This window comes from Blautia sp. HCN-20427 (assembly GCF_037890365.1).
GTDB lineage: Bacteria > Bacillota > Clostridia > Lachnospirales > Lachnospiraceae > Blautia.
This window is the reverse complement of the sequence record NZ_JBBKBX010000007.1, coordinates 1-56,351: the sequence shown is the minus strand read 5'-3', so window position 1 is coordinate 56,351 and position 56,351 is coordinate 1. Positions and strand designations below refer to the sequence as shown.

Genomic DNA, 56,351 nt, shown 5'->3' with positions numbered 1-56,351 from the left:
CTGCTGTAAAAACAGGAGCAACAAAAACACAGTTTGAAGTCAAAAACGAGGGCTTCAAAACCTCCGGACAGGTGCAGTATGTAGCAGCGGCCGGCAATTTTGCAGAGGCAGGTTTTGCCTATACAGGCGCCCTTCGGATACTGAAAGTCATGTTAAGTTATGAATATCTCTGGATGAATATCCGCGTGAAGGGCGGTGCGTATGGCTGTATGAGTTCTTTCAGACGAAACGGAGACGGATTTTTGGTATCTTACCGCGACCCGAACCTTACGAAAACACTGGCAGTGTTTAAAAAGACAGGAGATTTTATCCGCTCTTTTGATGCAGATGAAAGAGAAATGACAAAATACATTATCGGAACAATCAGCGAAATCGACACACCTCTGACTCCGTCAGCCAAGGGGAATATGTCTTTAAATGCCTGGTTTTCCAATCTGACGGAAGAGGACTTACAGAAAGAGCGCAGCGAAATTTTAAATGCACAGCCGGAAGATATACGCCGTCTGGCAGGCATTGTAGACGCCATGATGGAACAGAACCGTATCTGTGTCATTGGCAGTGAAGAGAAAATAGAACAGGAGAAAAAGGTGTTTGGCGAGGTCAGACACTTACTGTAAAAAGGAGAATGTATGAACGCAGATTTTAAATCGGGCTTTGCAGCCATTATAGGCAGGCCCAATGTGGGAAAATCCACGTTGATGAATCATTTAATCGGACAGAAGATTGCCATTACATCCAGAAAACCCCAGACCACCAGGAATAAAATTCAAACGGTTTATACAGATGAACGGGGCCAGGTGGTATTTCTGGATACACCGGGAATTCACAAGGCTAAAAACAAACTGGGAGAATATATGGTAAATGTTGCCCAGAGAACTTTTAAAGACGCGGATGTGATTCTGTGGCTGGTAGAGCCAACCAATTTTATCGGTGCAGGAGAGCGGCATATTGCAGAGCAATTGAAGCTGTGTAAGCTTCCGGTGATTCTGGTAATCAATAAAGTGGACACCGTAAAGAAAAGTGAAGTTGCGGGTTTTATTGAATCATACCGCAATATCTGCAGTTTTGCGGAGATTGTACCGGTATCGGCTCTTCGTTCCCAGAACCTGGACACACTTCTGGAATGTATTTTTAAATACCTGCCTTATGGACCGCAGTTTTATGATGAGGACACTGTGACAGACCAGCCGCAAAGACAGATTGTGGCAGAGATGATTCGGGAAAAAGCGCTGCGTACACTGGATGAGGAAATTCCTCACGGAATTGCAGTGACCATTGACCGGATGAAAGAACGCTCTCAGGGAAATCTGGTAGATATTGATGCCACCATTATCTGTGAACGGGATTCTCATAAGGGAATTATCATAGGAAAACAAGGCGCCATGCTGAAAAAAATCGGAAGTGCAGCCCGGTTTGAGATTGAAAAAATGCTGGATATGAAAGTAAATCTGAAACTCTGGGTCAAGGTAAAGAAGGACTGGAGAGACAGTGATTACCTGATTAAGAATTTCGGATACGACAAGAAGGAAATCTGATGAGCGATTTCATTACTGTGACCGGCATGGTACTGTCTTCCATGCCCATTGGAGAATATGACAAAAGACTGGTGATGCTTACGAAGGAGAGAGGGAAAATCACCGTATTTGCCAAGGGGGCCAGAAGACAGAACAGCCCCCTTCTGGCGGTGGCCAATCCCTTTGTTTTTGGCTCGTTCTTTTTGTATGAGGGCAGAACTTCGTATCAGATGCGTTCCGCTTCCGTAATGGAATACTTTTCAGAACTGGCTTCTATACAGCCGGGAGTGTATTATGGCTTTTATTTTCTGGAACTGGCAGAGTATTATTCCAGTGAAAATACGGACGAAAAGCAGATGCTGAACCTGCTGTATGTGACGCTGAAAGCGCTGGTAAAGCAGCAGATGGAGAACGCCCTCATACGCTATGTATTTGAGCTGAAAGCCATGACAATAAACGGGGAATATCCCTCGGTTTTTGCCTGCAGAGACTGCGGAAGTACGGAAAATATCTGTTGGTTTTCTGTAGAACAGTCGGGTGTTTTCTGTGAAAACTGCGGCCAGGCGGAAAAAGGATTGATACATATCAGCCCCTCGGCGCTCTATACTCTGCAGTTTATTATTGCAGCCAAACTGGAAAAACTGTACTCCTTTACCGTGAATAGGGAAGTGCTGGAAGAGGTGGGAAGAGTTATGCGGGCGTACCGGAAACGGTATGTGGAGAAGGAATTTAGGAGTCTGGAGATACTAAAATTGCTGGTGTAGTCTTAGATGCATATGGAAATAAAATTGCCGTACGAAACAATTGTTTAACTATGTATTTCGTACGGCAATTATTTATGCTATTTTTTTCCGTTAAAGCAGTAAGTACATACTTTGCAAGGTTCAATATTAATAGAGGACAGCAAGTCATCCAACCGATGGAAATGCAGGGTAGTAAAGTTTAACTGTCTTCCGATTTCCTCCAGCATTTCTTTATAGTTCTGGGAATCCGGATCGGCGTAGGTATCCAGCACTTCACGGCTGACCGTTTCCCCTTCTCTTGCTGCAATGATTCTTCTGGTAATCAAATCCATTTCGGATTTGGAACGGGAGAAGTTCAGGAACGGACAGCCAAAAAGGAGTGGCGGGCAGGCCGGGCGGATATGAACTTCCTTTGCACCGCTGTTGTACAGAAATTCTGTGGTTTCCCGAAGCTGTGTGCCGCGGACAATGGAGTCATCAATGAGCAGCAGGCTGCGGTTTTTAATTAAAGCTTCCACAGGAATTAGTTTCATCCTGGCAATGAGGTTTCGCTGTTCCTGTCGGGATGGCATAAAGGAACGGGGCCAGGTCGGTGTATATTTTATAAATGGGCGGGAGAACGGAATGCCGGATTCATTGGCGTAGCCGATGGCATGGGCGATACCGGAATCCGGAACGCCTGCAACCAGGTCCGGGTTGACATCATCTCTCTGCGCATCTCTTTGAGCCAGCTTTTTACCGCATTCGTAACGCATATTTTCCACGTTGATGCCTTCATAGGTAGAGGTAGGATATCCGTAATATACCCATAAGAAGGAACAGATTTTCATTTCATTTAATGGCTGGGAAAGAGTTTCCACGCTCTCCGGTGTCAGGAAAACAATTTCTCCGGGACCCAGTTCACGCAACGTTTCATAGCCCAGATTTAAGTAGGCAAAGCTTTCAAAAGAAGCACAGTGTGCGCCGTCCTTTTTCCCGATAATCATTGGAGTACGTCCCATACGGTCTCTGGCTGCATAGATGCCTTCCGGAGTTAAAACCAGAAGTGTCATGGATCCCTGAATCAGTTCCTGGGCATAGCGGATACCGTCCACAATAGTTGCCTGCTGATTAATCAAAGAGGCCACCATTTCCGTAGGGTTAATGCTGCCGCCGCTCATTTCCAGAAAGTGGGTACAGCCATTTTTGTAGGAAATATCTACCAGTTCGTTCATGTTGTTAATTTTACCTACCGTTGTAACGGCAAAACTGCCCAGATGAGACTGCACCAGAAGTGGCTGTGGTTCATTGTCGGAAATACAGCCGATACCGGCAGTTCCTTCCAGTTCGTCCAAATCTCCGTCAAATTTGGTACGGAAGGGAGTGTTTTCGATGTTGTGAATCGAGCGGCTGAAGCCGTTTGGTCCATATACGGCCATACCGCCGCGTTTGGTTCCCAGATGAGAATGATAATCTGTTCCGAAAAATAAATCCAAAGTACAGCTTGACTTAGAAGCTACTCCAAATATTCCACCCATTGTAGTTCTCCTTTTCTTGCATAACAAATTTTAATGTACTTCTTATTATATACTCTGCTTTCGGGATTCGTAAAGTGATTTACCAAAAGTTTTTGACTTCGCAAGGGAGAAAAAATAGTGTATAATAAAAAGAAAGATGTGCAAAAAGACAAGAAAAGGAGACCGATAATGAAATTTATTTCATGGAATGTAAATGGGTTGCGTGCATGTGTGCAGAAAGGCTTTACCGAATATTTTCAGGAAACAGATGCGGACTTTTTCTGCCTTCAGGAAACAAAGCTGCAGGAGGGACAGATAGACTTTTCACCGGAGGGATATTATTGTTACTGGAATTATGCGGTGAAAAAGGGCTATTCCGGAACCGCCATTTTTACAAAAAAGAAACCGCTTACCGTGACATACGGCATAGGTATAGAAGAACACGACCAGGAAGGACGTGTCATTACCCTGGAATATGAAAATTTTTATATGGTTACGGTTTATACACCTAATTCCCAAAGTGAGTTGGCAAGACTGGAGTACCGAATGAAATGGGAAGATGATTTTCGTGCTTATTTAAAGAAATTAGATGAGAAAAAGCCTGTAATTATGTGTGGAGATTTGAATGTGGCACATCGGGAAATAGACCTGAAAAATCCAAAAACCAATCGAAGAAATGCAGGTTTTACAGAGGAAGAAAGAGGCAAATTTACAGAATTTCTGGAAAGCGGATTTACAGATACCTTCCGCTATTTTTATCCGGAGGAAACGGGAATTTATTCCTGGTGGTCCTATCGTTTTAAGGCCAGAGAAAAGAACGCAGGATGGCGCATTGACTATTTCTGCACGTCTAAAAGACTGGAAGATAAGCTGGTTAGCGCAGCCATTCACACAGAAGTTTTGGGCTCAGACCATTGTCCGGTAGAAGTACAGATAAATGTGGAATGAGAAGATGGAAAAAGAGAGAATAAAATTAACACAATTTGCAAAAAGCGCAGGCTGCGCTGCCAAACTTTCCCCTCAGATTCTTGCAGAAGTTGTAGGGAAACTGCCTAAATTTCAAAACGAAAATCTTCTGGTAGGGGTGGAAACCTCAGATGATGCAGCTGTGTATCAGATTTCCGAAGAGTTGGCTATGATTCAGACCCTGGACTTTTTTCCGCCTATGGTGGACGAGCCGTATACCTTTGGAAAGATTGCCGCAGCTAATGCGTTAAGTGATATTTATGCCATGGGGGGAGAGCCGAAGCTGGCTTTAAATATTGTAGCTTATCCCCACTGCCTGGGCGCCGATGTGCTGGGAGAAATCCTGGCAGGCGGGGCCGATCAGGTAAAAGAAGCAGGGGCTGTTCTGGCAGGCGGCCACTCCATTAATGACGAAGAACCTAAGTACGGTATGGCGGTCACCGGGTTTGTGCATCCGGAAAAAATCTGGAAAAACCAGGGTGCACGTGCCGGGGACGTGCTGATTCTTACAAAACCTCTGGGGTCAGGGCTGGTAAATACAGCGGTAAAGGCAGAGCTGGCCTCGGAATATGCCCGAAAAAAAGTCATCGAGAGTATGACAACCCTGAACAAAAAGGCCAGAGATGTGTTTCAGGAATTTCCCATTCACTGCTGTACAGATGTGACAGGATTTTCTCTGGCAGGACACGGCCTGGAAATTGCCAGAGCCAGTGAAGTGACTCTGGAAATCCTGGCAGACAGGCTGCCCATTCTTCCGGAGGCACTGGACTATGCGTCTATGGGATTGGTGCCGGAGGGAACCTACCGGAATAAGCGTTACCAAAAGCCGGAAATATTGCTGGAAAGCGGTATTGAGGAAGCCATGGAGGACCTGATTTTTGACCCTCAGACTTCCGGCGGCCTTCTGGTGAGTGTGGAGGAAAAGTACGCAGACGCTATATTAGAAGCGTTGAAAAATAAGGAAATGGAAACGCCTTTTGCTGTGATTGGAAGAGTCCTGACAAAGCAGGAGGCTTATATGAAAATCAGAAAAGCAGGAGTAGAAAAATGATTTATCTGGACAATGCGGCTACGACGATTAAAAAGCCCCAATGTGTAAAACAAGCTGTTTTTGATGCTATGGACAGACTAGGAAACAGTGCCAGAGGTATGCATGGACCGGCGCTGGCAGCGGCCAGGGAAATCTATGCAGCCAGGGAAAAAGCAGCCGCTTTTTTCGGAGCAGGGAGGGCTGAAAGGACCGTATTTACCAGCAACGCCACAGAGGCATTGAATATTGCCATAGAGGGAGCAATAAAGCCGGGGATGCATGTGATAACTACAGAAGCAGAGCATAATTCCGTGCTTCGTCCTCTGTACAGGAAGGCACGAAAAGGTGTGAAGCTAACGATTGTAAAAGCAGATAATAAGGGCAGAATCTTGGCAGAAGATATTGAGAAGGCCATATGCCCGGAGACCTCCTGGTTGTTCTGCACCCATGCCTCCAATGTCACGGGAAATCTACTTCCTCTTGTAGAAATTGGAAAAATATGCAGGGGAAAAGGTGTACATCTGGGTGTAGATGTGGCCCAGAGCGGAGGATGTATTCCTATAGATATGGGGAAAACAGGCATTGAGCTTTTGTGTTTTACCGGACACAAAGGGCTTTTGGGCCCCCAGGGAACGGGAGGGTTGTGCGTAGGGCAGGACATTACATTGCCGCCCTTTAAAGTAGGAGGGAGTGGTATCCATTCCTTTGAGAAAGAGCACCCTTCTATAATACCGGAGGCGTTGGAAGCGGGTACAGCAAACGGACATAGCATTGCCGGATTATCCGCAGCCTTTGACTTTTTAAAAGAAACAAAAGTAGAGAATATACAGAAGCATGAAAGCTGCCTGATGCGTATTTTTTATGAACAGGTGGAAAAAATTCCCGGTGTTACTGTATATGGAGATTTTGAAGCCGAAGACAGGACGGCAGTGGTTTCTCTGAATATCAGAGATTATGATTCCAAGGAAATGGGAGATGTGCTTTGGCGGGAATATGACATTGCAGTCCGGGCCGGGGTGCACTGTGCGCCGCTTATTCATCGGGCTTTGGGTACAGAAAAGCAGGGAACGATTCGCTTTTCTTTCTCCTGGTTTAATACTGAGGAAGAGGCGCTGCAGGCTGCATGGGCGGTAAAGAAACTGGCATTTTAGGAAGGCAGGTTGGATTTTATGAAAACGGTCATTTTTCATATTGATGTGAACAGTGCATTTTTATCCTGGGAGGCTGTGTACCGTTTAAGAGAGCAGGGCGGCACCGTGGATTTACGGGAGATTGCCAGTGCGGTAGGCGGGGATAAGAGCAAAAGGCGGGGCATTATTCTGGCAAAATCACTGTCTGCCAAGGCCTGTGGTGTGAGAACCGGAGAGCCTCTGACAGATGCCTTAAAGAAGTGTCCGGGACTTACGGTAGTTCCAGCCCATCATGCCATGTACCGCCAGTATTCTGCCAAATTTATGGAGATTTTAAGGGAGTACAGCCCCGATGTGGAACAGTACAGCATTGATGAGGCTTTTATGGATATGAGCGGAATGGAACACCTGATTGGCGAGCCGGTAGCCTTTGCCCACAGGTTGAAGAACCGTATCAGCAAAGAATTGGGATTTACGGTCAACATAGGCATTTCCGATAAAAAATATCTGGCGAAAATGGCTTCGGATTTTGAAAAACCGGACCGTGTACATACACTTTTTCAAGAGGAAATTCAGAAAAAAATGTGGCCGCTTCCAGTATCAGAATTGCTGTTTGTAGGACGTTCTACAGAGCAGGTACTGAAAAAACTGGGTATCTATACCATTGGGGAACTGGCCCGGACGGATGTGGAAATTCTGAAAAATCATTTGAAAAAACAAGGGGAAAGCATCTGGAATTTTGCCAATGGCAGAGATGCTTCTCTGGTGGAAAGCGATGCTCATGGGAATAAAGGCTACAGCAACAGCACCACCATTGCCTTTGACGTTACAGAAGAAAGTACGGCCAAAATGGTGCTGCTTTCTCTTTGTGAAACAGTGGCTTCACGCCTCAGAAAAGATGAGGCCAGAGCAGAAGTTGTGTCTGTTTCTATTCGGGATTTCGAGATGAAAACTGTATCACATCAGAAGGTGATGCAGGCTCCCACCAATTTGACAGGAGAGATTTATGAGGCGGTTTGCCAGTTGTTTGATGAACTTTGGGACGGAACCCCCATACGGCTTTTGGGAGTATACACCAGCAAAGTATCCAGAGAGGAAAGGGGACGCCAGCTCAGCCTATTCGACACCACGGACTATGAAAAAATGGAAAAAATGGATCAGGCAGTGGACAAAATACGGAAAAAATTCGGCAGTAATTCTATTATGCGAGCCTCATTTCTGGATAATTCCAGGGTTGAAAATATGGCAGGAGGCCACCCGGACGGACGGCAGGTAGACTTAAAAACATTAAGGGAGAAGCAGGGAAAACATGAGTGAAATCAGAGAAGAATTTTTCAATGGATACTGCAAAAATTACGATATGGCAAGAACTGCGATAGGAGAATTTGAGCAGGGAGAAGAGGGATTTGTACTGGATAGAATTGACTGTGATTACGGAAATTGTCCTTACAGTGAAGACTGTGAAATGATGAAAAAAGTGTTTTCATTTTTGAGCAAATTATAATGAATCACAAATTAATAAAGAGAAAGCAGAGGAAAAAATATGTTGCATATCAGAGATATCAGGAAAGAAGACAGACAGGAATTTTTTGCCATGGCAAAAGAGTTTTACGGCGGACCGGCCTGTGACCATGACGTACCGGAGGAACATTTTGAGCGTACGCTGCAGGAGTGTATGAGAAGCCGGGAATATTCCAGAGTTCTGATGCTGGAGGACGAAACAGGAGTTGTGGGATACTTCCTTATTGCCATTACCTGGAGTAACGAAGCCGGAGGTATGGCTATTTGGCTGGAAGAATTGTTTTTTAAGAGCAGCTGTAGGGGAAAAGGCTATGGAACCAAGGTATTTGCATGGGTAGAAAAGGAATACCCCCAGGCGAAGCGTTTCCGCCTGGAGGCTACTTATACCAACAAAAGAGCAATCGCTCTGTATGAGCGTCTGGGGTATGAAGAACTGCACTATTATCAAATGATAAAAGACCGTCCGTAATGATGGGGATTTTTAAGCTTGCCGGGCTGCCAGAATGCGTCTGACGTCCGGGATTGCAGCGAAGACGGGGTAGAGTACCAGAGCCAGGACAAGTCCGCTGGCGCCCTGAATGAGGTTTGCGGGAATGCTGGCGGCCGCGCCTGCACCGTACAGGAAATATTCAAAGCAGAAATATCCGCCGGGCACCAGAATCATGTCCAGAATGCCTCCGGCTGCAACGCCCGCATAGGAATGTTTTCCGGCATGGGAAAGTTTCTGATAGGCAAAAGCGGAGGTCATGGCCACCAGTCCCTTTATGAGCAGAGTAATGGGTACATAAGTCAGGTATCCGCCCAAAAGGTCGGACATGCAGGAACCAATGCCGGCAGCCAGGAATCCATAGAGAGGGCCAAGAACCACACCGGAGAGAATGACAATGGCGTCTCCCGGGTGAATGTATCCGCCTGTTCCCGGTGTGGGAATCCGGACAGACATGGTGGCTACGCAGCAGAGGGCCGCGAAAAGAGCAGTTAAAACAAGAGTTTTTGTATGAGTTTTCATAAAATTGGCGTCCTTTCTAATTTGTTTTTCCTACTATACTGCAAAACTGGTACTTGTTAAATATCCAGTTTCGAATTATTTAACCATACCAGTTATGGGAGAAGATTTGCGGCATTGAACACAGAGAAAATAACCGGGTGTTCAATGCCGCAGATTTTTAAATACTTATTCACGAAAGGTAAGGGAGTCATCCGTCATAGAATCAATGATAGCCAGAGATTCCACCCGGATTCCTTTTTCTCTCAGCAGGTCGCCGCCGTGCTGGAAGCCTTTTTCGATGACGATACCGGTGCCTTCCAGAACGGCTCCGGAATTGTGTACAATTTCAATCAGGCCGTTTAAAGCACAGCCGTTGGCCAGAAAGTCATCAATAATCAGTACATGGTCATCGGCATTTAAAAATTTCTTGGACAGAATGACATCGTAAACCTTCTTATGTGTGAAGGATTCGATTTTTGTACAGTACATTTCTCCGTCCAAATTCAGGCTCTGGGTTTTTTTAGCAAAGACAACAGGTACGTTGAAATACTGGGCTGCAATGCAGGCAATGCCGATACCGGAAGCCTCAATGGTGAGAATCTTGGTGATAGGTGCGTCGGCGTAAATTCGTTTGAACTCTTTTCCTATCTCATTAATAAGGGGAATATCCATCTGATGATTGAGAAAACTGTCTACTTTCAGAATGTTTCCCGGTTTTACAATTCCATCTTTTAAAATGCGTTCCTTTAAAAGCTGCATTTGTGATTCCTCCTGTGTTTTCGATAAATACCATAATACGATATATTTCGCGGATTGGCAATTTGTTTTTCGCTTTTTTTCTAAAAAGTGTACAAGAGGTAGACTTTCGGTTGTGGTATGGTGTAAAATGGAGTAATAAAGTCAAATTATTCAGGAGGAAAATCAGATGCAGGAATACGAGGTCATTCGGGAGATGTTTAATCTTTGTCCCGGAAATCAGATGAGAGATATATTTATAGAAGAAATAGCACTTCCCGACCAGGCGGATTTGGAAAGCTATGTAAGGGAAAAGTTTAAAAATGAAGAACAGCTGACCATTGAACGGACGGATAAAGAGGACGGCAGTGTAGTCTTTGATGTGATGACTGCGGCCATCCATCAGCGTTACACCTTTTCCCGGTTTTGAAGCTTTTAAACATTGCTTTTTCGGCAAGGTCTGTTATAATGAAGTGAGTGCGAGAAAGGAGGAGCAGGATATGGAGCAATATCAGAAGCATCATCAGGAACACACCCATGTGCTGGAAGATGGAACCGTAGTGACTCACAGTCACGGGCATACCCACAGCCATGCACATACCAAAGCAGTGCTGAATCGTCTTTCCCGCGCAATCGGCCATTTGGAATCTATTCGCCGTATGGTAGAAGAGGGCAGGGACTGCAGCGAGGTGCTGATACAGCTTTCTGCCGTGAAATCAGCGATTAATAATACCGGAAAAGTAATTCTTCAGGATCATATCGAACACTGTATCGTAGACGCCATCGAACACGGAGATACAGAAGCTTTGGAAGAATTAAATAAAGCCATTGACCGTTTTATGAAATAATACAGAAAACAAAGATACCAGGAGGAAAAGTCATGAGTGAAGAAAAAAAACAATGTGACAGCAAGACCTGCAGCAAAGAAAGCTGTGCAGGCTGCAGCAGTGCCAAAGGAGGCGGAATTCCCAAGGAAACTCTGAATGCGCATTCCAGCATTAAAAAGGTCATCGGAGTTGTCAGCGGAAAAGGCGGTGTGGGAAAATCCTTTGTCACGGCATCTCTGGCAAATGAAATGGCATACCGGGGATATAAAGTGGGCATTATGGATGCCGATATTACCGGCCCTTCCATTCCGAGAATGTATGGATTAAAAGGTGCAGCAGTAGCAGATGAAAACGGCATTTATCCAATGGAGACAGGCAATGACATTAAGGTCATGTCCATTAACCTGCTGCTTCCACAGGAGGACGCTCCCGTTATTTGGAGAGGTCCGATTCTGGCCAATATGGTAAAACAGTTCTGGACAGATGTGGTGTGGGGGGAACTGGATTATCTGTTCGTAGACATGCCGCCGGGAACAGGCGATGTGCCGCTGACGGTATTCCAGTCTCTGCCGATTGACGGCATTGTCATTGTATCTTCTCCTCAGGATTTGGTACAGATGATTGTGAAAAAGGCTTATAATATGGCCAAAATGATGAACGTGCCTGTATTGGGACTGGTAGAGAACTACAGTTATGTGAAATGTCCGGACTGCGGAAAAGCCATCTATGTATTCGGAGAAAGCAAAGTAGACGCGGCAGCAGCCGAGGTACAGGTTCCGGTTATGGGCAAGATGCCTTTAGACCCGGAGATGGCGGCGGCCGTAGATGCCGGTCAGTTTGCAGGCGTGGTCAATACTTATCTGGGAGATGTGGAAAAATATCTGCCTTAAGGTGCTGTATCTTCCCATAAATAACAGAAAAAACGCAGAAAAAATCAAGTGGAAAAGAATCGGTATTCACATAAGTAACCGGTTCTTTTTTGCGTTTTTAAAGGAGTTTTGAAAAAAATTCATGAAAAGGGAGACAATCTATGTTAAGAAAATGTAAAAAATAACAAAAAAAACAGAAGAGAACTGGTAGTACCAGATAAGGCGGAATTTGTTGACAAATGGCAAATTCAGTGTAATAATACCGATAATGCAGAAAGAGGAATGCTGCAGACCAGATAATTTTTCTGAATCTTAACAGATAGAAAGGATGATTGTTTTATGGTAGAGCGCAAAATTAAACTGACTGCAAAAGAAGATGTAAAAGAATTTGTCAACGAAGCCAGCAAATGTGATTTTGATATTGACATATTTTATAACAGAGTAATTATTGACGCAAAATCAATCTTAGGTGTCCTGAGCATGGATTTGACAAGAATTCTTACCGTAAGATGCAATGGCCACGACGAGAAATTTAACAGCTACCTGGATAAATTTGCTGTTGCATAAAATTTCATGATGAGTATTGGAGCCCAGTACAACACACATTCGCAAATATGTATTGGCTAAGACCGCTTTTCCTTTGGGAGAAGCGGTTTTTTGACGTACACACAGGCGGGTGTTATAATGGTATGTATGATGAACAAAGAAAAAGAAGTGATTAAAATTTCAGTCCGCAATCTGGTAGAATTTATCCTGAGGAGCGGAAATCTGGACAACCGAAGAACCTTTCAGGCAGACAGGGATGCTATGATCAAAGGCAGCAAAATACACCGGAAAATCCAAAAACAGATGAAGACTTCTTATCGGGCAGAGGTGCCGTTGAAATGGGAGCAGGAATATCAGGAATTTGTGATTGCCGTGGAAGGCCGGGCAGACGGTATTATAGAAGAAGAGGAACGCACAGCCATTGATGAAATTAAGGGCGTTTACATGGATTTGCAGTTTCTGGAAGAGCCTGTATTGGTACACAAAGCACAGGCTATGTGTTATGCATATTTTTATGCAAGTCAGAAGCATCTGGAGAAAATTGAGGTGCAGATGACCTACTGTCACCTGGAGTCAGAAGAAATCAAGCGCTTTCAGGAAACCTTTCCCCACAGCTATCTGAAGAAATGGTTTGAAGACTTGATAAATGAATATTATAAATGGGCAGAATTTCAGTACCGCAGGCGAATTGCCCGAAGAGAATCCATGGAAGGGCTGGAGTTTCCTTATCCTTACCGGGAGGGGCAGCGCAGTCTGGTATCGGGCGTGTATCACACGATGGCGGCCGGCCGGCAGCTTTTTATACAGGCGCCTACGGGAATCGGCAAGACCATGGCGGCGGTTTTTCCCGCCGTCCGGGCTGTAGGAGCAGGATATGGAGACAAAATTTTTTATCTGACAGCAAAGACCATTACCAGAACCGTGGCGGAGGAAGCCTTTGCCATTTTAAAAAGCAAAGGGCTTTCTTATAAAACCCTGACCATTACTGCAAAGGATAAGCTTTGCTTCAGCGGAGACGGGGAATGTAATCCTGAAAAATGTCCTGTGGCCAAGGGGCATTTTGACCGGGTGAATGACGCAGTGTTTGAGATTCTGCAGGAAAAGGATACATATTTGCGGGAGGATCTTCTTTTGCAGGCAGAGAAGTATCAGGTGTGCCCTTATGAGATGTGTCTGGACATTTCCACCTGGACGGATGCTATTATCTGTGACTACAACTATGTCTTTGACCCCAAGGTGCATTTAAAACGCTTTTTCGGTGACGGTGTGAAGGGAGATTATCTTTTTCTCATAGATGAAGCGCATAATCTGGTGGACAGGGGAAGAAAGATGTACAGCGCCATGCTCTGCAAAGAGGATTTTCTGGAAACCGCCAAGGCCGTCAAGGGTCACAGCATCCGGCTTTTCCGGGTTTTGAACCGGTGTAATAAGCTGATGTTAGAATACAAAAGAGAATGTGAAAACTATGAGGTATTGGAAAATATCGGAGGGCTTTCCCTGCAGCTTATGAATTTGTTGGGGGAAATGGAAAACTTCCTGGAGAAAGAGCATGAGGAAAAGGTACAGAAGGCTGTGCTGGAATTTTCTTTTGAAGTGCGTCATTTTCTGAATATGTATGAACTGACCGATGAAAATTATGTGATTTATACTCATTACGGTGAGGAGGGCCGATTTTTGCTGACCCTGTTCTGCGTCAATCCAAGGAAAAATCTGCAGGAATGTATGAGCAGAGGCAGAGGAACCGTATTTTTTTCCGGGACGTTTCTGCCGCTTTTATATTATCGTTCCTTGTTCAGTATGCGGGACGACGACTATGCCATCTGTGCCAGTTCCCCATTTCCCAGGGAGCATTTAAAAGTGCTGGTTGCCAATGATGTAAGCAGTAAATACACCAGAAGGGAACAGTCCGAATATGAGCGGATGGCAGCGTATCTTCTGCAGATGGTTTCTGCGAAGAAAGGAAATTATTTGATATTCTTTCCCTCTTACCGTATGCTGGAGGACATTCATGCAATCTTTAAACAGCAGGTAGAGCAGAATGGGCTTCCGGTGGAGTGCATCTGTCAGACAAGCGGTATGTCAGAACAGGAGAGAGAAGAATTCTTGGCCTGTTTTGAGGAAGAACAGAGTACGGCGCTGGCTGGTTTCTGTGTCATGGGTGGTATTTTTTCAGAGGGTATAGATCTTACAGGGGAAAAGCTTATCGGTGCAGCCATCATTGGCACAGGGCTTCCACAGGTAGGGTGTGAACGGGAAATTCTGAAGGAATATTATGACAAGAGGGAACAGAGGGGCTTTGATTATGCCTATCGGTATCCAGGCATGAACAAGGTTTTACAGGCAGCCGGAAGAGTCATTAGAACGAAGGGAGATAAAGGGGTAGTGCTGCTCTTAGATGAGAGGTTTCTGCAACGAACTTACCGGGATTTGTTCCCGCCGGAATGGCAGCATTATGAGGTTTGCAATGCACAGAATGTGGGAGAAAAAATCAAAAGATTCTGGGGAGAAAATATCTGAAATACTTGCTCTTTTAGAGGGTGGGGCTTATAATGAGAAAAAAGAAAATTCAGGAAGCGAGGAGAGACAGAACATGAAAGTAATCAGTACAGAAAAAGCACCTGCAGCAATTGGACCTTATTCACAGGCAATAGTCATAAACGGTATGGTATTTACCTCCGGACAGATTCCCTTAAACCCGGCGACCGGTGAAATTATGGGAACTACGGTAGAGGAGCAGGCAGAGCAGGTTATGAAAAACCTGGGAGAAGTGTTGAAGGCAGCGGGAAGCAGCTATGAGAAAGCTGTGAAGACAACCTGTTTTCTGGCAGATATGGGAGATTTTGGCGCTTTTAATGAAGTTTACGGAAAATATTTTACCGGAAAACCGGCTCGTTCCTGCGTGGCGGTGAAAACACTGCCAAAGAACGTGCTTTGTGAAGTGGAGGTTATTGCTGAAATCTAAAGGGGGAAAGTTATCTATGAAATACAGAAAAATACTTCTGATAGCTTCGGCGCTGGTACTTTTAGGTACAGCAGGCTGTGGGAAAAAAGAGACAACCTCCAAAGAGGAACCAAAAGAAACCGTACAGGAAGAGGCACAGGAGGACAAATCCCAGTCTGTAGAAGGGGCAGAGGTGAAGCAGGAAGAGATACCTGCCAATCAGAACCTGCTTACCGGACTGGCTGATTTATCAGAAGGTGCCGTTGGCAAGCGTCCGGTGGCGGTTATGGTCAACAATGTGCAGAAAGCAATGCCCCAGTATGGGGTGTCCCAGGCGGATGTGATTTTTGAAATTCCTGTAGAGGGAGATGCCACCAGATTTATGGCGCTGTACGGAGACTACACCAAAGTACCGCAAATCTGCCCTATCCGAAGCTGTCGTTATTACTTCCCGGCTTTATCTCAGGGCTTTGACGCCTTCTATGTCAACTGGGGAATTGATGATACCATAGCAGAGTATCTGGAAGCTTTGGATTTAGACCAGATTGAAGGAATTACCAACACAGGGGGACTGTTTGGAAGAGACCAGGAGAAATTAAACCAGGGATATTCTCTGGAACACACCGGTTACTTTGACGGAACCAAACTTCCGGCTTATATTGAAGCAAACCATCTGCGGACAGATTTAAAAGAGGAGAAAAAGGGAACTGCTTTTCCCTTTAACGGTATGGACGAGCAGGTGAAACCGGAGGGAAAAGACTGTACCAGCGTGGATATTCAGTTTGGCGCACAGTCTTCCCAGTTTACCTATGATGCAGAGAAAAAGGTATACTTAAAGCAGATTAACAATACCCCTCAGACGGATGGAAAGACAGGAGAACAGCTGGCTTTTACCAATGTATTTGTACTGGAAACCGACATTTCCGTAAGAGATGAGGTGGGGCATAAGGAACTGGACTGGGATGGTTCTGAAAATTCCAAAGGATATTATGTATCAAACGGAGGTGTTCAGGAAATCCACTGGTCTAAGGAAAGTAATAACGAGGAGTCCTATCTGTCTTTCTATGACCAGTCCGGTAAAGAAATCAAGCTGAACAGAGGAAAAACGTATATTGCTTTAAACTATAAGGATAAAGCATCTTTTCAGTAAAAAACAGGCAGGCGGAGTTATCTCATAAGTGTTTATGGGGCAGCCCCGTCTGTTTTCAAGTACAGACAGGAGGCGTGTATGGAAAAGAAATCAATTTTGAGCAATAAATATTATCTGTATCTCACAGAATTTTTTGCAGGTATGGCGGTTATGGCTGTGGAACTGGGAGCCAGCAGACTTCTGGCTCCTTATTTCAGTTCTTCCCAGATTGTGTGGACCATTATTATCGGAACGATTATGATAGCTATGGCTCTGGGAAATATCTGGGGCGGACGAAGCGCAGACAAAGACCCCAATCCGGACCGGCTGTACAGAAGAATTTTAATCGCGGCGGTATGGATTGCCCTGATTCCCGTGGTGGGAAAATATATTATTCTGGGAGTATCCGGACTTCTGATATTCACAGTGAGCAACAATTTTCTGATTCTTGCGGCTTTTGCAGCCTGCATGATTATTTTTGTATTTCCGCTGTTTCTGCTGGGAACGGTTACCCCTTCTCTGGCAAAGTACACGGTGGATAGTCTGGAAGACAACGGGAAGATTGTGGGAACTTTAGGTGCATTCAATACCATCGGAAGTATTATCGGAACCTTTCTTCCTACCTTTGTCACCATTCCGGCCGTGGGAACGGCGGTTACCTTTCTCATTTTTTCCGGTGTATTGCTGGTGCTTGCACTGATTTATTTCTTTCAGACAGGAAAGAAAAAACGCAGCTGTGCAGCAGCTCTCGTGGTTTTTCTTTTATGTGCAGTGCTGGGAAACCGCAGTCATTTTGCATTCTGGGAACAGGACCTTTTATATGAGGGAGAGTCTGTCTACAATTATCTGCAGGTAAAAGAAACAGAAGAAAATGTGGTGTTGTCTACCAATGTGCTCTTTGGCGTACAGTCTGTAATGCAAAAAGAAAAAGGGCTTACCGGTATGTATTACGACACGGCCATGGCTGCGCCCCTGATGGCAGATACCGGGGAGAAAGAGAAATTGGAAGTATTAATTCTGGGTATGGGAAGCGGAACTTATGCCAGACAGTGTCAGGCTTATTTTCACAATCTGTCTATGGAGGGTGTGGAAATTGATGAGAAGATTACAGATCTTTCCAGAGAATATTTTGACCTGCCTCAAAATGTAAACGTGACGACCTATGACGGAAGAGCCTATCTTCAGGCAGTGGATAAAAAATACGATGTGATTATGGTGGATGCTTACCAGGACATTACCATTCCTTTTCAGATGTCAAGCAGGGAATTTTTTACTCTGGTGAAGGAGCATCTGCATACAGACGGAGTCATGGTGGTTAATATGAATATGCAGGCAAAAGGAGAGGGAAATATCAACGATTATCTGTCAGATACCATTTCTGAGGTCTTTCCTGCTGTATATACAGCAGATGTGGAAGGAACCACCAACCGGGAACTTTTCGCTTCGGCCAACCGTGAAATTAAGGAAAATCTGGAAAAGAATACTGCAAAAATACGGGACAGAGAACTGCAGAACCTGATGTATGAGGTTTCACAGCAGCTGACGCCCTGCGAAAAAGGGGAATATATTCTTACAGATGATAAAGCGCCTGTAGAACTGCTGGGCATTCAGGTCATTGATGGAATTATTGAACGGGAAGTGGAATATTACAAAGGCATTTACGAAGAACAGGGGCTTTCGGGACTTTTGGAAATGCTCTAGTCAATTTCCAGGTAAAGTGTTAAAATAGGAATGCAAAAAGCAAGAATGCAGAGGAGGAAAACCTTATGAGCGAATATCAGATTACCTGCTGTTCCACAGCAGATATGCCAGCGCAGTATTTTGAAGAGAAAAAGATACCTTTTGTATGTTTTAATTTCCTGATGGACGGCGTGCAGTATCCCGATGATTTGGGAAAATCCATGCCTTTTAAGGAATTTTATAAAAAAATCGCCGATGGGGCAGAACCTACCACGGCTCAGGTAAATACCCAGCAGTATATGGAATTGTTTGAGCCGATTCTTCAGAAAGGTCTGGATATTTTGCATCTGACACTGTCAAGCGGTATTTCCGGAAGTATTAATTCTGCCAATATTGCAAAAGTGCAGATGGAAGAAAAATATCCGGGCAGAAAAGTCAGGATTATTGATTCTTTGTCTGCTTCTTCCGGATACGGTATGCTGGTGGACATGGCTCTGACAAAGCAGCAGGAAGGACTGAGCCTGGAAGAAAACGTTTCCTGGCTGGAGGAAAACAGAAACAAGCTGCATCATTGGTTCTTTTCTACAGACCTGACCAGTTTTATTCGGGGCGGCAGAATTTCCAAAGTCTCCGGTTTTGTAGGACAGGCGTTAAATATCTGTCCGCTGATGAATGTCAATTCCGAAGGGAAACTGATTCCCAGAAGCAAATACAGAGGAAAGAAGCAGGTTATCCGGGAAATGGTAAAACGCATGGAGGAGCATGCCAAGGGAGGAACGGCTTACAGCGGAAAGTGCTTTATATCCTGCTCAGCCTGCGAAGAAGACGCGCGGAAAGTGGCAGATATGATAGAAGAAAAATTTCCGAATCTGGATGGGAAAGTCTTAATAAACAGTATCGGAACGGTTATCGGTGCCCATACAGGTCCGGGAACCGTGGCTCTGTTCTTCTGGGGAGATGAGAGAACCATCTGATGTGAAAATATAAAACTTGTGTAAAATCTGCGTGGGATTGTCGAAAAATGCTTGCGCCGGTTGAGAAAGGGTGCTATATTGGAACAGATACATTGCGTGTTGGAAAAAGGATAGAAGGAGAGTTTTATGTTAGAAAAATACCTGATTGTATTTTTTGTTTCTATGGTACCCCTGATTGAACTTCGAGGTGCGATTCCCATTGCAGAAGGGCTGGGATTGCCTTTTGTACAGTATTATATTGTGGCTATTCTCGGAAATATGCTTCCGGTTCCGATTATTTACTTCTTTGCCAGAAAAGTGCTGGTGTGGGGAGCTGACAAACCGGTTATCGGAAAATTTTTTACCTGGTGTCTGGATAAAGGGGAAAGAGGCGGTAAAAAGCTGCAGGAGAAAGCAGGAAAAGGCCTCTTCGTAGCCCTGCTGCTCTTTGTAGGCATTCCACTTCCGGGAACAGGTGCATGGACAGGAACGCTGGCGGCCAGCATTCTGGATATGGATTTCAAATCCAGCGTGATTGCCGTTATGCTGGGCGTAATTCTGGCCGGTATTATCATGGCGGCTGTAAGTATGGGAGCTTTCGGTGCGTTGGGAGCAATTTTTTAAGAAAAGACTTGCATTTTAGATATGTTTTGAAAGAAAAGGTGATAAGGAAAGGCATCATTCTGAACTTGTTTTAGAATGATGCCTTTTTAATGTGTTTCAATATCCATTGGAAGATACCTCGTAAAAATTATTTTAATGGGGTGTTTGTTTACGTTTCTGGTGGTCCGTACCGTCCTTTCTTTTGTATTATGAGTAAAACGTTAAGCTTTTGGTGGAATCAATCCTTTCTGTGTTTTCTTCTCTTGATTTATTTGATAATTGAATTATAGCAGTGAAATTATGATTTGTCAATATTAAAAATAGAAAAAAATAATAAAAAATAAAATAAAACTGTTATATTATTTTTTGTGTATAAAAAATCAGAAAATTACAACAATTTCAAAAGTGGAAAAAAGAGAAAAACAATGGTATAATGCATAGTGAAAAAAGAAAGCATGGTGGAAAATATGCAGATTACAAAAGCGAAAACAGAAGATTTAGCGGAAATTATGGAAATATATGGAAGGGCAAGGGTTTTTATGCAGGAACACGGAAATCCAAGCCAATGGAAAGAAGGATATCCGTCCACAGAACTGGTGAAAAAAGATTTGGAGAACGGAGAGTTGTATGTCTGCCGGGAAGGACAAGATTTGGCAGGTGTGTTTATGTTTTCCATGAAGCCAGACCCTTGCTATGAAAGAATCGAAGCCGGAGCATGGAAAAATGACAGACCTTATGGTGTGATGCACCGTATGGCATCTGCAGGAAAAGTCAGAGGCGTGGCTTCTTTTTGTCTGGACTGGTGTTATGCCCGGTGCGGCAATGTGCGGGGAGATACGCACAGAGAAAATACAGTGATGCAGCAGGTTTTCGAGAAAAACGGATTTGAAAGATGCGGTATCATTTATGTGGAGGACGGTTCTCCAAGAATTGCATATCAGAGACAGAAGGAGGCGCAGGCAGATGCATTTGCTGCAAAGGAATGACCCCTGTTGGTGCGGCAGCGGTAAAAAATACAAGAAATGTCATTGCGCATTTGACGAAAGATTAAAATTTTATGAGTCACAGGGAGTACTGGTACCTTCTCATGAGATTCTGAAAACACCGGTACAGATTGAAAAAATTAAAGAAAGCGCCAAAATCAATGTGGAGATTCTGGATTATGTGGCAGAGCACATTAAGGCAGGTGTTACGACACAGGAAATTGACGATTGGGTATCTGCCATGACAGAAAAAGCAGGGGCTGTTCCTGCACCTTTAAATTACGATGGATTTCCCAAGAGTGTGTGTACTTCTATTAACGAGCAGGTGTGTCACGGAATTCCTTCTAAAGATGTTGTTCTGAAAGAAGGAGACATTATTAATGTAGATGTGTCTACAATTTTAGACGGCTATTTTTCAGATTCCTCCCGTATGTTCTGTATCGGAGAAGTCAGCAGCGAGAAGAAAAAGCTGGTGGAGGTGACAAAGGAATGTGTGGAGAAAGGTCTGGAAAAAGTAAAGCCCTGGGGATATCTGGGAGATATGAGTCAGGCGGTGTATGAGCATGCGCACGCGAACGGCTATTCCGTGGTAAGAGAAATCGGCGGACACGGGGTAGGTCTGGAGTTTCATGAGGACCCCTGGGTGGGATATATCCAGAAAGCCGGAACAGGTATGCTCATGGTACCGGGAATGATTTTCACCATTGAACCTATGATTAATATGGGAACCCATGAAATCTATACCGATGACACGGACGACTGGACCGTGTATACGGATGACGGGCTGCCTTCAGCTCAGTGGGAAATTATGGTACTGGTGACTGAAGAAGGCAGTGAAGTACTCTGCTGGTAAGATGAAAATACTGGAATTAGAGATAGACAAAAAGCTGGCAGGAAAATCCCTGGAAAAAATTCTGAGGGAAAATCTGGGACTGAGCAGGCGGGAAGTCAGCCGGGCAAAATTTCAGCCAAAGGGTATCTGTATAGATGGAAAACGGCAGAGAATTACTTACAGACCTTCTGTGGGGCAGAATCTGGAGGTGTGTCTGGCGGAAATGCAGGAAGAGAAAAGCCGGGTGAAACCCTGTGCAGGGAAACTGGAGATTCTTTACGAGGACAGAGATTTGCTGGTGGTGGAAAAGCCGGGAGGCATGCCCTGCCATCCGGGGCGGGGACATTATGAGGATTCTCTGGGAAACCGGGTGGCAGATTATCTGCAGAAACAGGGAGAAGGAGGCGTTGTCCGGCCTGTGGGAAGGCTGGATAAGGATACCGCTGGTCTTATGGTGTATGCCAAAAATCAGATGGCAGCGGCGCGGCTGTCTGCACAGAAGCAGGACGGGCGTTTTCAGAAAATTTATTATGCACTGGCGAAAGGAAAATTAGAGCAAAGGGAAGGGGACATTACTGCTTCTATTGCCCCTATGCCCGGAGACAAGTTGAAAATGCAGATTCACCCACAGGGCAAAACGGCCTGCACCAGATACGAAGTGCTGGAAGAAAGAGAAAATTGTACGCTGGTAAAGTGCAGGATATTTACGGGGAGGACACACCAGATCAGGGTGCATATGGCTGGGATAGGACATCCTCTTTTGGGAGATGTGCTTTACGGGGACGGTCAAAATCCGGTATTTGACGGACTGGCTCTGTATGCCGGGAAAGCGGAGTTTTATCAGCCGTTTACGCAGGAGAAAATCGTGCTTTGGGGAAGAGACGTAAAGAGGTGGGGAATACAGAGGTATTTTAGATAAAAATAGAAAAGAGGTAAAAATTATGGCAAAAGTATGTGTATTTACAGCAGATGGATTTGAAGAAATCGAAGGTCTGACTGTTGTGGACCTTTTAAGAAGAGCAGGGGCCGAAGTGCAGATGGTATCCATCAGCAATACAAAGACAGTGACAGGTTCCCACAACATCGTTCTCCAGGCAGACGTTCTGTTTGAAGAAGCGGATTACAGCAAGATGGACCTGCTGGTGCTTCCGGGCGGTATGCCGGGAACGCTTCATCTGGGAGAACATACAGGGCTTTGCAGACTTCTGCAGGATTTTGCAGCAGAGGGGAAGAAAGTGGCAGCTATCTGTGCAGCTCCAAGTGTGTTGGGAGCACTGGGGATTTTAAAAGAAAAGAAAGCAGTCTGCTATCCGGGATTTGAAGAAAAACTTATCGGCGCCCAGGTGAGGACGCAGGAGGTAGTAAGAGATGGAAATATTACCACCAGCAGAGGTCTGGGCACAGCCATTCCCTTTGCATTGGAGTTGATTTCCCAGCTTTACGGGAAAGAAAAAGCCCGGGAAATCCAAAAATCTATTATTTTCAGAGAAAATTTATAAAAATTTCGTGAAAACCCTGTAGAAATCGGGGGATACGAAAAAAAACACTGGCGTTTTCCAAACCCTTGTGCTATACTGTGTTAATGACTGTAAGTATGAAAAAAGCGCTGTTTTCTGCTGTTTTGGCAGGGCAGATGCATATAGAAATTCAAGGAGGAATTCATAACAATGAGTGTACAGGTAGAAAACTTAGAAAAGAACATGGCAAAACTTACTGTTGAAGTTGCCGCAGAAGATTTTGAAAAAGCAGTGCAGGCTGCATACATGAAAAACAGAAACAAAATTACAATCCCAGGCTTCCGTAAAGGAAAAGCTCCTCGCGTGATGATTGAAAAAATGTACGGCGCAGGTGTCTTCTTTGAAGATGCAGCAAACGCTTTGATTCAGGCTGAATATCCAAAGGCAGCAGAAGAAAGCGGACTGGATATCGTTTCTCAGCCGGAAATCGACGTTGTACAGATTGAAAAAGGAAAAGCCTTTATCTTCACAGCAGAAGTAGCTGTAAAACCGGAAGTAACTTTAGGTGAATACAAAGGACTGGAAGTAGAAATTTCTTCTGTAGAAGTAACAGAAGAAGAAATCGCTGCTGAATTGAAAAAAGAGCAGGAAAACAACTCCAGAACAATCGATGTAGATGACAGAGCTGTAGCACAGGGCGATATGGTAACTCTGGACTTTGAAGGCTTTGTTGACGGCGTTGCTTTTGAAGGCGGAAAAGGAACAGACTATCCGCTGACAATCGGATCTAATTCCTTCATTCCTGGATTTGAAGAACAGTTAGTAGGCGCTGAATTAAATGTAGAAAAAGAAGTAAACGTTACTTTCCCGGAAAACTATCATGCAAATGACCTGGCTGGAAAACCGGCTGTATTCAAATGCACAGTAAAAGCTATCAAAGTGAAAGAACTTCCGGAATTAGATGACGAATTTGCAAAAGATGTTTCTGAGTTTGACACACTGGAAGAATACAAAGCAGACATTGCCAAGAACTTAAAAGAACGCAAAGAATCTGTTGCAAAACGCGAAACAGAAGACAAAGCAGTAGACGCTGTTATTGAAAACGCACAGATGGATATTCCGGAAGCTATGATTCAGAACCAGATTCAGCAGTTAATGCAGGATTTCATCAGAAGAATGCAGTCCCAGGGATTATCTATTGATCAGTATTACCAGTTCACAGGTCTGGACAATGCAAAAATCCAGGAACAGATGAGACCACAGGCGTTAAAGAGAATCCAGAGCCGTCTGGTATTAGAGAAAATTGCAGAAGTGGAAAACATTCAGATTTCTGATGAAAAATTAGAAGAAGAATTAAAATCCATGGCTGAAATGTACAAAATGGAAGTAGAAAAATTAAAAGAAGTAATGGGTGACTACGAGAAAGAACAGATTAAGAAAGACATGGCTGTTCAGGAAGCAGTTACTTTAGTTGCTGAATCAGCAAAAGTTGTTGAGAAGAAAGAAGAAGCAGCAGAATAATACATGCTGTGTTTGACAGAATAGGAGGAGTTTCATGAGTTTAGTACCATACGTCATTGAACAGACAAGCCGCGGTGAAAGAAACTACGACATCTATTCCAGATTGTTAAAAGACAGAATTATTTTCCTCGGAGAGGAAGTAACCGATGTATCAGCCAACCTGATTGCAGCACAGCTTCTTTTCCTGGAATCAGAAGACCCGGGAAAAGATATCCACTTATATATCAACAGTCCGGGCGGTTCCGTTACAGCAGGCATGGTGATTTATGACACCATGCAGTACATTAAATGTGATGTATCTACTATCTGTATGGGACTTGCTGCCAGCATGGGTGCATTCCTTCTGGCCGGCGGTACAAAAGGAAAGAGAATGGCCCTTCCCAATGCGGAAATTATGATTCACCAGCCTTCCGGCGGTGCAAAGGGTCAGGCAACAGAGATTGACATTGTGGCACAGCAGATTCTGAAAACCAGAACCAGATTAAACACAATTCTGGCTCAGAATACAGGCCAGACTCTGGAAACGATTGCCAGAGACACAGAAAGAGACAATTATATGACAGCCCAGGAGGCAATGGCATATGGATTGATTGACTCTGTAATCGAGCATAGATAATGACAGAAGAGAAGACTCCTGCAGAAATTTGCGGGGGTCTTTCGGCTTTAAAAGAAGAAAAATGGAAACAGAAAGGGAAAAAACATGGCAATGAAAGGAAACGATACAAGAATCAGATGTTCCTTTTGTGGAAAGACAGAAGACCAGGCAAAAAAACTGATTGCAGGTCCAAACGGCACCTATATCTGTGATGAGTGTGTGGGAATCTGTTCGGAAATCATAGAGGAAGAACTGGGGGCAGAGTACAGCAACATGGCTTCTGACGAAATTAACCTGCTGAAACCACAGGAAATTAAGGCATTTCTGGATGAGTATGTCATTGGACAGGATGAAGCGAAAAAAGTGCTTTCGGTTGCAGTTTACAACCACTACAAACGTGTGCTGGCAGGCAGAGGCGCGGATGTGGAACTGCAGAAGAGCAACATTCTTATGCTGGGTCCTACCGGTTCTGGTAAGACGCTTCTGGCTCAGACGCTGGCAAGACTGCTGAATGTGCCTTTTGCCATTGCCGACGCAACCACTCTGACCGAAGCCGGTTATGTGGGCGAGGATGTGGAAAATATTCTGCTGAAAATCATTCAGGCAGCAGATTACGATATAGAACGTGCCCAGTATGGCATTATTTATATTGACGAAATTGACAAAATTACCAGAAAATCGGAAAATGCCTCCATTACCAGAGACGTATCCGGAGAAGGAGTACAGCAGGCTCTTTTGAAAATTGTAGAGGGAACGGTGGCTAACGTACCGCCTCAGGGCGGCAGAAAACACCCGCAGCAGGAGTTTATCCAGATTGATACCACCAATATTCTGTTTATCTGCGGCGGCGCTTTTGAAGGGCTGGATAAAATTATCGAAACCAGAAAAGATACAAAAGCCATTGGTTTCAATGCAGAAATCCGTACACCGGGCAAACATAATGTGGGAGAACTTTTAAAAGAAGTCATGCCCCAGGATTTGGTGAAATTCGGACTGATTCCGGAATTTGTGGGCCGTGTGCCGGTAGTGGTATCGTTGGATGCATTGGATAAGGACGCCCTGGTGAAGATTCTGACAGAGCCGAAAAACTCTTTGGTGCGTCAGTATCAGACCTTGTTTCATCTGGATGGTATTCATCTGGACTTTGAACCGGAAGCGCTGGAAGCCATTGCGGATAAGTCTATGGAGAGAAAGACGGGTGCCAGAGGTCTGCGTGCTATTATGGAAAATTCCATGATGGATTTGATGTACAAGGCGCCTTCAGATGAAAGCATTACCGGCTGTACCATTACAAAAGAACTGGTGGACGGCACAGGGGAAGCAAAGCTGGAATACAGAGAACTTCCGGCAACAGCCAGAAGAAGCAAAAGCGGCAGCCGTAAGAAAAAAGAGTCACCGGAAATCGCATAGAGAAATCGTACAGGAATAAGGAGGTGCGAGCATGAGCGACATCATACAGCATTTACCGGCAATCGCCCTTAGAGGTACAACCATTCTTCCTGACATGATTGTCCATTTTGATGTAAGCAGGGAAAAATCCATGAAGGCCATTGAAAAGGCCATGGTTCAGGACCAGAAGGTCTTTCTCATCACCCAGAGAGACCCTGAAACAGAGGAACCTGCACAGGAAGATTTATATAAAATCGGTACCATCGCAGAAATCAAACAGCTTGTAAAGACAAAGAAAAACATGATTCAAGTTCTGGTGGAAGGACAGGAAAGAGGAGAACTTTTAAGATTTGAAGAAAATCCCCTGTATCTGGAAGCTGAAATTGCCCTTTTTGAAGAAGAACAGGAAGAACCGGAGGGCAATGTTAAAGAAGCTATGCTGCGGGGAATCAAGGAACTTTTTGTCCGTTACTGCAATGAAAATCCAAAGCTCAGCAAGGATTTGGCAGGACAGATTCTGGAACTGGAGGATGTCAGGAGAGTCATTGACCAGATTGCCGTGAATCTTCCCATGAAATATGAGGATAAACAGAAAATTCTGGAGGCTGTCAATCTGGAAGAGCGTTATGAGGTGCTGGGCGGAATTCTGTGCAATGAAATCGACATTATGCAGATTCGCACAGATTTAAACAGCAAAGTCAAGGAGCGGGTGGATAAGAATCAGAGAGATTATATTCTCCGGGAACAGTTAAAAGTTATCAGGGAAGAACTGGGGGACCAGGATACTTTGTCAGAGGCAGACCAGTTTAAGGAACAGGTGTCAAAACTGAAAGCCTCCAAAGAAGTGAAGGAGAAAATCAACCGGGAAATTGACCGCTTTAAAAATGCGGCAGGTATGCAGGCAGAGGCGGGAGTTATCCGAAGCTATATTGAAACCCTACTTTCCCTGCCTTGGGATAAGGTGTCCAGAGATAACAAAAATCTGGCAAAAGCCAAGAAAATTCTGGAAGAAGACCACTATGGCCTGGAAAAGGTGAAAGAGCGTATTATGGAATTTCTGGCTGTGCGAACCCTGACGAAAAAGGGAGAGAGTCCGATTCTCTGTCTGGCAGGACCGCCGGGAACCGGAAAGACTTCTATTGCACGTTCCGTAGCCAGGGCGCTTGACAAGGAGTATGTGCGCATGTCCCTGGGCGGCGTCCGGGACGAGGCGGAAATCCGCGGTCACAGAAGAACCTATATCGGCGCTATGCCGGGCAGAATTGCCAACGGACTGATACAGGCCGGGGTGAAAAATCCTCTCATGCTTCTGGATGAAATTGATAAAGTGAGCAGTGATTACAAAGGAGATACCTCTTCTGCGCTTTTAGAGGTGCTGGACAGCGAGCAGAACAGGAAATTCAGAGACCATTATGTGGAAATCCCGTTGGATTTGTCTGAGGTGCTTTTCATTGCCACAGCCAATGATTTGCAGACTATTCCGCGGCCGCTTTTAGACCGTATGGAGGTTATTGAAATCAGCAGCTATACCCAGAACGAAAAAGAGCATATTGCCAGAGAACATCTGATTCCAAAGCAGATAAAAGCCCACGGATTAAAAGAAAACCAGCTGCTTATTTCTGATGAAGCGCTGAGGGAAGTCATTGCGGGCTATACCAAAGAAGCGGGTGTGCGAAGCCTGGAGAGAAAGCTGGGTGAAATCTGCAGAAAGACAGCCAGGAAGATTCTGGAGGACAAGGAAGAAACCGTCAGTGTAAACGTGGACAATCTGGAAAGTTTTCTGGGAAGAGCCAGATACACATACCAGAGGAAGAATAAGACGGATGAAGTGGGAATTGTACGGGGACTGGCCTGGACCAGCGTCGGAGGTGATACCCTGCAGATAGAGGTGAACCTTATGCCGGGAAAAGGAGAATTTCTTCTGACCGGACAACTTGGGGACGTGATGAAAGAATCTGCCCAGGCAGGTATCAGCTATATTCGTTCCGTAGCAGAAGAATATGGCATTAAGCCGGAATTTTTCCAGAAACATGACTTACATATCCATATACCGGAAGGGGCAGTGCCAAAAGACGGCCCGTCTGCCGGTATTACCATGGCTACGGCCATGCTTTCTGCCATGACCAACACACCGGTGAAAGCCAATGTGGCCATGACGGGAGAGATTACCTTAAGAGGAAGAGTGCTTCCTATCGGGGGCCTGAAGGAAAAGCTTCTGGCAGCCAAGAGCGCAGGTATGAAAAAGGTTCTCATTCCTTTTGAGAATCAGGCAGATGTGGAGGAACTGGACGAGGAAATCACAGGCGGCATGAAAATCGTGCCTGTGAAAACCATGAAAGAGGTTCTGAAACATGCCTTGGTATAAAGAAAAAATTTGGAGGAAAACACATGGTTATTAAACATGTAGCGCTGGACATCGTCTGCGGCATCACCAGTACCCTTCCCAAAAACGAAGTTCCGGAAATTGCATTTGCAGGAAAATCCAATGTGGGAAAATCGTCGCTGATTAATGCACTGATGAACCGGAAGGCCCTGGCGAGAACCAGTGCTTCTCCGGGAAAGACCCAGACCATTAATTTTTATAATGTAAACCACGAGATGTATCTTGTGGATTTGCCGGGATACGGCTATGCCAAGGTATCCCAGTCCGTAAAAGAGCAGTGGGGAAAGCTGATTGAGCGGTATCTGCACCAGTCTAAGCAGTTAAAGGCAGTATTTCTGCTTATTGACATCCGTCATGACCCGTCTGAAAATGACAGGACCATGTACGACTGGATTGTACACAACGGATACCAGCCCATTATTATTGCAACAAAAGCGGACAAACTGAAAAGAAGCCAGGTGGCGAAACATGTGAAGGCAGTTAAGACAGGCTTAAATCTGCTCCCCGGCACCAGAGTGATTCCTTTCTCTGCACAGACCAAGCAGGGAAGAGAGGAAATCTGGGCTTTGGCAGAAGAACTTTTATTCGGTCCCAAAGAGGATCAGACAGAGGGAGAAAGCTGAAAATATGCTGAAGGGAATTATTTTTGATATGGACGGGGTGCTGATTAACAGCGAGCCCTTCCATTTCCAGGTGTGGAAAGAAACCTTGAAAGCAAGGGGAATCCACATAGACTATGAGGTTTATAAGCCCTGCATCGGTTCAACGGTAGGTTTTCTCATGGAACTTTTGCATGAGCATTATCAGGTAGATGTACAGGATACAGCCCTGATAGCCGAGATGAAGAGCATGAAAAAGAAAATGATTGAAGAGAGAGGGTATCCTTCCTTGATTCCCTGGGTGAAGGAATTTCTGGAAAGGCTGCAGGAGGCGGGATATGTGCTGGCTGTGGCTTCTTCATCCCCCCTTTCTTATATCAGAAATGTGACAGAGCACTGGGGAATTGACAGGTATTTTCAAAAACTGGTCAGTGGGGAAACTGTGAAGCACCCCAAGCCGGCACCGGATGTTTTTCTGAAAACAGCAGAAATACTGGGGCTGTCTCCAGAAGAATGTCTGGTTATCGAGGATTCGGAAAACGGTTGTAAAGCCGCAAAAGCGGCGGGTATGGCTTGTATGGCTTATTATAACCCCGATTCCGGGAAACAGGATTTAAGCACAGCTTTTGCACTTGTGGAAGGATTTGAAGAGGTGGACAGCGCCTTTGTGGAAAAAATTTACTGTCACTTTCATCATTTACCAGCCAAAGTGTGTGAGACAAACCGGCTTCTTATTCGGGAAATGGAAAAAGGAGATATTCCTAGAATGATGGAAATCTGTTCTCAGGAAACCTCCGCAGATGCCTGTGAGGGTGTGGCAAAGCCCCTGAAGGAAGAACTGGAAGATTTTGAGATGTATCGGCGCTATATGTATGAACTCTGTGACATGGGTTACTGGTGCATACTGGAAAAGGCTTCCGGGGAAATTATAGGGAGAGCAGGGGTAGAACCTAAACTCTGGAATGATAACAAAACAGTGGTGGAGCTTGGCTATATGATAGATGAAAAATTCCGGAGAAGGGGATTTGCCTACGAGGCCTGCAGAGCCATTGTGGAGGAAGCAAAAAAAAGAGGGGCTTTTTATCTGTACTGCAGGATAAAAAGCGCCAATATGCCGTCGCTGGAACTGGCGCGGAAGCTGGGATTCCAGAAAATAGACTATCACCTGGAGGGAGACAGCGAAGATATGGAAGTGTGGAGGTGTGCCTGCCATGGGAATCATTAAAGCCAGAAACGTAAAATATGACTACATAAAATATGACGACAGCGGACAGCCCTCGGAAAGCTATAGGGCTGTAGATGATGTGAATCTGGACATTTCAAAGGGACAGTTTATCTCTATTCTGGGACATAACGGTTCCGGAAAATCTACGCTGGCGAAACATATCAATGCCCTTTTAGTTCCTACAGAGGGAACTCTTTGGATTGACGGCATGGATACTAAATCTGTGGAGAAGCTGTGGGAAATCCGCCAGAGAGCCGGCATGGTGTTTCAGAACCCGGACAATCAGATTATCGGAACCGTGGTAGAGGAGGATGTGGGATTTGGCCCGGAAAATATGGGGATTCCCACGGAAGAAATCTGGAAGCGGGTGGATAAAAGCCTGGAAGCCGTGGGCATGACGCCTTTTCGCCACCGCTCTCCCAATAAGCTGTCCGGAGGGCAGAAACAGAGGGTAGCCATTGCGGGAGTGATGGCTATGCACCCGAAATGCATTGTGTTGGACGAGCCCACCGCCATGCTGGACCCCAATGGACGAAAAGAAGTGCTGCAGGCGGTTCACGAACTGAATCGAAAGGAAGGCATTACGGTGGTGCTTATTACCCATTACATGGAGGAAGTCATTGACTCTGATAAAGTGTTTGTCATGGATCACGGCCATGTGGTCATGCAGGGGACACCCAGGGAAATTTTCTCCAGAGTGGAGGAATTAAAAACATACCGTCTGGATGTACCCCAGGTAACACTTCTGGCATATGAACTGAGACAGGAAGGGCTTTTTCTTCCTGAGGGAATACTTACAATAAAGGAATTGGTGGATGCGTTATGTCATTGCGATTAGAACATGTTACTTATACTTACAGCCCCGGTTCTGTATATGAAACCCATGCCTTAAAGGATGTTTCTCTGGAAATACCCTCCGGGCAGTTTCTGGGGGTTATCGGACATACAGGAAGCGGAAAATCCACATTGATTCAACATTTTAACGGACTGATGCGCCCTACCGTGGGAACTGTGTATTATAAAGGGGAAGATATCTGGCAGGAGGGATATTCCCTGAAACGCCTGCGAAGCCAGGTGGGCCTGGTATTTCAGTACCCGGAGCATCAGCTTTTTGAAGCCGATGTACTTTCTGATGTGTGCTTTGGGCCGAAGAATCAGGGCTGTTCCAAAGAAGAGGCAGAGGAGAGAGCCGTTCGGGCCCTCCAGCAGACTGGTTTGAAGGAAAAATACTATAAAAGTTCCCCATTTGAACTTTCCGGGGGACAGAAGCGGCGGGTGGCTATTGCAGGCGTACTGGCCATGGAACCGGAGGTGCTGATTCTGGATGAGCCTACCGCAGGTCTGGACCCAAAAGGAAGAGACGAAATTCTGGATCAGATTGCCTGGCTGCACACAGAGAGGAATATTACCGTTATTCTGGTGTCTCACAGTATGGAGGATATTGCCAGATATGTAGACCGGATTCTGGTAATGAACAAAGGGGAAAAGGCTTTTGACGGAAAGCCGGAGGCAGTCTTTTCCCACTATAGGGAACTGGAAGAAATCGGTCTTGCAGCGCCGCAGATTACTTATATTATGCAGGCACTTCGCAAGGCGGGGATTCCGGCAGATACATCGGCCATTACCGTAAAAGAGGCAAAAGAGAGTATTTTAAAGGCACTGGGGAGAACGAAACATGATTAGAGACATTACAATTGGACAGTTTTATCCGGCAGATTCCATTCTGCACCGTTTGGACCCGCGGGTGAAATTCATCGGAACTTTTTTATTTCTGATTTCCCTTTTTGTGGCGGATTCCTTCTGGGGATATGCCCTGGCCACGGTTTTTCTTGCGGCTGCTATTGGACTCTCCAAGGTTCCGGTGAAATTTATGCTGAAAGGGTTAAAGCCTCTGTTTATCATTCTGCTGATTACTGTGCTGTTTAACCTGTTTCTGATGCCGGGGGAAGTGTTGTGGAGTGCAGGATTTTTAAAGATTACCAGAGAAGGAGTGGTACAGGCTGTGAAAATCGGTATCCGCCTGATTTATCTGGTTATCGGTTCTTCCATTATGACACTGACAACAACGCCTAATCAGCTTACCGACGGCATGGAAAAGATTCTGGCGCCTTTAAATAAAATCAAAGTGCCTGTGCATGAAATTTCCATGATGATGTCCATTGCCCTTCGCTTTATTCCTATTTTGATGGAAGAAACAGATAAGATTATGAAAGCGCAGATTGCCAGAGGTGCGGATTTTGAAAGCGGCAACATCATTCAGCGCGCTAAAAGTATGGTGCCCCTTCTGGTGCCCCTGTTTATCTCCGCATTTCGCCGGGCCGATGATCTGGCCATGGCTATGGAAGCCAGATGTTACCACGGCGGGGATAACCGGACGCAGATGAAGCCTTTGGTTTATCACAGAAGAGATTACGCGGCTTATGTGATTTCTGTCCTGTATCTGGGAGCCGATATTGCTCTGAGAGTATTTCTGTAAAAGGAGAACCGTAGATAATGAAACGAGTAAAGCTGACCGTTGCATACGACGGAACCAACTACTGTGGGTGGCAGGTGCAGCCCAATGGGATTACGGTGCAGGAGGTTTTGAACCGGCATTTGTCTGAGCTTACAGGAGAAACCATAGAAACTATTGGTGCCAGCCGTACAGATGCAGGCGTTCACGCCCTGGGAAATGTAGCGGTCTTTGATACCCGGGTGAGAATGCCCGGAGAGAAATTCTCCTTTGCCTTAAACCAGAGGCTGCCGGAGGATATTCGTATTCAGGAGTCAAGAGAAGTGCCGGAAACCTTTCATCCCAGATATGTGGAAAGCGAAAAGACATATGAATACCAGATTTTAAATCGCCGTTTTCCCATTCCCACGGAGCGTTTTTATTCTCATTTTACCTATGTGCCCCTGGATATTGAAAAAATGCAGGAGGCAGGGGGTTATCTTCTGGGAGAACATGATTTTAAGAGTTTTTGCGGCGCCGGCGCCCAGGTGAAAACTACCGTGCGGTGCATTCATGCATTGGATATTACAAAAGAAGCGGATAAGATTACCATACGCATTCGGGGAAACGGATTCCTCTACAATATGGTGCGTATCATTGCCGGAACTTTAATGGAAATCGGCGGCGGGGCATATCCGCCGGCGCATATGCGGGCAATCTTAGAGGCGAAAGACCGGAAAGCTGCCGGCCCTACGGCTCCTGCCAGAGGGCTGACACTGGTGCAGATCAAATATCCGGACTCTGCCTTTAATGCGCCTTAAATCCTTCCCCCAGCACTTCATTGGATTCCATGATGATAATGAAAGCGTTGGGGTCGACTTCTTTTATGGCTGTGCGGATAATATACATCTGTTTATTGTTGCAGGCGCACAAAACCACATCTTTTTTATCTCTGGCAAAGCTGCCTTCCGCTTTCAGGAAGGTACAGCCCCTGCCGCTGACCTGGTCGATTTTCTCTGCTACTTCTTTTGCATAATCCGTGACAATCAGCGTCATTTTTCCGGCATCAATGCCGTACATGACTTTATCTACCACCACAGAAAGCAGAAAACTGATAATCATACCATAAATCAGGCTGTCTACATCTTTGGAAACAATGACAGTACCCAGAAGGACAATTACCGTATCCATGACAAAGGCAATTTTGCCCAGTGTCAGGTGCGGATTTTTTGCTTTCAGGCTAAGCATGATAAAGTCCGCGCCTCCGGTGGAGGAGTCCCTCATATAAATCAGGGCAAAGCCCAGGCCGGAAAGGACACCGGTGCAGATGGCGGCCAGCATGCGGTCGCCTTGATATACAGGGAACAAAGGCGCTGCATAGTCCATGATAAAAGAAGTAATGAGGATGGTACGAACAGAGCGCAGAAAAAAGTTCCGGCCCAGAATACGGAAACAGAACAGGGCAATGGGAATGTTCAGTATCAGCGCTACCCGTCCGATGGGCCAGCCGAATAAATGGTAGAAAATCAGGGCAATACCGTTTAGCCCCACAACGGGAAATTCCGCGGCTGCGGCAAAGTTGTAAGTACCTACGGCAATGAAAATACCGCCGATGATGTCAACCAGGACGTCCATACTCCATTTCCTGGCGTACCAGGATTTTTCGTGTGTGAGATTCATAGATTTGCCCTCCTTCTTGGAAAAGAAAAAGCATTGACGAATTATAAAAAATTATAATCCGCAAATGCTCTTTTCTGTTTATTAGTATACACAGAAAAAGGGGAATAGGTCAAGGGGAGAAATAATTCTTTGCAGCAGAGGAAAAATATGCTATACTAAAAAACAGATTTGACGAGTTTGGGACAAAGGAGATTTACGGTATGAGTCAGGAAAAAGTAGACAAATATAAAAAAGAGAAAGCCAACCGTGCAAAACTTCAGAAGAGAGAGAAGAGAGCTCTGTTTTTTGAAAAATTAGCTATCGGCGCTGTTTGTTTGGTGGCTTTGGGCTGGATTGGGTATTCTGCATACGGTGTGGTGACAAGAGAAGACCCGGATGCAGAGCAGGAAGTGGTAACTACCGAAATGGATGTAACGGCTATTACAGATTATCTGACAGGGCTGACAGAGGAAGCCTCAGAGTAATGAGGCAAAATGAGAACGAAGAGAAAAGCTGCTGTACAAAGTACCTTGAGAGGTTTTGTACAGCAGCCTTTTTAGTGCTACTCATTTCGCAGCAGCACTTCCACGATATCACATACGGTTTTCTGCTTTTCTTCACTGAGTTTTTTCAGCTGTTCCAGATAAGTGGACACACGAAGGGCATACCCGTTATTCAGAGCGCTGGCCAGTAATTCGTCTGCGGAAGCATCCAGTGCATTGGCAATGATAATAAACGTTTCCAGTGTCGGACATTTCTTACCTCGTTCGATTAAACTGATGTAGGTAGCCGTCAGGTCTGTCTGCTCTGCAAGGTCTTCCTGACGCCAGTTTTTTTCCAGGCGTTTTTTCTTTATTTGCTGTCCCATTTCTTTAAAATCCATAAACAAATCTCCTATTTCAACCACAGGTATCGACAATAGTATAGTGTTCATGAAAAAAGCATTACAGAAACCAATGGTAATGTAAAAGAACTAAAGGTTCATAAATGCAAACTGACAGTCTGATTTTTAGAAAAAAATGGAAAATAGAAGAAAAGCGAAAAAAGAAATGAAAATATCAGAAAAGGGCCGCCGTATGAAACGACAGCCCCGGTTTTGTCATTTATAATTATAATTTTTCTACGTTAGCTGCCTGCATTCCGCGAGCGCCTTCTGTTAAATCATAAGTTACAGACTGACCTTCTTCTAAGGATTTGAATCCTTCTCCGTTGATTGCTGAGAAATGTACGAAAACGTCCTGTCCGTCTTCGCCTGTAATAAATCCATATCCTTTTTCAGCGTTGAACCATTTTACAGTTCCCTTGTTCATAATGTTACCTCCATAAAAAAATAAATTACTTGGATAAAATGTTAAATGGTTTTAGAGAAAATATTATGTATAAAAATGATAACATACTCTCTAAAACCATTTAATACTAATATCCAATATACCTTTGACATGATAAGTATATTCGCTGTTACCGGAAAAGTCAAGGGAAAAGTGTAATTGACGAAAGAAAATGTGTATGTTACTATTTATATAATTAAGCGGATTTTGCGGCTTTTACAAAAAACTTCATGCGGAAGAAAGGATACATTTTATTATGAAGATACTCATTCAAAAAGGGCGTATTTTAAACCCTTCTGACCAGAGAGATGAGGTCGGAGATATTTATATGGAAGACGGTGTAATTCAGGAAATAGGAGGGACGATTACACCTGAGGAAACGCCGGATAAAGTGATTTTTGCAGAAGGCTGTTATGTCATGCCGGGATTGATTGATTTGCATGTGCATTTAAGAGACCCGGGACTAACCCATAAGGAAGATATTGTAACAGGAGCAAAGGCAGCAGCCAGAGGCGGCTTTACAACCATTCTGGCCATGCCCAATACCAAGCCGGTGATTGATTGCGCAGACCGGGTACAGTATGTACACAATAAAGCAAAAGAACTGGCGCCGGTACATGTATTGCAGATTGGTGCTGTGACAAAGCAGCAGAAAGGCGAAGAACTGGCTGACATCGAGGGAATGATTCAGGCTGGGATTCCGGCTATCAGCGAGGACGGAAAGTCTGTCATGAATATGAAGCTTTACCGGGAAGCCATGGAAATTGCCGCAAAGCATGATCTTCCTGTGTTTGCCCACTGTGAAGACCAGAATATGGTAAACGGCGGCTGCGTCAATGAAGACAAACATTCTAAAGAACTGGGGCTGCCGGGTATCAGCAATGCGGTGGAAGACGTGATTGTGGCGAGAGATATCGTACTGGCCAAGGAAACCGGAGCAAAACTGCATTTGTGCCATTGCTCCACAAAGGATAGTGTGCGCATGATTCAGCTGGCCAAGGAAGAAAAGCTGCCAGTGACAGGAGAAGTATGCCCGCATCATTTTACCCTGACTTCAGATGATATGGTGGCAGGAGATACCAATTACAAGATGAATCCGCCTCTTCGTACGGAGGCAGACAAAGAAGCCCTTTTAAAAGGTTTAAAAGAAGATATTCTGGACGTTATCAGCACAGACCATGCCCCTCATTCCAGAGAAGAAAAGCAGCAGCCCATGACAAAGGCACCCTTTGGCATTGTTGGGCTGGAAACAGCAGTGGCATTAACGGTGACAGAACTGGTAGATAAGGGCGTCATCACACCGCTGCAGATGGCAGAGAAAATGAGTTATAACCCGGCGCAGATTATCGGCAGTGACAGAGGACGTCTGGAAGTGGGAAGTCCGGCGGATGTGACCATTATTGACCCGGAAGCAGAGTATGTCATTGACAGCATGAGTTTTCTGTCCAAGGGCAAAAATACACCATTTGACGGCAGAAAGGTAAAGGGGCTGGTAAAGGCTACTATCTGCGACGGAGAAGTGGTATACCAGCAGGATTGAGAAGAAAAAGGAAAAAAGTACAATTTGGAGGAATAAACAATGATTAACAAACTTACCGCAAAGATTCAGAAAACCAAGGCATCTATTGTAGTGGGACTGGATCCTATGCTGAACTACATTCCAAAGCATATTCAGGAAAAGGCATTTCAGGAGTTCGGAGAGACACTGGAAGGAGCCGCGGAAGCTATCTGGCAGTTTAATAAGGAAATTGTAGATAAAACTTATGATTTGATTCCGGCTGTAAAGCCGCAGATTGCCATGTATGAGCAGTTTGGTATTCCGGGACTGCAGGCGTTTAAGAAAACTGTGGATTACTGCAGGGAAAAAGATTTGGTGGTTATCGGAGATATTAAAAGAGGAGACATCGGTTCTACGTCTGCCGCTTATGCCACCGGACATGTGGGAAAAGTACAGGTGGGAAAAAACAGAATTGCGGCTTTTGATGAAGATTTTGTGACCCTGAATCCTTACATGGGCGCGGACAGCATCTATCCGTTTATTGATGTGTGCAAAGAAGAGAAAAAGGGAATGTTTATTTTGGTGAAGACTTCCAATCCTTCCAGCGGCGACTTCCAGGATCAGCTTGTAGACGGAAGACCGCTGTATGAACTGGTAGGCGAAAAAGTTGCACAGTGGGGCGAAGACTTCATGGGAGATTCCTACAGTTATGTGGGGGCTGTTGTAGGCGCAACTTACCCCGAAATGGGAAAAACTCTGCGTAAAATCATGCCGAAGTCTTATATCTTAGTACCGGGCTACGGTGCACAGGGAGGACAGGGCAAGGATTTGGTACACTTCTTTAATGAAGACGGTCTGGGTGCCATTGTGAATTCCTCCAGAGGCATCATTGCAGCTTACAAGCAGGAAAAATACGCAAACTTCGGAGAAGAAAACTTTGCAGATGCAGCAAGAGCAGCCGTAGAAGCAATGGTGGCAGATATCAACGGTGCATTGGAAGCAGCGAAATAAGGAGAAAGCGGAATTATGGCAAAAGTAAAGATGACGGGCAGAATTCTCAGCCAGGAAAAAATTGCCACAGAGATTTACAGTATGTGGATAGAAGCGGCGGAAATTGTAAAAGAAGCGAAGCCGGGACAGTTTATTTCCGTGTATTGCAGGGACAATTCCAGAATTTTGCCAAGACCTATCAGTATTTGTGAGATTGACAGAGAGAAGGGCGCACTGCGCATTGTATACAGAGTTGCAGGAAAGGGCACCGATGAATTTTCCCGTATGAAAGCAGGAGAAGACCTGGATGTTATGGGTCCTTTGGGAAATGGATTTCCTATGGAGGTCGTAAAAGGGAAAAAGGTGTTTCTTATGGGCGGCGGTATCGGTGTTCCGCCAATGGTTCAGACAGCTAAAGAAGCAGATGCAGACGTGACCGTGATTGCCGGTTACAGAAACAGTGAAATTTTCCTGAAAGAGGAGTTGTCTGAAAACAGCAGTCTCGTAGTGGCTACAGAGGATGGAAGTGTGGGAACAAAGGGAAATGTGATGGATGCTATCCGGGAGAATGCTCTGGAGGCAGAGGTGATTTTTGCCTGTGGACCAACTCCGATGTTAAGAGCCATTAAGAATTATGCAGAGGAAAACAACATACTCTGCTATATTTCCATGGAAGAGAAAATGGCCTGCGGCATTGGGGCCTGTCTGGCCTGTGTGTGCAAATCCAAAGAAAAAGACAGCCATTCCCATGTGCACAATAAGCGGATATGTAAGGATGGTCCTGTATTTTTGAGCACGGAGGTGGAACTGTAATGAATATGAAAGTAAATCTTGCGGGAGTGGAACTGAAAAATCCTGTTATGACAGCTTCGGGAACTTTTGGTTCAGGTGCAGAGTACAGTGAGTTTGTGGATTTGAATAAACTGGGGGCAGTGGTGACAAAGGGAGTCGCTCATGTTCCCTGGTCCGGAAATGATACACCGCGTATTGCGGAGATTCACAGCGGTATGATGAATGCTATCGGACTGCAGAACCCGGGCATTGATGTGTTCTGTGAAAGAGATATTCCCTATTTGCAGCAGTTTGATACAAAAGTCATTGTGAATGTATGCGGACATGCGCCGGAAGAATATCTGGCAGTGGTAGAGCGCCTGGCAGAGGAACCTATTGACATGATGGAAATTAATATTTCCTGTCCAAATGTCAATGCCAACTTTCTGGCTTTTGGGCAGGATCCCAGGCATGTAGAAGAACTGACTGCGCAGATTAAGAAAATCGCAAAGCAGCCGGTGATTATGAAGCTGACTCCCAATGTAACAGATATTGCGGAGATTGCAAGAGCAGCAGAAGCCGGCGGTGCAGATGGGGTTTCTCTGATTAATACTCTGACGGGGATGAAAATTGATGTGAAACGGAGAACATTTGCGCTGGCCAATAAAACAGGAGGCGTGTCCGGTCCTTGTGTAAAACCCATTGCTGTGCGTATGGTTTATCAGGTGGCCCAGGCGGTAAAAATTCCCATTATCGGCATGGGCGGTATTCAGAACGCAGAAGATGCGCTGGAGTTTATTATGGCAGGCGCTACAGCAGTATCTGTGGGAACCGCCAACTTCACCAACCCTTATGCTACAGTGGAGATTATCGAAGGACTGGAGCGATATATGAAAGAGAATGGCGTGGAAGACATTCGGGAATTGATTGGAATTGTGAAATAGGAAAGATAGGGCAGAATACCAGAGGAGAAGGGGTTCTGCCCTGGTTGTTTTCTGTGAAGAACTGTGATAAAATTGAAGAGATTTGATGAGCAGGCACAAAAGGCCTGCAAATACGGAGGTTTAAGAAAAATGGAAGCATATAAAGCAGAATTTATTGATTTTATGGTAGAAAGTAATGTTTTGAAATTTGGAGAATTTACTTTGAAAAGCGGCAGAAAGTCACCTTTCTTTATGAATGCAGGGGCTTATGTTACCGGTTCTCAGCTGAAAAAGCTGGGTGAGTATTACGCAAAAGCTATTCACGACAAATATGGCGATGATTTTGATGTGCTTTTTGGACCGGCATACAAGGGAATTCCTATCAGCGTGGTAACGGCCATTGCCTACAGCGAATTATACGGAAAAGAAGTCCGTTACTGTTCAGACCGTAAGGAAGAAAAAGACCATGGTGCAGACAAGGGAAGTTTCCTGGGAAGCAAGCTGCAGGACGGCGACAGAGTCGTTATGATTGAGGATGTGACAACCTCCGGAAAATCCATGGAAGAAACTGTTCCAAAGGTAAGAGGTGCAGCCGATGTGGAAATCGTAGGTCTGATGGTTTCCCTAAACCGTATGGAAGTGGGAAAAGGCGGCGAAAAGAGTGCACTTGAGGAAGTAAAGGATACTTACGGATTTGATACCAATGCCATTGTTACTATGGAAGAAGTGGTTGAGCATTTGTACAACAAAGAATGTGGCGGCAGAGTCGTCATTGACCATGAAATTAAGAAAGCCATTGACGCATACTATGAACAGTACGGCGCCAAATAAAAAAGAAGGAAGGATTCCTGATGAACGAAAAAATTTATAAAACCATGTCCCGCTGTGCAGCAGGCAGTATTGCAGCTGGGATTGTTGTATTGGTAACCGGGATTGCCACAGGTGTTGTCATGCTGGTAACCGGAGCCAGACTTCTGAAAAGGAAATCTGAGATTACATTTTAATGGACAGGATAAGGGGCTGTTGTATGGAAATGAAATACTTCAGCCTTCTTATTATTTATTTAGCAAGTTGTGATAAGAGGTTGAAAAATTGAATAAAAGGGTAAAGAAGAAAATAAAAGCCGCGGGGGCGGTTTTGTTTGTAATATATATTCTTGCACTGATATACTTCCTCTTTTTTGCAGAAAGGTTTGGACAGCTGGCTTTTGCAGAAAGGGAGTATCATTATAATCTTGTGCTGTTCCAGGAAATTAAAAGATTCTGGATATACCGGAAGCAGTTGGGCGCACTGGCGGTTATGGCTAATTTATTGGGCAATGTGGTGGGATTTATTCCCTTTGGACTGATTCTTCCCATTATCAGCCGAGAAGCAAGAGGATTTTTCTTTATTACTTTCTCTGGATTTACATTAAGTCTTTGCGTAGAAACCGTTCAGCTGGTTACAAAGCTGGGGTGCTTTGATGTGGATGATTTGGTGATGAATACACTGGGGGCAGCAATCGGTTATCTGCTTTTTGCTGTCAGCCATTTACTATATAGAAATTGGAAAAGGAGAGCAGGATAATGGCGAAAAAACGATATAAATATGATTTTGCAAAGAAAAAACATTCCGAGAAAGGAGTTACGTCTTCTGTATTTGCCGGAATCTCTCTGGGGATTTTCTGTATTGCAGCCATCTGTTCCCTTGCATTTCACGGGAAAGGCGGTCTGTATCTGGGGGCTATGGGACTGATTGCCATAGGGCTTTCCATTTACGGATTTATTCTGGGACTGAAAAGTTTTTCGGAGAAAAACAGAGACCAGCTTTTCTGCAAAATTGGAGCAGCAGGAAACGGCGTGCTTATGGTTATCTGGCTGGGGCTGTTTCTGCTGGGACTTGCATAAAACACAGAGAAGGAGGAAAAACATATGGAAGAGCGGTTGAAAAAGCAGATGGATTTTTTGCTGGAAGTGGATAAGCTGAAATTTATCAACCGACAGACGTATTTGTCTGACGGAACACGCAGGGAAAACGATGCGGAACATTCTTGGCACTTGGCCCTGATGGCTGTGCTTCTGTCTGAACATGCGGACGAAGAAGTGGATTTGCTGAAGGTCATTACTATGGTACTGATTCATGATTTGGTGGAAATTGACGCAGGAGATACATATGCCTACGACGAGGCGGGAAAGCAGACCCAGAGAATACGGGAAGAAAAGGCTGCGGACCGGATATTTGCCATGCTGCCCAAAGACCAGGGGGAAAAATTTCGTGCGCTGTGGGAAGAATTTGATGCTTACGAGACACCGGAGGCAAAGTTTGCTCATGTGTGCGACAATGTGCAGCCGTTGATGCTGAATCATGCCACAGGCGGAAAATCCTGGAGGGAAAGAGGCATCCGCCGTTCACAGGTGGAAAAGCGGAACAGCCGTGTGGGGGAAAGCTCCCGGACAATGAAAGCTTATGTAGAGGGTATTTTAGATAAAAATGTGGAGAAAGGAAATTTGAAAAATGAGTGATGCATGGATGATGGAACGTTTTTCTCTTATGAAAGAAAGAATCCGGGAAATCAGCGGAGAAGAAGTCGTAAAAGAACCTTATGGGACTTATTTTAAAACAACGGCAGCCTTTATTATGCAGGTGGCGGATTTGCACAAAAAACTGCAGCAGGGCTGGCTGGAAGGCGCAGAACTTTCGGAACTGGAGGCCAATAATCAGAAGCTGTATGAAGATATTCTGCCTCAAAACTATGGACATTCTTATGGAAATCCAACATGGGCGGCAGAGACTCTTGGGGAAGAATTCGGGCAGCTTTTAAGTTTTTTGTATACAGAAATCCGGGGACTGATTGTCTTTGCTTACGAAGACAGGCTTTTTGACATGACAGTAGCAATGGAATTATTTGTACAGATATACAATCTTTTTGAGGATGAAGAGGTTTCTGCAAAAGATGTAAAAGAGGCAATTTACTGGTATGTCAGCGATTACAGTGACGAAATGGTGGGCCGCAGAGTGCAGGAAGGGGTAGACCCGGCTCTTGATTTTGCCGCCAATATTATCTGCAGCAGTGATTTGACGGATATCCGTTACCTGTATCGCTTTGGGGAATATATCACGGAAAATGAAATAGGTATGGCAAAATTTTTAAATACTCTTTCTGAAGAGGAAATTCAGGCTATGGCACGGACTTTCACAGAGGGCTACCGCACCGGATTTGTGCTGACAGGAAAAGACATCACAAAGAAAAAGACGGTGAATATACGTTTCCAACTGGGATTTGAGCGTATGGTAAAGGCAGCTATTGAGCAGTTTAAGGCCATGGATTTAAAACCGGTGATTTACCGGAGTGCAGTTCATAGCGTAAACAAGAAGCAGCACCACAGAATCGGGTATTACGGCGCTATTCCAAACCCACAGTTTGAATATGATCACAAAGACGATGCGGCCTTGTATCTGGACCATGAGTTTGTCCAGAGAAAGCTGAGAGTGCTGCAGGTGGCTTATGAACAGGTAAAAGGTCTGGCGGCTGTACACGGCGGTCCGGCCTGCATGGAAACCTTTGGAGAAACACCGTTTGCTCCCGAAAAAAGAAAGGAGGCCTGCACCCTTACCAGTCATCAGCAGAAGCTGCAGGTCACTTATGACAACGAAGCAGGACAGATTGTAAATCGCTATATTAAAGGGGAAGAAAGAAGTTTTACTATCATTGCCTATCCGGTTATGGAAATCGGAGAGCAGTTTGAAGAAATTTTCCGGGAGACAGTGAAAATCAATACCCTGGATAATCAGCTTTACCGCAGAATTCAGCAGAATATCATTGACGTTTTAGACAAAGGGGAGACCGTACAGATTAAAGGAAAAGGCCAAAATGCCACAGATTTGACCGTAAAACTTCATCATCTGGAAAATCCGGCAAAACAGACCAACTTTGAAAACTGTGTGGCAGACGTCAACATTCCGGTGGGAGAAGTCTTTACTTCCCCGGTATTGAAAGGTACAAACGGAACGCTGGCGGTTTCCAGGGTGTTCTTAAACGGACTGGAGTACAAAAATCTGAAAGTGGAATTTTCGGATGGCAGAATTTCCGGTTACAGCTGCAGCAATTTTGCCTCTGAAGAGGAAAACCAGAATTTTATAAAGGAAAATCTGTTATATCACCATGATACCCTGCCTTTGGGGGAATTTGCCATAGGAACCAACACTACGGCTTATGTCATGGCACAGAAATATCAGATAGGCCATCTCCTTCCCATTCTCATTGCGGAAAAGATGGGGCCGCATTTTGCAGTGGGGGATACCTGCTATAGTTGGAGCGAGGATACAGCAGTCTACAATCCGGACGGAAAAGAGATTATTGCCAGGGATAACGAGGTGTCTATTCTGCGAAAAGAGGATATAAGCAAGGCTTATTTGGGCTGTCATACAGATATTACTATACCTTATGATGAGCTGGGCAGTATAAGAGTGCAGACCCTGCATGGGGACTGGGTTTCCATTATTGAGGACGGCAGGTTTGTACTTCCCGGAACAGAAGCATTAAATGAGCCGTTTCCTGCTTGACAAGACCTGTCACAATATGTAAAATTGTGCTGTATGGAGAAATTCTAAATCATAGAGATAAAGGAGAATAATCATGGCAAAAGTTGGAATTGTTATGGGCAGTGACTCTGATATGCCTGTTATGAGCAAAGCGGCAGACATGCTGGAAAAATTCGGGATTGAGTATGAGATGACAATCATCTCTGCACACAGGGAACCGGATGTATTCTTTGAATATGCCAAATCCGCAGAAGAAAAAGGATTTAAAGTTATCATCGCAGGAGCAGGTATGGCCGCACACCTTCCGGGTATGTGCGCTGCAATTTTCCCAATGCCGGTTATCGGTATTCCGATGCATACCACCTCACTGGGCGGAAGAGATTCTCTGTATTCCATTGTACAGATGCCTTCCGGAATTCCGGTTGCGACGGTAGCAATTAACGGAGGAGCCAATGCGGCAATTCTGGCAGCCAAGATTTTAGCTACTTCTGACGCAGAACTGCTTCAGAAATTGAAAGACTACAAAGAAGAGTTAAAAGACCAGGTTGTAGCAAAAGATGCAAAACTGCAGGAAGTAGGATATAAAAACTATAAATAAGCACGGAAAAGAAGCGAGGAGGATAAAAATGGATTACAAGAAAGCTGGCGTAGATATTGAAGCTGGTTACAAGTCAGTGGAATTAATGAAAGAACATGTAAAGAAAACCATGCGCGAGGAAGTGCTTGGCGGTTTAGGCGGATTTTCCGGTGCTTTTTCCCTGAAGAAAATCAAAGAAATGGAAGACCCGGTGCTGCTGTCCGGTACAGATGGCTGCGGTACAAAAGTAAAATTAGCTTACCTTATGGACAAACATGACACTATCGGTATCGACGCAGTGGCTATGTGTGTCAACGATATTGCCTGTGCAGGCGGTGAACCTCTGTTTTTCCTGGATTACATTGCATGCGGCAAAAACTATCCGGAAAAAATTGCAGAAATCGTAAAAGGTGTGGCAGAGGGATGTCTGCAGTCTGAGGCGGCTTTAATCGGCGGCGAAACCGCAGAACATCCAGGGCTTATGCCGGAAGAAGAATATGACCTGGCTGGTTTTGCAGTAGGTGTGGTAGAACGCAGAGACTTAATCAACGGTGAAAACTTAAAGGATGGAGACGTGCTTATCGGTATGGCTTCTTCCGGGGTACACAGCAATGGCTTTTCTCTGGTTCGTAAAGTGTTCGAGATGACAAAGGAATCGCTGGATACTTACTATGACGAACTGGGTAAAACACTGGGCGAAGCTCTTCTGGCGCCTACCAGAATCTATGTAAAAGCCTTAAAGAACGTAAAAGAAGCAGGGGTTGCTGTAAAAGCCTGCAGCCATATCACAGGCGGCGGTTTCTATGAAAACGTACCGAGAATGTTAAAAGACGGTGTGTGCGCAGTAATTGAAAAAGACAGCTATCCGATTCCTCCTGTCTTTACCTTAATGGCAAAAGTGGGCGAAATCGAAGAAACTATGATGTACAATACCTTTAACATGGGTCTTGGAATGATTGTAGCTGTAGATGCCAAAGATGTGGATAAGACTATGGAAGCCATCAAAGCAGCAGGAGATACGCCATATGTTGTGGGTAAAATCGAAGCAGGCGAAAAGGGCGTAAAATTAGTATAAGTATAAGGGGAGTCAGGGTTGCCGCAGTGCAGCCCTTTTCCTGTCGAAGAGAGAGGCTGACAAAAATGATGAAAATAGCGGTTTTGGTATCCGGCGGCGGAACCAATCTTCAAGCAATTTTAGACGCCATAGACAGCGGAAAGATTACCAATACACAGGTGTCTGTGGTAATCAGTAACAACGCAAATGCTTATGCTCTGGAGAGAGCCAAAAAACACGGGATTCCGGCGCAGTGCGTATCGCCGAAACGCTACGAATCCAGAGAACTTTTCAATCGGGCACTTCTGGAGACTATACAGTCGTATCATGTGGATTTGGTTGTGCTGGCCGGCTGTCTGGTGGTAATTCCGGAAATGATGGTAAAAGCCTATCCAAATAGAATTATCAATATTCACCCATCTCTGATTCCTGCTTTTTGCGGAACAGGGTACTATGGCTTGAAGGTACATGAGGGTGTGCTGCAAAGAGGAGCGAAGGTGACTGGCGCTACCGTGCATTTTGTAGATGAGGGAACGGATACCGGTCCCATTATTCTGCAGAAGGCAGTAGAAGTACAGCAGGATGATACACCGGAAACTCTGCAGAGGAGAGTGATGGAAGAGGCGGAATGGCAGATTATGCCGCAGGCGATTGACCTGATTGCCAACCAGAAGGTAGAAATTACAGACGGAATTGTAAAAATCCGTGAAGCATAAAAAGTATCAAAGCGTGAAAGGGGCATGGAACACATGAAAGTATTAATTATCGGAAGCGGCGGAAGAGAACACGCCATTGCATGGAAGGTGGCAAAAAGTCCGAAAGTGGACAAAATTTACTGTGCGCCGGGAAATGCGGGAATTGCAGAAGTAGCAGAATGTGTCAATATCGGAGCAATGGAATTTGACAAGCTGGCAGCTTTTGCAAAAGAAAAGGAGATTGATTTAACTGTTGTAGGTATGGATGACCCATTGGTAGGCGGTGTGGTAGACGTCTTTGAAAAGGAAGGGCTGCGCGTATTCGGACCGAGAAAGAATGCGGCAATTCTGGAAGGTTCAAAAGCCTTTTCAAAAGATTTAATGAAAAAATATAACATTCCTACTGCAGCCTATGAGAATTTCCAGAGTGCGGACGAGGCGCTGGCTTATCTTCGGGAAAAGGCAGATTTTCCCATCGTGTTAAAGGCAGACGGTCTGGCGCTGGGAAAAGGTGTTTTAATCTGCAATACTTTAGCAGAAGCAGAAGAAGGCGTAAAGGAAATTATGCTGGACAAGAAATTCGGTTCTGCTGGAAATACACTGGTGGTAGAGGAGTTTATGACAGGCCGTGAGGTTTCGGTACTTTCCTTTGTGGACGGAAAAACGATCAAAACCATGACTTCCGCTCAGGACCACAAACGTGCAAAGGACGGAGATGAGGGCTTAAATACCGGCGGTATGGGTACTTTCTCCCCAAGTCCTTTCTACACAGAGGAAGTGGATGATTTCTGTGAAAAATATATTTATCAGGCTACCGTAGACGCTATGGCAGCAGAGGGAAGAGAATTTAAGGGCATTATCTTCTTTGGTTTAATGCTTACAGAGAAAGGCCCGAAAGTGCTGGAATACAATGCCCGTTTCGGTGACCCGGAGGCGCAGGTTGTCATTCCGAGACTGAAAAATGACATTGTGGAAGTGTTTGAAGCCTGTGTAGACGGAAAACTGGACGAAGTGGACTTGCAGTTTGAAAACAACGCAGCCGTATGCGTGGTACTGGCTTCTGACGGCTATCCGGTATCCTACGAAAAAGGATTCCCCATTGAAGGTTTGGAAAACTTCAAAGATAAAGACGGTTACTATGTGTTCCATGCAGGAACTGCTTTAAAGGACGGTAAAATCGTTACAAACGGCGGTCGTGTGCTGGGTGTTACCGCCAAGGGTGCAGATTTGAAAGAGGCAAGAGCCAATGCGTATAAGGCAACGGAATGGATTCAGTTTGCCAATAAGTATAAGAGAAACGATATCGGAAAAGCGATTGACGAAGTATAAGAAAGGAATGGGGATACCGCATGACGCTGCAGGCAGTGCAGGGGCGGTATTCCCTTTTTCATTTCTTGCACCGAAAAAATCTCTGTGTTATAATCAGAGAATCATGCAAAAAGAGAGGGTTTTTAGAATTATGTCAAATGCAATTTCAAAAGATTTCAGGCTGTTTTCTTTACTGAAATTTGCCTTTCCAACCATGGTGATGATGGTTTTTATGTCCCTTTACACCATTGTGGATGGGATTTTTGTATCCAGGCTGGTAAATACCCAGGCGCTTTCTGCTGTGAATATTGTGTATCCGGTTATCAGTCTGATGATAGCGGTGGGAGTTATGCTGGCCACAGGCGGCAGCGCAGTGATTGCCCGAAAGCTGGGAGAACACCGGCCGGAGGAAGCCAGAGGAGATTTTGCATTTCTTGTGGTCACAGGAATTGCAGTAGGACTGTTTTTTCTTATAGCAGGAAATATGTTCCTGACGTCTCTGGTGAAAATGCTGGGAGCCACAGATGTGCTTATGCCTTATTGTGAAGAATATCTGAGGATTCTTATATTTATGGGACCGGCCTGTGTACTGCAGCTTTTGTTTCAGACTTTTTTTGTGACTGCCGGAAAACCGGTTATTGGTCTGGCGCTTACCATAGGCGGCGGTCTTTTGAATATGATTTTAGACTATGTTTTTATGGGACCTTTGCAGATGGGAATTGCAGGAGCAGCTTGGGCCACCGGAATCGGACAGCTTCTTCCGGCTGTGGTAGGGCTTTTGTATTTCCTTTGGGTAAGGGATTCCCTGTACCTGGTGAAGCCGCGTTTTGATTTTTTCGTGTTAAAAGAAAGCTGCTTTAACGGTTCTTCTGAGATGGTGACCAATTTGTCTACTGCAGTGGTAACCTTTCTCTTTAACATTGTCATGATGCGGCTTTTGGGAGAAGCCGGTGTGGCGGCTATTACTATTGTGCTGTATGGTCAGTTCCTGTTTAATGCCCTGTATATGGGATTTTCCATGGGAGTTGCGCCGGTTATCAGTTTCAATTACGGGAGAAAAAACAGAGCATTGTTGCAGCGGATTTTTAAAATCTGTCTTTGGTTTATAGGGATATCGTCTGTTTTGATTACGATTTTTGCCCTTCTGTCCGGGGGAATGATTGTGGAAATTTTTACCCCGAAGGGAAGCAAGACTTACGAAATTGCCCGTACAGGCTTTTTTCTTTTTTCTTTTAATTACTTTTTTGCCGGAATCAATATCTTTGCATCATCCATGTTCACAGCTTTTTCGGACGGAAAAATATCGGCCATTATTTCTTTTATCCGCACCTTTGTCATGATTGTGCTGAATATTCTGCTACTGCCGTATCTGATAGGGGTAGACGGTGTGTGGCTGGCCGTGCCAAGCGCGGAATTTATGACTGTTCTGCTGTCGGTTTACTATTTCATCCGGAAAAAGGAACAGTACGGATACATAGCCTCGAAAAAACAGTAAAGAGAAGAAATTAGATTTGACCGGAAGTGCTATCTATGCTATATTAAATATAACAACAGGAAGCGGGTGAGAATATGCTGATAGAAATAGATTTTAACAGTGATGAAGCTATTTATGTACAGCTTTGTAACCAGATTATTATGGGCATTGCCACAGACCAGCTGAAAATCGGAGAAACACTGCCTTCCGTGCGGCAGCTTGCCGATACCGTAGGGATTAATATGCATACGGTAAATAAGGCGTATTCCGTTTTGAGGCAGGAAGGCTTTGTTACCATTGACCGCCGCAAAGGGGCGGTGATTTCTATTGATGAGAATAAAATCCGGGCTTTGGAGGAAATGAAAGAAAATCTTCTGGTAGTGCTGGCAAAAGGCTGCTGTAAAAACATTACGCGGGAAGAGGTTCATGCCTTAATTGACGAGATTTTTGAAGAGTATAAAGTATAAATAGAATGGGAGATTTGCATGAGGAATCAATATTCAAAATGGGCACTGAAGGCATTGAAAACTGCTGAACAGACAGCAAGAGCCTGCAGTCATAATTATATTGGGACAGAGCACATTCTGGCAGGGCTTCTGGCAGGAGAGCAGACTACAGCGGGCATTCTTTTGGGAGAGGCCGGTGTGACAAAAGAAAAGCTGCAGGAACTGACAGAAAACCTGGTAGCGCCATCCTGCGGTGTGCTTTTAGAAGAGCCCCAGGGCTATACGCCCAGAGCCAGGCAGGTGCTTGCTTTGGCTAGAGAAGAGGCGGAAAAGATGGAAAGCCGGGAAGTGGGGACAGAACATCTTTTGATTGCCATGTTAAAAGAATACGATTGTGTGGCTGCGCGGCTTCTGCACACTATGGGAGTCAATATCCAGGCCCTTTATGCAGAAGTGATGAAAACGCTGGGAAGAGAAGGCGTGCTGACGAAGGAGGACTCTTTCGGAGGCTCTTTAAAAGGCAGCAAAAAATCCTCAACACCTATGCTGGCACAGTATGGCCGGGATTTGACAGAAATGGCAGCAAGAGGATTGTTAGACCCTGTTGTGGGAAGAGAAAAGGAAATTAACCGCATGATTCAGATTCTCAGCAGAAGGATGAAAAACAATCCCTGTCTGATTGGAGAGCCGGGTGTGGGAAAGACAGCTATTACCGAAGGGCTTGCCCAGCAGATAGTCAGAGGTCTGGTACCGGAAAGTATGGCAGATAAGCGGATTGTGATATTGGATTTGTCTGCTATGGTAGCAGGGTCCAAGTATCGGGGAGAGTTTGAAGAACGCATTAAGCGGGTGATTGCAGAGGTTTCCGGTGACAGAAGAATCCTGCTGTTTCTGGATGAACTGCACACGTTAATCGGTGCAGGCGGTGCGGAGGGGGCGCTGGACGCCTCCAATATTTTGAAGCCGGCTCTTTCCAGAGGCGAAATCCAGCTTATTGGCGCCACAACCATTGAAGAATACCGCAAACATATTGAAAAGGATGCGGCATTGGAGAGACGCTTCCAGCCTGTCATGGTGGAGGAACCCGCAAAAGAAGAGGCAGAGGAAATTTTGAGAGGTCTGGTACCTTATTATGAAAAACATCACGGTGTTGCCATTGAAGAAAGTGCGGTAAAGGCAGCCGTGGCTATGGGAATCCGCTATATCAATGACCGTTTTCTGCCGGATAAAGCCCTGGATTTGCTGGATGAGGCCTGCTCAAAAGTGCAGTTGGACGGATACAAAACCCCGGACGGTCTGGTGGAGATGGAGAAACATCTCAGAAGTCTGTATCAGGAAAAAGAGGAAGCGGTGAAGCAGCAGGACTTTGTGCTGGCAAAACAGCTGCAGCAGGAGCAGAAAGAAACCGAAGAACAGCTGGAAAAGGCAAGAGAGCGTTTTGAAAAACAGTGTAAGCGGAAAAGGCTGGTTGTTACCGAAGACCAGGTGGCACAGGTAGTGGCAGAATGGACTAAGATTCCGGTGAAGAAGCTGACAGAGGGTGAATCCAAACGTCTGGCCAGGCTGGAAACGATTCTGCATAAGCGAGTGATTGGTCAGGAGGAAGCAGTGAGAGCCGTGGCAAAAGCGGTAAAAAGAGGCCGGGTAGGTTTAAAAGATCCAAAACGTCCCATTGGTTCTTTCCTCCTTCTGGGACCTACGGGTGTGGGAAAGACAGAACTTTCCAAAGCGCTGGCGGAAGCGGTTTTCGGCAGAGAAGACGCTATGATTCGTGTGGACATGTCCGAATACATGGAAAAACACAGTGTGTCCAAACTGATAGGTTCTCCTCCGGGATATGTAGGTTATGAGGAAGGCGGACAATTAAGCGAAAAAGTGCGGCGGAATCCTTACAGCGTGCTGCTCTTTGATGAGATTGAGAAAGCGCACCCGGATGTGTTTAACATTCTTCTGCAGGTACTGGACGACGGACATATTACAGACGCCCAGGGCCGAAAGGTGGATTTTAAAGAAACCATTATTATTATGACGTCCAATGCAGGCGCCCAGTCCATTGTAGAGCCCAAAAAGCTGGGATTCGGGGCAGCAGACAGCGCGTCAGCAGATTATAAAAAGATGAAAGACAGTGTCATGGAGGAAGTAAAGCGTCTGTTCCGTCCGGAATTTCTGAACCGAATCGACGATATTATTGTCTTCCATATGCTGAATAAAGAGGAAATCAAGAAAATCACGGGACTGCTTCTGAAAGAATTTGTGACCCGCTGCAAGGTGCAGATGGATATAGAGGTAAAAGTCAGAGACAGTGTGAAAGAGCTTATTGCAAAAGAAGGCTTCGACCCGAAATATGGGGCGAGACCTTTAAAGAGAGCCATTCAGAACAAAATTGAAGATGCTATGGCAGAGGAAATTCTGGAGGGGCGGGTTCAGGCCGGTAACAGCGTTACCATTGGACTGTCTAAACAAACTATAAAATTTATGGTAAATGTACAGAATGACTAGAAAAATTTGTGTGTTTATGGTAACATTGATATACAAAAAAGAACGGTTCTGTAAAGGAATCGAAGAAACGAAAGACGTAAGCGGGAGGACATAACTATGTCAGTGGTAAAAGAATTAATTCGTACAGAAGAAAACGGCAAAATCAGCTTTGGCAACTATGAGTTGACACAAAAATCAAAATTATCCGATTTTGAGTATGACGGAGATATGTACAAAGTTAAAACATATAATGAAATTACAAAACTGGAACGAAACGGAATGTTTGTCTACGAATCTGTACCAGGCACTACTGTATTGAATCTGCATACAGAAGAAACAGGAATGAGTTTTACTGTAGAAGGTCCAAAAGATGCGCAGATTACCGTGGAATTGGAAGAAGATGCAGAGTATAAAGTAACCATTGACGGGGAAGAGGCAGGACGGATGAAGACAAATCTGGGAGGAAAACTATCTTTCAGTGTGGAACTGGAACAGGCAGAGCAGGTTTCTGTGAGCATTGAAAGAGTCTGAACGGTCGGTCTTTGTGGTGATTGTCTTACAGAATAAAAAAGACGATATGCAGAGTCGGGTGAGTGACTTCCCGGCTCTGCTTTTTTCTTTTGCAGCAGACCGTATTTGAGTGGGCAGAACAGGAGGAAGAGAAAAGAGATATGGCAAAAGGGAAAAAAAGTGTATTTTTTTGTCAGAACTGTGGATATGAATCTTCAAAGTGGCTGGGACAGTGTCCGGGCTGCAGGGAGTGGAATACTTTTGTGGAGGAGAGCGTTTCTGGGGCAGGAAAAGGTGCTGCAGCTAAAGGGATCTCCGGAACGGAGGGTCAGACAGGAAAGAGAAACGAACCGGTTCGGCTTTCCGAAATTCAGGTCAGGGAAGAGGACAGAATCAAAACCAATATGGAGGAGTTAGACAGGGTTTTAGGCGGCGGCATTGTGCCCGGCTCTATGGTACTGGTAGGCGGTGACCCCGGTATCGGAAAGTCCACCCTGCTTTTACAGGTGTGCAGGCAGTTGACTTTGCAGCAGCATAAGGTCTTGTATATATCCGGGGAAGAATCCCTGCGTCAGATTAAGCTGAGGGCAAAGCGAATCGGAGAATTTAATGAACATCTTTATCTTTTGTGTGAAACAAATCTGGAAATTATCCGCAGTACCATTGAACGGCTGAAGCCAGAAGCGGTGGTGATTGATTCCATTCAGACCATGTATAACGAAGAGGTGTCTTCTGCACCGGGCAGTGTTTCACAGGTTCGGGAATCCACGGGAATTCTGATGCAGATTGCCAAGGGACTGGGGATTTCCGTCTTTATTGTGGGGCATGTGACAAAGGATGGCAGTGTGGCAGGACCGAGAGTACTGGAACATATGGTAGACACTGTTTTGTATTTTGAAGGAGACCGCCAGCTTGCTTACCGAATTTTGCGAGGAGTGAAAAACCGCTTTGGTTCTACCAATGAAATCGGGGTTTTTGAAATGCAGGAAAAAGGGTTGGAAGAGGTGAAAAATCCTTCCCAGGCCATGTTAAATGGGCGTCCCACTGATGCGTCCGGAACTACGGTGGTCTGTTCTGTGGAGGGAACCCGCCCCATCCTCATAGAAATTCAGGCGCTGGTAACCAGAACCAACTTCGGACTGCCAAGGCGGACTTCTGTGGGTATTGACTACAACCGTGTGAATCTTTTGATGGCTGTGTTGGAAAAAAGAGCCGGTTTGCGTCTGGGAGATTGTGATGCTTATGTGAATCTGGCAGGAGGCATGAAACTGGGAGAGCCGGCCATTGATTTGGGCATTGTACTTTCTATTGTGTCCAGTTATAAAAATCAGGTAATAGATGAGGGAACTTTAATCTTTGGAGAGGTGGGACTTTCGGGGGAAGTTCGTGGCGTCAGCATGGCGGAAACCAGGGTGCGGGAAGCTCAAAAGCTGGGCTTTACGGCCTGCATTATGCCAAAAACCAATGTGGAGGGAATACAGGGAAAATATAAGATAAAGCTTATTGGAGTAGCCAATATTAAGGAGGCTATGGAATACATTTAAGGGGAAAAGACATATGAAAAAGATATTTGACAAAATGTTTGGACAGTATAGAGGCTTGCGGCGGGAACTGTATGTGCTTTTCTGGGGGAAGGCAGCGACCAATATGGGGGCTATGATATGGCCTATGCTGACGTTGATTTTGAGCAATAAGTTGGGGATGGATGCCGGAGAAATTGCAAAAATTACGATTTCTATGGGAATTGTACAGTTTCCGGTAAATCTGATAGGAGGAAAATTGGCAGACCATTGCAATAAGAAAAAACTTATTGTGGTGTGCGATTTGGTGACGGTCATCTGCTATCTGACAGCGGCGTTTCTTCCCGTATCCATGACACAGATTCTCCTGTTTTTTACGGCAGGGGTATTCCAAACCATGGAAAATCCGTCTTATGACGCCCTGGTGGCGGATTTGAGCACTACTGAAAACAGGGAGAAGGCCTACAGTCTGATTTACCTGGGGCTGAACCTGGGTTTGATTCTGGCGCCTTCTATAGGGGGGATTCTGTTTCAGAATCATCTGGGGCTGGCTTATGCCATTGACGGACTGACCACACTGTCGTCCACCATTTTGATTCTGCTCTTTATTAAAGATATTACACCGGTGCAGGAAGCGGAAAATGTTTATGAGAAAGCGCGGGATAGACAGTCTACCTGGCAGATATTATCCGGACAGAAGGTGATTTTGTTTTTTCTGATTTGCTGGGCGGTATATGAATTTTCCTATGCACAGTTTAATTTCCTGATTCCGTTGAATATGGAAAGCCTGTATGGTGGGAAAGGGGCAGTTTACTTTGGTTTCATGACCAGCTTGAATGGACTTGTGGTGATTATCGGAACCCCCCTTTTGACAAAGTGGGCAGCAGGTCTGGGTGACGTGAATAAGCTGCTGATTGGGCAGATACTGGTGAGTGTCAGCCTTGCTATGTATAGATTCATACAGGGGATAATTCCTATGTATTATGTGTCCATGGTTCTGTTTACGATAGGAGAAATTATGACTACGCTGGGGTCGTATCCTTATCTTACCAGGAGAATTCCTGCATCTCACAGAGGAAGAATTTCTTCGGTTTCCAATATCTTTTTAGGGGCTTCGATATATAGCTCACAATGGCTGATAGGCGGCGTGCTGAAAACGGGAACGGTAATGACTGCATGGCAGTGTGTGACAGGAGCAGGTATTCTGGGAATTGTCTTTTATGTTCTTTTGGCAGGAGCAGACAGAAAAAGTTATCCTCTTTTATACAGAAAGTAATGCTTTGTAGGAGCTGCATTTTGGTATCGTTATGTTTATAAAGTGCCTTATGCAGCTTTCATGTCTGTTTTTCTGATATGGATATAGAAACGGTTGTGTTTGATGTTGGTGAAAAAAATGTAAAATACTGTTGACAGGAGGAAAAAAGAATGGTAATATAATTTAGCTGTCACAAAGAACAGAAAGACGACTTCGGTCGATAAAAAAGTTTTAAAAAGTTCTTGACAAAGCGATACG

60 protein-coding genes (1 of these 60 running past the window's edge) are annotated in these 56,351 nt (G+C 45.0%); 54 read left to right on the top strand and 6 right to left on the bottom strand.

Features of this window, described 5'->3' with window-relative positions; translation table 11 throughout:
* The 3 genes in view from WKT17_RS06055 to recO are tightly spaced (at most 12 nt apart) and all read left to right on the top strand, a layout consistent with a single transcriptional unit that may run on beyond the window.
* Positions 1–617, top strand: partial view of an insulinase family protein gene (locus WKT17_RS06055; protein WP_173747643.1) — the final stretch only. It extends 2,302 nt beyond the left edge of the window; 617 of the gene's 2,919 nt are visible here — the last part of the coding sequence; the start codon falls outside the window, past its left edge; its stop codon occupies positions 615–617.
* A gap of 12 nt (positions 618–629) precedes the next feature.
* Positions 630–1,535, top strand: a complete 906-nt coding sequence (gene era / locus WKT17_RS06050) for a GTPase Era (RefSeq protein ID WP_294461402.1) — start codon at positions 630–632, stop codon at positions 1,533–1,535.
* Entirely contained in the window at positions 1,535–2,278 is a 744-nt protein-coding gene (gene recO / locus WKT17_RS06045; RefSeq protein WP_173747638.1) for a DNA repair protein RecO, read from the top strand. The genes era and recO overlap by 1 nt, the downstream gene beginning before the upstream one ends.
* A 77-nt stretch (positions 2,279–2,355) precedes the next feature.
* Here the strand turns inward: recO and WKT17_RS06040 are convergent, their stop codons facing one another.
* Positions 2,356–3,774 (bottom strand): amidophosphoribosyltransferase, encoded by a 1,419-nt coding sequence (locus WKT17_RS06040; RefSeq protein ID WP_294461397.1) that lies wholly within the window; start codon positions 3,772–3,774, stop codon positions 2,356–2,358.
* A gap of 168 nt (positions 3,775–3,942) precedes the next feature.
* Between WKT17_RS06040 and WKT17_RS06035 the strand changes: the two genes are divergently transcribed.
* Genes WKT17_RS06035 through WKT17_RS06010 form a run of 6 tightly spaced genes read left to right on the top strand, consistent with a single transcriptional unit; the run spans position 3,943 to position 8,869 of the window.
* Positions 3,943–4,701 (top strand): exodeoxyribonuclease III, encoded by a 759-nt coding sequence (locus WKT17_RS06035; RefSeq protein WP_173747634.1) that lies wholly within the window; start codon positions 3,943–3,945, stop codon positions 4,699–4,701.
* Positions 4,702–4,705: 4 nt separating this feature from the next.
* A complete protein-coding gene (gene selD, locus WKT17_RS06030) occupies positions 4,706–5,770 on the top strand; it encodes a selenide, water dikinase SelD (protein ID WP_294461408.1) in 1,065 nt (354 codons plus the stop codon).
* Positions 5,767–6,900: an aminotransferase class V-fold PLP-dependent enzyme gene (locus tag WKT17_RS06025; RefSeq protein ID WP_173747632.1), complete on the top strand. Its 1,134-nt coding sequence runs from the start codon at positions 5,767–5,769 to the stop codon at positions 6,898–6,900. Before selD ends, WKT17_RS06025 begins: the two co-directional genes overlap by 4 nt.
* Before the next feature lie 18 nt (positions 6,901–6,918).
* Positions 6,919–8,196 carry a DNA polymerase Y family protein gene (locus tag WKT17_RS06020; protein WP_291681324.1) on the top strand — a complete coding sequence of 426 codons (1,278 nt, stop codon included), beginning with the start codon at positions 6,919–6,921 and terminating at the stop codon, positions 8,194–8,196.
* A complete protein-coding gene (locus WKT17_RS06015; protein WP_173747628.1) occupies positions 8,189–8,383 on the top strand; it encodes a ubiquinone biosynthesis protein UbiE in 195 nt (64 codons plus the stop codon). The genes WKT17_RS06020 and WKT17_RS06015 overlap by 8 nt, the downstream gene beginning before the upstream one ends.
* Before the next feature lie 39 nt (positions 8,384–8,422).
* Positions 8,423–8,869: a GNAT family N-acetyltransferase gene (locus WKT17_RS06010; protein ID WP_173747626.1), complete on the top strand. Its 447-nt coding sequence runs from the start codon at positions 8,423–8,425 to the stop codon at positions 8,867–8,869.
* A 12-nt stretch (positions 8,870–8,881) separates the two neighbouring features.
* On the opposite strand, the gene WKT17_RS06005 is transcribed toward WKT17_RS06010, so the two are convergent.
* Together WKT17_RS06005 and WKT17_RS06000 are read right to left on the bottom strand one after the other, a co-directional pair.
* Complete coding sequence (locus tag WKT17_RS06005) at positions 8,882–9,409, bottom strand: ECF transporter S component (protein WP_173747624.1); 528 nt, start codon at positions 9,407–9,409, stop codon at positions 8,882–8,884.
* Between the two features lie 165 nt (positions 9,410–9,574).
* Positions 9,575–10,147: a xanthine phosphoribosyltransferase gene (locus tag WKT17_RS06000; protein WP_173747622.1), complete on the bottom strand. Its 573-nt coding sequence runs from the start codon at positions 10,145–10,147 to the stop codon at positions 9,575–9,577.
* Positions 10,148–10,313: 166 nt separating this feature from the next.
* Between WKT17_RS06000 and WKT17_RS05995 the strand changes: the two genes are divergently transcribed.
* The 24 genes from WKT17_RS05995 to truA all read left to right on the top strand — a co-directional run bounded on the left by WKT17_RS05995 (position 10,314) and on the right by truA (position 33,907).
* Entirely contained in the window at positions 10,314–10,553 is a 240-nt protein-coding gene (locus WKT17_RS05995) for a hypothetical protein (RefSeq protein ID WP_173747620.1), read from the top strand.
* Positions 10,554–10,623: 70 nt separating this feature from the next.
* The gene (locus WKT17_RS05990; RefSeq protein WP_173747618.1) at positions 10,624–10,971 is read left to right on the top strand and encodes a metal-sensing transcriptional repressor; all 348 of its coding nucleotides are present in this window, start codon (positions 10,624–10,626) and stop codon (positions 10,969–10,971) included.
* A gap of 32 nt (positions 10,972–11,003) precedes the next feature.
* Positions 11,004–11,840 (top strand): Mrp/NBP35 family ATP-binding protein, encoded by an 837-nt coding sequence (locus WKT17_RS05985; RefSeq protein WP_173747616.1) that lies wholly within the window; start codon positions 11,004–11,006, stop codon positions 11,838–11,840.
* A gap of 318 nt (positions 11,841–12,158) precedes the next feature.
* Entirely contained in the window at positions 12,159–12,386 is a 228-nt protein-coding gene (locus WKT17_RS05980) for an HPr family phosphocarrier protein (RefSeq protein WP_111920924.1), read from the top strand.
* A gap of 129 nt (positions 12,387–12,515) precedes the next feature.
* Positions 12,516–14,882, top strand: a complete 2,367-nt coding sequence (locus tag WKT17_RS05975) for an ATP-dependent DNA helicase (protein WP_340271917.1) — start codon at positions 12,516–12,518, stop codon at positions 14,880–14,882.
* 73 nt (positions 14,883–14,955) lie between these two features.
* Positions 14,956–15,327 (top strand): RidA family protein, encoded by a 372-nt coding sequence (locus tag WKT17_RS05970; RefSeq protein ID WP_173747614.1) that lies wholly within the window; start codon positions 14,956–14,958, stop codon positions 15,325–15,327.
* A 16-nt stretch (positions 15,328–15,343) separates the two neighbouring features.
* Positions 15,344–16,456 (top strand): DUF3048 domain-containing protein, encoded by a 1,113-nt coding sequence (locus tag WKT17_RS05965; protein ID WP_173747612.1) that lies wholly within the window; start codon positions 15,344–15,346, stop codon positions 16,454–16,456.
* A gap of 78 nt (positions 16,457–16,534) precedes the next feature.
* Positions 16,535–18,136, top strand: a complete 1,602-nt coding sequence (locus WKT17_RS05960; protein ID WP_340271907.1) for a spermidine synthase — start codon at positions 16,535–16,537, stop codon at positions 18,134–18,136.
* Positions 18,137–18,201: 65 nt separating this feature from the next.
* Complete coding sequence (locus tag WKT17_RS05955; protein ID WP_340271906.1) at positions 18,202–19,089, top strand: DegV family protein; 888 nt, start codon at positions 18,202–18,204, stop codon at positions 19,087–19,089.
* A 126-nt stretch (positions 19,090–19,215) separates the two neighbouring features.
* Positions 19,216–19,692, top strand: coding sequence for a COG2426 family protein (locus tag WKT17_RS05950; RefSeq protein WP_173747606.1), 477 nt, complete (start codon positions 19,216–19,218; stop codon positions 19,690–19,692).
* 446 nt (positions 19,693–20,138) lie between these two features.
* On the top strand, positions 20,139–20,657 hold the full coding sequence (locus WKT17_RS05945; protein ID WP_340271904.1) for a GNAT family N-acetyltransferase: 519 nt from the start codon (positions 20,139–20,141) through the stop codon (positions 20,655–20,657).
* Positions 20,635–21,507 (top strand): methionyl aminopeptidase, encoded by an 873-nt coding sequence (locus WKT17_RS05940; RefSeq protein WP_340271903.1) that lies wholly within the window; start codon positions 20,635–20,637, stop codon positions 21,505–21,507. The genes WKT17_RS05945 and WKT17_RS05940 overlap by 23 nt, the downstream gene beginning before the upstream one ends.
* 1 nt (position 21,508) lies before the next feature.
* The gene (locus WKT17_RS05935; protein WP_340271902.1) at positions 21,509–22,405 is read left to right on the top strand and encodes an RluA family pseudouridine synthase; all 897 of its coding nucleotides are present in this window, start codon (positions 21,509–21,511) and stop codon (positions 22,403–22,405) included.
* Positions 22,406–22,427: 22 nt separating this feature from the next.
* Positions 22,428–22,985, top strand: coding sequence for a DJ-1 family glyoxalase III (locus tag WKT17_RS05930; protein WP_340271901.1), 558 nt, complete (start codon positions 22,428–22,430; stop codon positions 22,983–22,985).
* Positions 22,986–23,153: 168 nt separating this feature from the next.
* Positions 23,154–24,464, top strand: coding sequence for a trigger factor (gene tig / locus WKT17_RS05925; protein WP_340271900.1), 1,311 nt, complete (start codon positions 23,154–23,156; stop codon positions 24,462–24,464).
* Between the two features lie 34 nt (positions 24,465–24,498).
* On the top strand, positions 24,499–25,080 hold the full coding sequence (gene clpP, locus WKT17_RS05920) for an ATP-dependent Clp endopeptidase proteolytic subunit ClpP (protein WP_173747594.1): 582 nt from the start codon (positions 24,499–24,501) through the stop codon (positions 25,078–25,080).
* A gap of 84 nt (positions 25,081–25,164) precedes the next feature.
* Positions 25,165–26,469, top strand: coding sequence for an ATP-dependent Clp protease ATP-binding subunit ClpX (clpX, locus tag WKT17_RS05915; protein WP_173747592.1), 1,305 nt, complete (start codon positions 25,165–25,167; stop codon positions 26,467–26,469).
* Positions 26,470–26,500: 31 nt separating this feature from the next.
* A complete protein-coding gene (gene lon, locus WKT17_RS05910; protein ID WP_340271899.1) occupies positions 26,501–28,813 on the top strand; it encodes an endopeptidase La in 2,313 nt (770 codons plus the stop codon).
* Positions 28,814–28,836: 23 nt separating this feature from the next.
* Entirely contained in the window at positions 28,837–29,454 is a 618-nt protein-coding gene (gene yihA / locus WKT17_RS05905; protein ID WP_340271898.1) for a ribosome biogenesis GTP-binding protein YihA/YsxC, read from the top strand.
* Positions 29,455–29,458: 4 nt separating this feature from the next.
* Complete coding sequence (locus WKT17_RS05900; RefSeq protein ID WP_173747586.1) at positions 29,459–30,655, top strand: GNAT family N-acetyltransferase; 1,197 nt, start codon at positions 29,459–29,461, stop codon at positions 30,653–30,655.
* Complete coding sequence (locus tag WKT17_RS05895) at positions 30,642–31,493, top strand: energy-coupling factor transporter ATPase (RefSeq protein ID WP_291683416.1); 852 nt, start codon at positions 30,642–30,644, stop codon at positions 31,491–31,493. The genes WKT17_RS05900 and WKT17_RS05895 overlap by 14 nt, the downstream gene beginning before the upstream one ends.
* Positions 31,478–32,338 (top strand): energy-coupling factor transporter ATPase, encoded by an 861-nt coding sequence (locus WKT17_RS05890; protein WP_173747582.1) that lies wholly within the window; start codon positions 31,478–31,480, stop codon positions 32,336–32,338. Before WKT17_RS05895 ends, WKT17_RS05890 begins: the two co-directional genes overlap by 16 nt.
* Entirely contained in the window at positions 32,331–33,131 is an 801-nt protein-coding gene (locus WKT17_RS05885) for an energy-coupling factor transporter transmembrane component T family protein (protein ID WP_173747580.1), read from the top strand. Before WKT17_RS05890 ends, WKT17_RS05885 begins: the two co-directional genes overlap by 8 nt.
* Positions 33,132–33,148: 17 nt before the next feature.
* On the top strand, positions 33,149–33,907 hold the full coding sequence (gene truA / locus WKT17_RS05880) for a tRNA pseudouridine(38-40) synthase TruA (RefSeq protein WP_173747578.1): 759 nt from the start codon (positions 33,149–33,151) through the stop codon (positions 33,905–33,907).
* Here truA and WKT17_RS05875 read toward each other — a convergent pair.
* Positions 33,894–34,766: a YitT family protein gene (locus WKT17_RS05875; RefSeq protein WP_173747576.1), complete on the bottom strand. Its 873-nt coding sequence runs from the start codon at positions 34,764–34,766 to the stop codon at positions 33,894–33,896. The two genes, truA and WKT17_RS05875, sit on opposite strands and share 14 nt — an antisense overlap.
* 200 nt (positions 34,767–34,966) lie before the next feature.
* On the opposite strand from WKT17_RS05875, the gene WKT17_RS05870 reads away from it, so the two are divergent.
* On the top strand, positions 34,967–35,230 hold the full coding sequence (locus tag WKT17_RS05870; protein ID WP_173747574.1) for a hypothetical protein: 264 nt from the start codon (positions 34,967–34,969) through the stop codon (positions 35,228–35,230).
* Between the two features lie 77 nt (positions 35,231–35,307).
* Here the strand turns inward: WKT17_RS05870 and WKT17_RS05865 are convergent, their stop codons facing one another.
* Together WKT17_RS05865 and WKT17_RS05860 are read right to left on the bottom strand one after the other, a co-directional pair.
* Positions 35,308–35,628, bottom strand: coding sequence for a helix-turn-helix domain-containing protein (locus tag WKT17_RS05865; RefSeq protein ID WP_173747572.1), 321 nt, complete (start codon positions 35,626–35,628; stop codon positions 35,308–35,310).
* 226 nt (positions 35,629–35,854) lie between these two features.
* Positions 35,855–36,055 carry a cold-shock protein gene (locus WKT17_RS05860; RefSeq protein WP_111920171.1) on the bottom strand — a complete coding sequence of 67 codons (201 nt, stop codon included), beginning with the start codon at positions 36,053–36,055 and terminating at the stop codon, positions 35,855–35,857.
* Positions 36,056–36,329: 274 nt separating this feature from the next.
* Here WKT17_RS05860 and WKT17_RS05855 point away from each other — a divergent pair, with 274 nt between their 5' ends.
* The 20 genes from WKT17_RS05855 (at position 36,330) to WKT17_RS05760 (ending at position 56,114) form a co-directional block, all read left to right on the top strand.
* Positions 36,330–37,613, top strand: a complete 1,284-nt coding sequence (locus WKT17_RS05855; protein ID WP_291683415.1) for a dihydroorotase — start codon at positions 36,330–36,332, stop codon at positions 37,611–37,613.
* Positions 37,614–37,652: 39 nt separating this feature from the next.
* Positions 37,653–38,582, top strand: coding sequence for an orotidine-5'-phosphate decarboxylase (pyrF, locus tag WKT17_RS05850; protein WP_291683414.1), 930 nt, complete (start codon positions 37,653–37,655; stop codon positions 38,580–38,582).
* Between the two features lie 15 nt (positions 38,583–38,597).
* Positions 38,598–39,374 carry a dihydroorotate dehydrogenase electron transfer subunit gene (locus WKT17_RS05845; protein ID WP_291683413.1) on the top strand — a complete coding sequence of 259 codons (777 nt, stop codon included), beginning with the start codon at positions 38,598–38,600 and terminating at the stop codon, positions 39,372–39,374.
* Positions 39,374–40,276 carry a dihydroorotate dehydrogenase gene (locus tag WKT17_RS05840; RefSeq protein WP_173747564.1) on the top strand — a complete coding sequence of 301 codons (903 nt, stop codon included), beginning with the start codon at positions 39,374–39,376 and terminating at the stop codon, positions 40,274–40,276. Before WKT17_RS05845 ends, WKT17_RS05840 begins: the two co-directional genes overlap by 1 nt.
* Before the next feature lie 129 nt (positions 40,277–40,405).
* Positions 40,406–41,086, top strand: a complete 681-nt coding sequence (pyrE, locus tag WKT17_RS05835; protein WP_291683412.1) for an orotate phosphoribosyltransferase — start codon at positions 40,406–40,408, stop codon at positions 41,084–41,086.
* A gap of 20 nt (positions 41,087–41,106) precedes the next feature.
* Complete coding sequence (locus tag WKT17_RS05830; protein ID WP_173747560.1) at positions 41,107–41,259, top strand: hypothetical protein; 153 nt, start codon at positions 41,107–41,109, stop codon at positions 41,257–41,259.
* A gap of 88 nt (positions 41,260–41,347) precedes the next feature.
* The gene (locus WKT17_RS05825) at positions 41,348–41,821 is read left to right on the top strand and encodes a VanZ family protein (RefSeq protein WP_291683411.1); all 474 of its coding nucleotides are present in this window, start codon (positions 41,348–41,350) and stop codon (positions 41,819–41,821) included.
* Positions 41,821–42,141, top strand: coding sequence for a DUF6142 family protein (locus WKT17_RS05820; protein ID WP_173747556.1), 321 nt, complete (start codon positions 41,821–41,823; stop codon positions 42,139–42,141). The genes WKT17_RS05825 and WKT17_RS05820 overlap by 1 nt, the downstream gene beginning before the upstream one ends.
* Positions 42,142–42,165: 24 nt before the next feature.
* Complete coding sequence (locus WKT17_RS05815; RefSeq protein ID WP_291683410.1) at positions 42,166–42,756, top strand: HD domain-containing protein; 591 nt, start codon at positions 42,166–42,168, stop codon at positions 42,754–42,756.
* Positions 42,749–44,797: an aminopeptidase gene (locus tag WKT17_RS05810; RefSeq protein ID WP_291683409.1), complete on the top strand. Its 2,049-nt coding sequence runs from the start codon at positions 42,749–42,751 to the stop codon at positions 44,795–44,797. The genes WKT17_RS05815 and WKT17_RS05810 overlap by 8 nt, the downstream gene beginning before the upstream one ends.
* Before the next feature lie 73 nt (positions 44,798–44,870).
* Positions 44,871–45,374, top strand: a complete 504-nt coding sequence (gene purE, locus WKT17_RS05805) for a 5-(carboxyamino)imidazole ribonucleotide mutase (protein WP_173747550.1) — start codon at positions 44,871–44,873, stop codon at positions 45,372–45,374.
* 28 nt (positions 45,375–45,402) lie between these two features.
* Positions 45,403–46,428, top strand: coding sequence for a phosphoribosylformylglycinamidine cyclo-ligase (gene purM / locus WKT17_RS05800; RefSeq protein ID WP_173747548.1), 1,026 nt, complete (start codon positions 45,403–45,405; stop codon positions 46,426–46,428).
* A gap of 65 nt (positions 46,429–46,493) precedes the next feature.
* Positions 46,494–47,123, top strand: a complete 630-nt coding sequence (gene purN, locus WKT17_RS05795) for a phosphoribosylglycinamide formyltransferase (RefSeq protein WP_173747546.1) — start codon at positions 46,494–46,496, stop codon at positions 47,121–47,123.
* A 33-nt stretch (positions 47,124–47,156) separates the two neighbouring features.
* Positions 47,157–48,431 (top strand): phosphoribosylamine--glycine ligase, encoded by a 1,275-nt coding sequence (purD, locus tag WKT17_RS05790; protein WP_291683408.1) that lies wholly within the window; start codon positions 47,157–47,159, stop codon positions 48,429–48,431.
* A gap of 130 nt (positions 48,432–48,561) precedes the next feature.
* Positions 48,562–49,905 (top strand): MATE family efflux transporter, encoded by a 1,344-nt coding sequence (locus tag WKT17_RS05785; protein ID WP_294542649.1) that lies wholly within the window; start codon positions 48,562–48,564, stop codon positions 49,903–49,905.
* A gap of 74 nt (positions 49,906–49,979) precedes the next feature.
* Positions 49,980–50,351 (top strand): GntR family transcriptional regulator, encoded by a 372-nt coding sequence (locus tag WKT17_RS05780; RefSeq protein WP_173747540.1) that lies wholly within the window; start codon positions 49,980–49,982, stop codon positions 50,349–50,351.
* A gap of 18 nt (positions 50,352–50,369) precedes the next feature.
* Positions 50,370–52,829 carry an ATP-dependent Clp protease ATP-binding subunit gene (locus WKT17_RS05775; protein ID WP_173747538.1) on the top strand — a complete coding sequence of 820 codons (2,460 nt, stop codon included), beginning with the start codon at positions 50,370–50,372 and terminating at the stop codon, positions 52,827–52,829.
* 96 nt (positions 52,830–52,925) lie between these two features.
* Positions 52,926–53,339 carry an endosialidase gene (locus tag WKT17_RS05770; protein WP_291683406.1) on the top strand — a complete coding sequence of 138 codons (414 nt, stop codon included), beginning with the start codon at positions 52,926–52,928 and terminating at the stop codon, positions 53,337–53,339.
* Positions 53,340–53,479: 140 nt separating this feature from the next.
* Positions 53,480–54,862, top strand: a complete 1,383-nt coding sequence (radA, locus tag WKT17_RS05765) for a DNA repair protein RadA (protein ID WP_173747534.1) — start codon at positions 53,480–53,482, stop codon at positions 54,860–54,862.
* Positions 54,863–54,875: 13 nt separating this feature from the next.
* Positions 54,876–56,114 (top strand): MFS transporter, encoded by a 1,239-nt coding sequence (locus WKT17_RS05760; RefSeq protein ID WP_291683770.1) that lies wholly within the window; start codon positions 54,876–54,878, stop codon positions 56,112–56,114.
* Positions 56,115–56,351 lie beyond the last annotated feature (237 nt).

Excerpts from the sequence above, each read along its gene's own strand:
- era (WP_294461402.1), top strand. The coding sequence starts at position 630 with ATGAACGCAGATTTTAAATCGGGCTTTGCAGCCATTATAGGCAGGCCC.
- recO (WP_173747638.1), top strand. The coding sequence starts at position 1,535 with ATGAGCGATTTCATTACTGTGACCGGCATGGTACTGTCTTCCATGCCC.
- WKT17_RS06040 (WP_294461397.1), bottom strand. The coding sequence starts at position 3,774 with ATGGGTGGAATATTTGGAGTAGCTTCTAAGTCAAGCTGTACTTTGGAT.
- WKT17_RS06035 (WP_173747634.1), top strand. The coding sequence starts at position 3,943 with ATGAAATTTATTTCATGGAATGTAAATGGGTTGCGTGCATGTGTGCAG.
- selD (WP_294461408.1), top strand. The coding sequence starts at position 4,706 with ATGGAAAAAGAGAGAATAAAATTAACACAATTTGCAAAAAGCGCAGGC.
- WKT17_RS06025 (WP_173747632.1), top strand. The coding sequence starts at position 5,767 with ATGATTTATCTGGACAATGCGGCTACGACGATTAAAAAGCCCCAATGT.
- WKT17_RS06020 (WP_291681324.1), top strand. The coding sequence starts at position 6,919 with ATGAAAACGGTCATTTTTCATATTGATGTGAACAGTGCATTTTTATCC.
- WKT17_RS06015 (WP_173747628.1), top strand. The coding sequence starts at position 8,189 with ATGAGTGAAATCAGAGAAGAATTTTTCAATGGATACTGCAAAAATTAC.
- WKT17_RS06010 (WP_173747626.1), top strand. The coding sequence starts at position 8,423 with ATGTTGCATATCAGAGATATCAGGAAAGAAGACAGACAGGAATTTTTT.
- WKT17_RS06005 (WP_173747624.1), bottom strand. The coding sequence starts at position 9,409 with ATGAAAACTCATACAAAAACTCTTGTTTTAACTGCTCTTTTCGCGGCC.
- WKT17_RS06000 (WP_173747622.1), bottom strand. The coding sequence starts at position 10,147 with ATGCAGCTTTTAAAGGAACGCATTTTAAAAGATGGAATTGTAAAACCG.
- WKT17_RS05995 (WP_173747620.1), top strand. The coding sequence starts at position 10,314 with ATGCAGGAATACGAGGTCATTCGGGAGATGTTTAATCTTTGTCCCGGA.
- WKT17_RS05990 (WP_173747618.1), top strand. The coding sequence starts at position 10,624 with ATGGAGCAATATCAGAAGCATCATCAGGAACACACCCATGTGCTGGAA.
- WKT17_RS05985 (WP_173747616.1), top strand. The coding sequence starts at position 11,004 with ATGAGTGAAGAAAAAAAACAATGTGACAGCAAGACCTGCAGCAAAGAA.
- WKT17_RS05980 (WP_111920924.1), top strand. The coding sequence starts at position 12,159 with ATGGTAGAGCGCAAAATTAAACTGACTGCAAAAGAAGATGTAAAAGAA.
- WKT17_RS05975 (WP_340271917.1), top strand. The coding sequence starts at position 12,516 with ATGAACAAAGAAAAAGAAGTGATTAAAATTTCAGTCCGCAATCTGGTA.
- WKT17_RS05970 (WP_173747614.1), top strand. The coding sequence starts at position 14,956 with ATGAAAGTAATCAGTACAGAAAAAGCACCTGCAGCAATTGGACCTTAT.
- WKT17_RS05965 (WP_173747612.1), top strand. The coding sequence starts at position 15,344 with ATGAAATACAGAAAAATACTTCTGATAGCTTCGGCGCTGGTACTTTTA.
- WKT17_RS05960 (WP_340271907.1), top strand. The coding sequence starts at position 16,535 with ATGGAAAAGAAATCAATTTTGAGCAATAAATATTATCTGTATCTCACA.
- WKT17_RS05955 (WP_340271906.1), top strand. The coding sequence starts at position 18,202 with ATGAGCGAATATCAGATTACCTGCTGTTCCACAGCAGATATGCCAGCG.
- WKT17_RS05950 (WP_173747606.1), top strand. The coding sequence starts at position 19,216 with ATGTTAGAAAAATACCTGATTGTATTTTTTGTTTCTATGGTACCCCTG.
- WKT17_RS05945 (WP_340271904.1), top strand. The coding sequence starts at position 20,139 with ATGCAGATTACAAAAGCGAAAACAGAAGATTTAGCGGAAATTATGGAA.
- WKT17_RS05940 (WP_340271903.1), top strand. The coding sequence starts at position 20,635 with ATGCATTTGCTGCAAAGGAATGACCCCTGTTGGTGCGGCAGCGGTAAA.
- WKT17_RS05935 (WP_340271902.1), top strand. The coding sequence starts at position 21,509 with ATGAAAATACTGGAATTAGAGATAGACAAAAAGCTGGCAGGAAAATCC.
- WKT17_RS05930 (WP_340271901.1), top strand. The coding sequence starts at position 22,428 with ATGGCAAAAGTATGTGTATTTACAGCAGATGGATTTGAAGAAATCGAA.
- tig (WP_340271900.1), top strand. The coding sequence starts at position 23,154 with ATGAGTGTACAGGTAGAAAACTTAGAAAAGAACATGGCAAAACTTACT.
- clpP (WP_173747594.1), top strand. The coding sequence starts at position 24,499 with ATGAGTTTAGTACCATACGTCATTGAACAGACAAGCCGCGGTGAAAGA.
- clpX (WP_173747592.1), top strand. The coding sequence starts at position 25,165 with ATGGCAATGAAAGGAAACGATACAAGAATCAGATGTTCCTTTTGTGGA.
- lon (WP_340271899.1), top strand. The coding sequence starts at position 26,501 with ATGAGCGACATCATACAGCATTTACCGGCAATCGCCCTTAGAGGTACA.
- yihA (WP_340271898.1), top strand. The coding sequence starts at position 28,837 with ATGGTTATTAAACATGTAGCGCTGGACATCGTCTGCGGCATCACCAGT.
- WKT17_RS05900 (WP_173747586.1), top strand. The coding sequence starts at position 29,459 with ATGCTGAAGGGAATTATTTTTGATATGGACGGGGTGCTGATTAACAGC.
- WKT17_RS05895 (WP_291683416.1), top strand. The coding sequence starts at position 30,642 with ATGGGAATCATTAAAGCCAGAAACGTAAAATATGACTACATAAAATAT.
- WKT17_RS05890 (WP_173747582.1), top strand. The coding sequence starts at position 31,478 with ATGTCATTGCGATTAGAACATGTTACTTATACTTACAGCCCCGGTTCT.
- WKT17_RS05885 (WP_173747580.1), top strand. The coding sequence starts at position 32,331 with ATGATTAGAGACATTACAATTGGACAGTTTTATCCGGCAGATTCCATT.
- truA (WP_173747578.1), top strand. The coding sequence starts at position 33,149 with ATGAAACGAGTAAAGCTGACCGTTGCATACGACGGAACCAACTACTGT.
- WKT17_RS05875 (WP_173747576.1), bottom strand. The coding sequence starts at position 34,766 with ATGAATCTCACACACGAAAAATCCTGGTACGCCAGGAAATGGAGTATG.
- WKT17_RS05870 (WP_173747574.1), top strand. The coding sequence starts at position 34,967 with ATGAGTCAGGAAAAAGTAGACAAATATAAAAAAGAGAAAGCCAACCGT.
- WKT17_RS05865 (WP_173747572.1), bottom strand. The coding sequence starts at position 35,628 with ATGGATTTTAAAGAAATGGGACAGCAAATAAAGAAAAAACGCCTGGAA.
- WKT17_RS05860 (WP_111920171.1), bottom strand. The coding sequence starts at position 36,055 with ATGAACAAGGGAACTGTAAAATGGTTCAACGCTGAAAAAGGATATGGA.
- WKT17_RS05855 (WP_291683415.1), top strand. The coding sequence starts at position 36,330 with ATGAAGATACTCATTCAAAAAGGGCGTATTTTAAACCCTTCTGACCAG.
- pyrF (WP_291683414.1), top strand. The coding sequence starts at position 37,653 with ATGATTAACAAACTTACCGCAAAGATTCAGAAAACCAAGGCATCTATT.
- WKT17_RS05845 (WP_291683413.1), top strand. The coding sequence starts at position 38,598 with ATGGCAAAAGTAAAGATGACGGGCAGAATTCTCAGCCAGGAAAAAATT.
- WKT17_RS05840 (WP_173747564.1), top strand. The coding sequence starts at position 39,374 with ATGAATATGAAAGTAAATCTTGCGGGAGTGGAACTGAAAAATCCTGTT.
- pyrE (WP_291683412.1), top strand. The coding sequence starts at position 40,406 with ATGGAAGCATATAAAGCAGAATTTATTGATTTTATGGTAGAAAGTAAT.
- WKT17_RS05830 (WP_173747560.1), top strand. The coding sequence starts at position 41,107 with ATGAACGAAAAAATTTATAAAACCATGTCCCGCTGTGCAGCAGGCAGT.
- WKT17_RS05820 (WP_173747556.1), top strand. The coding sequence starts at position 41,821 with ATGGCGAAAAAACGATATAAATATGATTTTGCAAAGAAAAAACATTCC.
- WKT17_RS05815 (WP_291683410.1), top strand. The coding sequence starts at position 42,166 with ATGGAAGAGCGGTTGAAAAAGCAGATGGATTTTTTGCTGGAAGTGGAT.
- WKT17_RS05810 (WP_291683409.1), top strand. The coding sequence starts at position 42,749 with ATGAGTGATGCATGGATGATGGAACGTTTTTCTCTTATGAAAGAAAGA.
- purE (WP_173747550.1), top strand. The coding sequence starts at position 44,871 with ATGGCAAAAGTTGGAATTGTTATGGGCAGTGACTCTGATATGCCTGTT.
- purM (WP_173747548.1), top strand. The coding sequence starts at position 45,403 with ATGGATTACAAGAAAGCTGGCGTAGATATTGAAGCTGGTTACAAGTCA.
- purN (WP_173747546.1), top strand. The coding sequence starts at position 46,494 with ATGATGAAAATAGCGGTTTTGGTATCCGGCGGCGGAACCAATCTTCAA.
- purD (WP_291683408.1), top strand. The coding sequence starts at position 47,157 with ATGAAAGTATTAATTATCGGAAGCGGCGGAAGAGAACACGCCATTGCA.
- WKT17_RS05785 (WP_294542649.1), top strand. The coding sequence starts at position 48,562 with ATGTCAAATGCAATTTCAAAAGATTTCAGGCTGTTTTCTTTACTGAAA.
- WKT17_RS05780 (WP_173747540.1), top strand. The coding sequence starts at position 49,980 with ATGCTGATAGAAATAGATTTTAACAGTGATGAAGCTATTTATGTACAG.
- WKT17_RS05775 (WP_173747538.1), top strand. The coding sequence starts at position 50,370 with ATGAGGAATCAATATTCAAAATGGGCACTGAAGGCATTGAAAACTGCT.
- WKT17_RS05770 (WP_291683406.1), top strand. The coding sequence starts at position 52,926 with ATGTCAGTGGTAAAAGAATTAATTCGTACAGAAGAAAACGGCAAAATC.
- radA (WP_173747534.1), top strand. The coding sequence starts at position 53,480 with ATGGCAAAAGGGAAAAAAAGTGTATTTTTTTGTCAGAACTGTGGATAT.
- WKT17_RS05760 (WP_291683770.1), top strand. The coding sequence starts at position 54,876 with ATGAAAAAGATATTTGACAAAATGTTTGGACAGTATAGAGGCTTGCGG.